Source organism: Cohnella nanjingensis (assembly GCF_014212125.1).
GTDB classification, from domain to species: Bacteria; Bacillota; Bacilli; order Paenibacillales; family Paenibacillaceae; genus Cohnella; species Cohnella nanjingensis.
Genome location: NZ_JACJVP010000001.1, coordinates 461372 through 519042, shown reverse-complemented (window position 1 = coordinate 519042; position 57671 = coordinate 461372). Strand labels below are relative to the sequence as shown.

Below are 57671 nucleotides of genomic sequence, written 5' to 3'. Positions count from 1 at the left end.
GACCATCTCGGCGGCGGCTAGCCTGACGGATGCGCTGGGCGAGATTCAGACCGCCTACCAACCCAAGCATTCGAACATCAAACTGAGCTTTAACTTCGGCGCGTCCGGCGCGCTTCAACAGCAGATCGAGCAGGGGGCGCCCGCGGATCTGTTCTTGTCCGCCGCCGCCAAAAATATGAAAGCGCTCGTGGACAAGCAGCTGATCGACCAGGACAAACAAACGAACCTGCTGAACAACGAACTGGTCGTCGTCGTGCCGGCCGACAGCCAAGCGGGGATCGCAAGCGAGCCGGATCTCGCCAAAGCGGAAGTGAAGAACGTCGCCATCGGGATTCCGGAGAGTGTGCCGGCGGGGAACTACGCCAAGGAGTCGCTGACCAACGCGAAGCTGTGGGACGGACTGCAGGCGAAGACGGTGCAAGGCAAAGACGTCCGGCAGGTGCTTCAGTATGTCGAGACCGGCAACGCCGACGCCGGCTTCGTCTACAAGACGGACGCCTTGACGACGGACAAGGTGAAGATCGCCTTCGCGGTCGACCCGGCCACCTATACCGCCATTCAGTATCCGATCGGCATCGTCAAAGCGACGAAGCACGGCAAGGAAGCCGAGGATTTCTATACATACCTGCAATCCCAAGATGCGCTCGCCGTCTTCGTGAAATACGGCTTCTCCGTTCCGAAGTGATCGCTCGCGATGTCTTGGCATGATTATTGGTCGCCGATACGCTTGTCGCTGCAGGTCTCGCTGCTGTCCAGCATCCTGGTTCTTCTCTTGGGCATCGTCGTCGCCCGGTGGATGAGCCGGACCGCCCTGCGGGGCAAAACGTTGCTGGAGACCGCCTTTCTGCTCCCGCTCGTCCTCCCGCCGACGGTGGTCGGCTTCCTGCTGCTGATCTCGCTCGGGCGCAAGAGCTGGGTCGGACGGTCCATCGAATGGCTGTTCTCCGCGCCGATCGTGTTCACGTGGTGGGCCGCCGTGATCGCCTCGGTCGTCGTATCCTTTCCGCTCGTGTATCAGACGTTGAAGGTCGGCTTCGCTTCCGTCGACCGAAGCTTGGAGGAAGCGGGGCGCTCGATCGGGGCGAACGAATGGCAGGTATTCCGGTACATCACGCTCCCGCTGACCTTCCGCTCGCTCGTATCCGCCTTGATCCTCGGCTTCGCGCGCAGCCTGGGGGAATTCGGGGCGACGCTGATGATCGCGGGGAACATCCCCGGCCGGACGCAGACCGTTCCGACGGCCATCTATGTGGCGGTCGATTCGGGGAACCTCCCGATGGCATGGGCCTGGACGGGCACCATCATCGTCATCTCCTTCGTCATGATGCTGCTCACGGGGCGTAAGGAGAAGACGTAGTCTGCCCGCCGCTAGAACCGCTTCCCGGTCCGGGAAGCGGTTCTTTGTTGAGGAAGCGAGCCCGGGCCGGGCGGCAGCTCCGGGAGGCAGGGAGGCAGGGAGGAAACGGGCCGGTTCAGCGGTCCGATGCCGATGTGATATGATAGGGGATAGCCTGGGAACTTATGTTTATACGCTCAAGGAAGAGCAAGGACCTCTCGGGAATGCCTATTACGCCGTCCGGACCGCCATCCAGGTATCGGATGCCAACGACGTCGCCACCGCGAAGGCTTGTTCGACAGCCAGGACGCCATCGCCGGCAGCAAGGAGCCGATCCTGGACGGCATTCGCGTTCGGCTGTAGCAGACCCCGGCATCGGAGTTCGAATCTGAAATGGATCTAGTAGCGGATACCCAACGTCACTATAATAGAGCTATTAGACCAGCATATAGAGAGACTTGGGAGTGATGGATATCCATATCAAAGTAGACGATCTGACCGGACCCGAGGTCATCGGTTTGTTGGAGGAGCATCTGCGGAGCATGTTCGAGCATTCCCCGCCGGAGAGCGTGCATGCGCTCGATCTGACGGGCCTCAAGAAGCCGGAGGTCACCTTCTGGAGCGCCTGGGAGGATGGCGAACTGCTCGGCTGCGGGGCGCTGAAGGAGCTTGATGCGGCGCACGGCGAGCTGAAGTCCATGCGGACCTCCTCGCGGCATCTCAGGAAAGGCGTCGCGTCGCGCATGGTGGCCCATATCGTGGAGGAAGCCGGACGGCGCGGCTATCGGCGGATCAGCCTGGAGACCGGGTCAATGGCGTACTTCGAACCGGCTCAACGATTGTACGCGCGCATCGGGTTCCGATATTGCGGCCCGTTCGCGGACTACGTCGAGGATCCGAACAGCGTATTTATGACCAAGGAATTATAGAACGAGCGAGAAGCCCGCCGCGAGCGGGCTTTTTTTGATAGGGAGATGAACCTTTAGAGACGATATCGGCGATTCCTGGTCGTTTTTGCCCCATTTTCAGGCCTCCTCCGTCTTTATTCCCTATTTTTCGCTTTTCTTTTCCCCGAGCGGCAAGGAGTATGGGAAGATCATGTCGAATAAGAAAAAGATGCCGCTATTCCCATAGACTTTTTCGGTTCCGGAACGATGCGTATTTCCGCTATGAGGCAAATAGACTATACAGGCCGAAGGAAAATGAAACATTACCACCCTTCGCATCGTAATCCACATTATGACAATCGAAGGCATCGTTGCCAACGGACCGCGAGACGGCGAACGAAACATGAAGGAGTAAGTGTCGATGGGTACAAAGCTCACCAAACTGCTAGTCCTCATTCTAGGTATCGCGGCTTTGAATATCCTCGTGCTCTCGCCGGGCTTCCTCGGGGTGGCGATCGGCGAAGACGCGCTCTCCACCGCGATCGGGGTTACGTTGCTGGCGGCCAGCGCGCTGATCCTGCTGTACGGCAGCAACGTCTTGCTGTTCAGACAGCCTGCCAGGGTACCCGTCAAAGAAATCAAGACGCACGAGGATTACGTGGAGGCCTTGACGCGCTTCAGACGCATCAAGCCGCTGGAGGAAGATATCTCTCTGGCGCTCGAGCAGCTCGAACGGATGGAGAAGAAGAAGGAAACTTTGCTGCAGGTACTCCACCAGCGCTTCGAGCCCGGCGAGCTCAGCTTTGCCAAGTTTGCCTCCGTCATCCAAGAGGTGGAGAAATTGTTCTACCTCAATATACGAAGCGTCCTGAATCGGCTGAACGTATTCGACGAATCCGAATTCAGAAGCCTCTCGCGCCCCAAGGCGTCGCGGTTGCCGCCCGAGCTGCTGCGGGAGCGTTCGAACCTGTATAACGAGTATCTCTCGTTCGTCAAGGGCGCGCTCGGCACGAACGAGGAGATTCTGCTCAAGCTGGATAAGCTGCTGCTGGAGATCTCTCGCCTGGACAGCATCGAGCCGGGAGATATCGAGAAGATGCCGGGCATGCAAGAGATCGACGCATTGATTAACCAGACGAAATTCTACAAACAGTGAGAGGTGCTAGCCATGCCTAAGGCAGGTAAATTCCTGATTCTATCCATCATCGTCTTGGCCGTCGTATTCGGCCTCGTCTACTACGGGGTCAATCTGACCACGAACCTGGGCAAATCGAAAGCGCAGGTGTCGTCGGAGGATGCGGGCAAGCGGCTAGGCAAGCTCTACGCCGATATCTCCGTGAGCGCCGTGGAGCCGGTCAAAGGCCAGATCGACCTCGACCCCGTCGACGTGGCTTCGTCGCTGCCGGACATCTCCAAGTTCCCCATAGCCGTCGACAACACGACCGATTCGTTCGTCGAGATCTTCTCCTCCACGGAGAAGTCGGGGACCGGGGTCGACGGTTGGTTGGCCGAGGTCGGCAAAGAATTCAACAAGGCGAACCTCACGGTCGACGGCAAGCCGGCCTCCGTCAAGATCCGAAATATCGCTTCCGGGACGGCTACGGACTATATCAAATCCGGCAAATACATACCGGACGCCTTCACGCCTTCCAACGAGCTGTGGGGAGAGATGGTCAAGGCGAGCGGGGTGAAGACGGAGCTCGTCGCCAAGCGCCTCGTGGGAAACGTGCCCGGGATCGTCATCGCCAAGGCCAAGTACGACGCTCTGGTCGACAAATACGGCTCGGTCAACGTCAAGACGGTCACCGACGCCATCGCGGCCAACGAATTCTCCATGGGCTATACGGATCCGTTCGCCAGCTCGACGGGATTGAACTTTCTCGTGACCGCCCTGAACACGTTCGACAGCTCCAATATTCTGGGAGACAAGGCCGTTCAAGGCTTTGAGAAGTTCCAAGCCAACGTGCCGTTCATTGCTTCCACGACCATCCAGATGCGCGACGCGGCCAAGTCGGGGATGCTGGACGGCTTCGTCCTGGAATACCAGACCTACGTCAATGCGGCAGACCTGAAGAGCGGCTACGTCTTCACCCCGTTCGGCGTGCGGCACGACAGCCCGTTGTACGCGCTGGGCGACTTGCCGCAGGGCAAGTTGAACATCGTGAAGAAGTTCGCGGAATTCGTGTCCCAAGAGAAGTATCAGAAGCAAGCGGAGAAGAACGGCTTCAACCAGCTCGAAGACTACAAATCGGAGTTGGCCGTGGTGGACGGCGGTCTGCTGTCCTCCGCGCAGAAGCTCTGGAAGGAAAAGAAAAACGGCAGCAAGCCGATCGCCGCCGTCTTCGTCACCGACGTCTCCGGCAGCATGGACGGCGAGCCGCTGAACCGGCTCAAAGAGTCGCTGCTGAAGGGGCAGAAGTATCTCGGGCGGGATAACAAGATCGGACTCGTCTCCTATTCGAGCGACGTCGCCATCAACCTCCCGATCGCGAAGTACGATACGATCCAGCAGTCCATGTTCGTCGGCGCGGTGAACAGCCTTCAAGCGGGCGGGGGCACGGCGACCTTCGACGCCATCGTCGTCGCCTTGAAGATGCTCGAGGATGAGCTGCAGACGGATTCGAACGTCAAGCCCGTCATCTTCGTCCTGAGCGACGGGGAGACGAACGAGGGGTACTCGCTGAACGACATCAAGGGATTGGTGGAGAACTACAAAGTGCCGATCTACACGATCGGTTACAATGCGAACATCAAGGCGCTGCAGAGCATCTCGAGCATCAACGAAGCGGCGAGCATCAACGCGGATACGGACGACGTCGTCTACAAGATCGGCAATCTGTTCAACGTTCAGATGTAACTAGACGCTAGAGGAGGATACAAGATGTCATTCACGATGGAAGTCGCCAGCCCGGAAGAGATTAAAGCCGTAATCGAGCAAGAGGTAAAGCCCGTCCCCGAGGACGTGGCGAAGCTGCAGGAGATCGCGAACACCAACGTCGCCACGATCATGACGCTGGATATCGAATCGCTCGAGAAGCGGAAGGAAATTCTGCAATCCATCGATACGTTCGGTCTGAACACGATGAAGTCATCCTCGACCAAAAACAATCTGCTTCAAGTGCAGGTCGGCAATCTCTCGAAAACCGGGGACGAAGGCGGGCAGGTGGCCAAGGGACTCACCGAGCTTCACATGCAACTGAAGGATCTGGACCCGAGCGTCATCGACTTCGCCAAGACCGGCTTCCTCGGCAAGCTGTTCAACCCGCTCCGCGCCTACTTCCTGAAGTATCAAAAAGCCGACGCCGTCATCGCGGATATCGTCGTCTCTCTCGACAAAGGCAGAATGACGCTGAAGAACGACAACACCACGCTGGAGATCGAGCAGCAGGCGCTCCGCGATCTGACCAAGAAGCTCCAGAAGGAGATTCAGCTCGGGATGATGATGGACCAATCCATCGAGGCTCAGCTCGAAGCCGCCAAGCAGCGCGAAGAAGACGCCGACAAGATTCGGTTCATCACCGAAGAGGTGCTGTTCCCGCTGCGTCAGCGGGTCATGGACCTGCAGCAGATGCTGGTGGTTAACCAACAAGGGATCATGGCCATCGAGGTCGTCATCCGCAACAACAAGGAACTGATCCGCGGCGTAGACCGGGCGAAGAACGTGACCATCTCCGCGCTCAAGATCTCCGTCACCGTCGCGAGCGCCCTCTACAATCAGAAGATCGTCCTGAAGAAGATCGAGCTGCTGAACCAGACGACGAACGAGCTGATCGCCGGCACGTCCCGGATGCTGAAGGAGCAAGGGGCAGCGATTCACAAGCAGTCACTGGAGACCAGCATCTCGGTCGATACGCTGAAGCAAGCGTTCTCCGACGTGCTGTCAGCCCTGGATTCGATCAGTACCTACAAGCAAGAAGCGCTGCCGAAGATGCGCGAGACGATCGTACAGTTCCGCGAACTGGCGGATAACGGCGAACAGCAGATTCAACGGCTGGAGAAAGGCCACAAGCTGGGGCTGTAGGACGCATACCTCCCGATACGCCAATTTCTTATCCATCCTGCGGATTCCGCAGGATTTTTCTTTGTTTTCCGACGGCTTTTATGACTTAATCTTCTCTTTGAAGTAAATGTTGTCCCGAATGTTGACCTTCACGGAGATATCGAACGTAAGCCGCGGGAACCATACGTCTTTCCAGTCTCGGATCTGCCGTTCCGACATCTGCGATCGAAAGAGCTGCCCCGTGCCTAATAGATCGGTTTTCAAGGCGCGCATCTTGCGGATGATTTCGTCGCCCTTCTTATCGATCATTTCTTGAATTTCTTCCGCAATGCGGTGATTGGGCAGATTTTTTTTGTTCTCCGATACCGCGACATCCAGATAGATTGCGCTTTTCAATTTGGGCCCGCTAGCCGTCCATTCCTTGCGGTGTCGGACTCTGGCTTTTTTGATGATCACGCTTGTATCCTTTGCGGCTTCGATCGTGCCTCCCGTATATTTCTCTAAGAAAATGTTGTAGACCAGCGTCTCGTCCGGCGAGAGCGCGCCTACCATTTTATTTTTTCGCATGATGGCAGACCCTTCGAAGTCGTATAGCGTATCCGTTCCGACATGAATCAGCGGATATGCGAGATCCTTGGTATAGGATTGGCTGCCTCTGAACGCTTCCCAGATACGGACGATCGACACGTTCGGCGTCCAGCCGCTCTCCTCGCTGAAGTAATCGTAGGACGAGATCTCGGGCGTGGGACTAATCTCATGATGCAGCGTCTTCTCGAAATCGCCCGTCACGATCGCCATCATGCCCTTGATGGAGATGTCGTTGGCCCGAATGGCATAATCCATCACATCGTCCAACCCGGTCTTTGCCATTCGCTCGCTAATCAGAAATAGCCGCAAGTGCAGCAGATCCACATGCTTCTCCGCCTTGGTGCGGATCAAGTCCAGCGCTTTGCTGATGGAATCCGCTTCCTGCTCGAGAATCTGCGTCTTCCCGCTGACGGAAGGAATCTGTAGGATGATGGAGTAGGTCGCGCTCTTCCCCTCGGAGATGCCCATGACGACAGGAAGATAGCGCTTATTGATATCGCGAACGTCCCAGCAGCCGCACAGGAGCGCGAAGAGGGAGGCGATCAGCAGCGTTCGGCATACGCTCCGGACATTCAAGAAGTCGTCCTCCTTTTGCGCCAACCGGACAGTCCCAAAGTCAGCGGCAGGATTATCATGCTATACAGGCAAAGCGCCGCGTTCATGGAGAAAAAGCGGTTCAGCGTCTGGACATTGTGAATTTGCATGCTACAAATGTACATGGCGATGCTAAGAATGGCCGCGAGCCATTTGTCTGGAAGCGGCAGATAGAGCTTGCGGACGAGCGTCATGGCCATCCAGAGCAGGACGGACGACTCAATCATGCCAAGCGCGCTGGAAGAGACGACAGAGAACGTAGGCAGCCAATCGAACACGACCCATTCGAGATCGATCGTATCCGAAGCCATCGTCACCGGATATTGGAAGCGGATGGCCGTCTCCTGACCGAAGATCAGCAGCGGAACGTAGACGCTTGCGAAGCCGAACGCCGCGACGAGAAGCATCGACGGTCCTAGCTTGCGCAGCTTGACCGGTTTGTTCAAGGAGAGCATGCCCAGAAACAAAAACCCGGAAAACGCGAACAGGCTGGTGTAGAACGGCTGCTCCGCGACAAAAGTCAGCTTCGGCTGCCAGATCGGGAATATATTGCGCCATTCGAAATTCTGATAACTGATGAACAGAGAGAAGAGCACAAACGGCATGAAGGTAATAAACAGGGCGAGCCCCATGCGAGCGATCGCATGAATGCCTTTGCACGCGGCGTAGAAGGGGAGAACCATATTGAGCAGCAGGACGGCCCAGAGCGGCGTAGAGGGCAGTACGACGATGTTGATCTTGACGATCTGATACCGATTCTGAAGGACGAGGTAAAAAAAGATATACGCGACAAACGGAAGCAGGATCGCTCTTGCCGCCCACGCTCCCGCCGCCTCCCGGATAATCTCTCCGATATGCTTGCCAGGGAAAGCCGATAATCCGCTCAAATAGAGCCAAGCCAGCAAAACCTCCAGCAGACAGGCGATCAAGATGGCTTCCCAATGGCCGCTGTTGGTTGACTCCAGAATCTTCGTGGCGTAGAGGGATAGAATCGCCGCCAGGTGCAATTGGATAAACAATGCCAGCACCATCCGCTTATTCATCCGTTTTCGTTCCCTTCAGACTTAGGCTTAGATAAGGCACCGTGAACGACTTCAGGCCGGCAAAATATACGAAGATCCAAATAACGGACATCTCCAGCCCCAATATGCCAAAGGCGGCGCTAGCGACCAAAACGACGTATTTGTAGATCCGGATGCCGATCGTATTCAAATAACCGGACATCGTGAAGTTCGCGATGGTCGAAGCCGCCAAGATGATAATGAGCAGGTTGCTGACCAGTTTGGCTTGCACGATAGCCTGTCCGAGAATAATGCCGCCGATCATCGTGATGGTGGGGCCGATGCTCTTGGGGAGACGCGTGGTGGCCTCGATGACCATCTCCAATACGAGCAGCATGAGCAGCACTTCTATAAAGGCGGGGTACGGGACGCCCTCTCTGCTCTTGGCGACGGAGATCGCCAGTTGGATGCGCAGCAGCTCGGGATTGACGGAGTTCAAGACGACGTACAGACCGGGCATAATGACCGCGAAGATGATGCCGATCATTCGGATAAACCGGAAAAACAGCAGGTAAAGAAAGGGGTAGTTGAAGTCCGTCTTGAGCGTCCAGACATCCTTCAAAATCGCGGGGACCGAGATGGCGTAAGGGAGTTGATCCATGAACAGAACCACTCTCCCGTCCATCAGGTTCTGCGCGGCTTCCTCAGGCAGCTCCGTGGCCAGATAGGTAGCTACGAGCGAGATCTTGGGTTGACCCAAGACGCTCAGCATATCCTCGACATGGCGGACGTCCTTATGCTTGTTTCTGATCAAGCTATCGGCTACGGTTTGTACGATCTTGGGGTTCGCTTTTCCTTTGAGATAGACCAGCGCGATCTCCCGGCAAAACGTGGAGCCGACGGCGTGAGTGACGACGACAACGTCCTTGTGATTGATTTTTTTTCGCAGCAGACCTACGTTTGTCAGCAGATCCTCCGTGAACCCGTCAATGGCGCCTTGGATCGGGCTCTCGTTCTCCGGCGGCATGACCGAACGGCTGATGGAGGGCTCCAGCGCTTTGAATATAAGGGGTTCTCCTGTGTGCGGGCTGCGGACGACAAGCCTGCCTTGAAGCAGCAAATGCGCGAGCTCTTCCGGCATGGCATTCGAATCGATCTGGTATAGATCGGACAAGTGTTGCAGCGGCACGTTGCCGTCGTTGGCGCTCATGAGACTTTGGTTCATACTCGCCAGGGTGCCCGGCAGATCGACCAGCGTGACAAAATAATACACATGGACGAGCTGATCGGACAGCTCGATCCGCTTCGCGGCAAAGTCGGTGTTCAAAGCGAACGTGTCGAGCAGATGCCGTTCCCAATCCCGATCTTCACTTTTGTTCATCGCAGCGCCCTCCGTTCGGTCTTCCGGTCGTTTGCTCTCTTCTTATTCCCAGAAAATGCAAACGTCATGCGCGCAGAGGGATGCGTATAGTCGATGGAGGGAGCAAGCAACGATGATTAACCTGATTAAATACCTGCAATTATCTCATGAAAAGATCTTTGCGGCGAATAGGGAGCGATAGAACGTATCGTTTTTCATGCAAGGTTCTTGGAATCGCCTACCATTCCCGTAATAATGCCCCTCATCGCGAACGCCCTTCAGTCTCTATAATGAGGAAAGATTACCGGAAAGGAGGGGCGTCGGCCATCCCCATCAACGGAGAAGTAGGTGATAACGGAAGCGAAGAAAGAAACGTGCTTAGAAGCGCTTTGAATTGTAACCGCTACCAGAAAAACGTTTCGGACATGATTCACGCCATTTCTTGCACCGACATTCGAATGAGGAGGACTATGATGCGCAATAAATACCTGGCATGGTCGCTGATCATCAGCATGCTGTTCACGAGTTTGATCCTGGCGATCGGCCCGTCCGCTCCCGCATCCGCGGCCGGCGGTCCGAACCTGACGCCGGGCAAGATCGTAACGGCGAGCGGCCAATCTCAAACGTACGCTCCGGACAATGTGAAGGACGGCAATCCGAGCACGTACTGGGAAAGCGCGAATAACGCGTTCCCGCAATGGATCCAAGTCGATCTGGGCGCGAGTGCAAGCATCGATCAGATCGTGCTGAAGCTGCCCGCCGGTTGGGAATCGCGGACGCAGACGCTGGCCGTTCAGGGGAGCGCGAACGGAACGACGTTCACGGATCTGGTCGGCTCCACGAATTACGTCTTCAATCCGGCGGCGGGCGGTAACGCCGTCACGATCAACTTCGCCGCCGCGAGCACGCGATACGTTCGTCTGAACGTTACGGCGAACACCGGTTGGCCGGCGGCGCAGCTGTCCGAATTCGAGATCTACGGCGCCGGCGGCCCCACGCCGACGCCTTCGCCGACGCCGCCGGCTTCGGAATCGTATCAAGCGGAATCGGCGGCGCTGTCCGGGGGAGCGAAAGTGAATACGGACCATGCCGGCTATGCCGGCACGGGCTTCGTCGACGGCTATTGGACGCAGGGCGCGACGACGGCCTTCACGGTCAACGTGCCGGCGGCTGGCAGCCGGAACGTGACGCTGAAGTACGGGAACGGGAGCGGCAGCTCGAATACCGTCAGCATCTACGTGAATGGAACGAAGGTCCGCCAAACCTCACTGCCGAACTTGGCGAACTGGGATACGTGGGGCAATAAGACCGAGGCGCTTAATCTGTATGCCGGCAACAATACGATCGCTTACAAGTACGATGCAGGCGATACGGGCAATGTGAACCTGGATCAGATTACGGTTGAGGCGACGGCTTCCACGCCGACACCGACACCAACGCCGACACCGACACCAACGCCAACGCCAACACCGACGCCAACGCCAACACCAACGCCAACACCAACACCAACACCAACACCAACACCAACGCCAACACCAACGCCGACACCAACGCCAACGCCTTCGCCGGGCGGCAACATCGCGATCGGCAAACCGATTGCCGCGTCCTCCAACACGCAATCGTATGTGGCCGCGAACGCGAACGATAACGACACCGGCACCTACTGGGAAGGCGGCGGCAATCCGAGCACGCTGACCCTAGACCTAGGAGCGAACCATAACATCACTTCGATCGTGCTGAAGCTGAACCCGGCCGCAGTGTGGGCTACGCGCACGCAGACGATCCAAGTGCTCGGCCACGATCAGAATGCGACGACGTTCGGCAATCTCGTATCCGCACAGACCTACACGTTCAATCCGGCCACCGGCAACGCGGTGACGATCCCGGTGACCGCAACGGTCAAACGCCTGCAGTTGAACATCACGGCCAACTCCGGCGCGCCGGCCGGACAGATCGCCGAGTTTCAGGTCTTTGGCACGCCAGCGCCGAACCCCGATCTAACGATCACGGGCATGTCTTGGTCGCCGACATCTCCGATCGAGAACAATGCCATCACGTTAAACGCCATCGTGAAGAATATCGGCAACGCCGACGCGCCGGCGACGACCGTCAACTTCTATCTGAACAACGAGCTGGCGGGCTCCTCTCCCGTAAGCGCGCTGGCGGCCGGCGCGCAGACGACGGTATCGCTGAATGCCGGCGTCAAGACCGCAGGGACGTATGGGCTCGCCGCCAAAGTCGACGAGAGCAACTTGATCATCGAGCAGAATAAATCGAACAACAGCTACACGAATCCGACTGCGCTGGTCGTCGCACCTGTCGCGAGTTCCGACCTGATCGGCAGTATCTCCTGGACGCCTAGCGCTCCGGCGGCGGGCAATGCGGTTGCCTTTACCGTCAACTTGAAGAACCAAGGAACCATCGCATCTGCAGGCGGAGCGCATGGCGTCACGGTGATTCTGAAGAATGCTGCCGGCGCCGCGGTCCAAACCTTCAATGGGTCTTACGCCGGCATCCTAGCTGCGGGCGCGTCTGTCAACGTCTCCCTGCCGGGAACCTGGACGGCGGCCAGCGGCACCTACGCGGTGACGACGACCGTGGCGGTCGACGCGAACGAGATCGAGAGCAAGCAGGCGAACAACGTGAGCACGACCAACCTGGTCGTCTACGGACAACGGGGCGCTACCGTGCCGTATAGCCGTTACGATACGGAAGACGCGACCCTTGGCGGCGGTGCCGTGCCGAAGTCCGCGCCGACCTTCGACCAGTCCCTAACGGCGTCCGAAGCTTCCGGCCAAAAGTATGTCGCGTTGCCTTCGAACGGCGCCAATCTGCAATGGACGGTCCGGCAAGGGCAGGGAGGAGCAGGCGTCACGATGCGCTTCACCATGCCCGATTCGCAGGACGGCATGGGATTGAACGGTTCGCTTGACGTCTACGTGAACGGATCCAAGGCGAAGACGATCTCGCTGACCTCTTACTATAGCTGGCAGTATTTCTCCGGCGACATGCCGGGAGATGCGCCTAGCGCAGGTCGGCCGCTCTTCCGCTTCGACGAAGTGCACTGGAAGCTGGATACGCCGCTTCAGCCCGGCGACACGATCCGTATCCAGAAGAACAACGGAGACGGCTTGGAATACGGCGTCGACTTCATCGAGATCGAGCCTGTGCCGACGGCAATCCCGCGTCCCGCCAATTCGGTCTCCGTCACGGATTACGGTGCCGTGCCGAACGACGGAAAGGATGATCTCGCGGCGTTTAATGCAGCCGTCAATGCAGCGGTTGCAGGCGGCAAGACCCTGTATATCCCGGAGGGGACGTTCAACCTAAGCAATATGTGGCAGATCGGTACCGTCAGCAACATGATCAACAACATTACGATCACGGGAGCAGGCTACTGGTACACGAACGTCCAGTTCACGAACGCCAATGCGGCAGGAGGCGGCATCTCGCTCCGCATCACCGGGAAGCTGGACTTCAGCAATATCTACCTTAACTCGAACCTGCGTTCTCGCTACGGCCAGAATGCGATCTACAAAGGCTTCATGGACAACTTCGGAACCAACTCCGTCATCCATGACGTCTGGGTCGAGCACTTCGAATGCGGCTTCTGGGTCGGGGATTACGGACATACGCCGGCGATCTATGCGAACGGGCTGTTGATCGAGAACAGCCGGATCCGCAACAACCTGGCCGACGGGGTCAACTTCGCCCAGGGAACGAGCAATTCGACCGTAAGGAACAGCAATCTGCGGAACAACGGCGATGACGCGCTGGCCGTATGGACCAGCGATACCAACGGCGCGCCGGCCGGCGTGAACAATACGTTCTCGTACAACACGATCGAGAACAATTGGCGGGCGGGCGGGATCGCCTTCTTCGGAGGAAGCGGACACAAGGCCGACCACAACTACATCATCGACTGCGTAGGCGGCTCCGGCATCCGGATGAACACCGTGTTCCCCGGCTACCATTTCCAGAACAATACCGGCATCGTGTTCTCGGATAATACGATCGTCAATTGCGGCACCAGCAAAGACCTGTACAACGGCGAACGCGGGGCCATCGATTTGGAGGCATCGAACGACGCGATCCGCAACGTGACGTTCACCAATATCGATATCCTCAATTCGCAGCGAGACGCGATCCAATTCGGATACGGCGGCGGATTCCAGAACATCGTGTTCAACAACGTCACCATCAACGGGACCGGACTGGACGGCGTGACGACCTCGCGGTTCTCGGGACCGCATCTGGGCGCGGCGGTCTTCGCCTACACCGGCAACGGCTCCGCCACGTTCAACAATCTGAAGACCAGCAACATCGCTTACCCGGGCCTGTATTACTTGCAGAGCGGCTTTAGCCTGACGATCAACAATTAAGGAATCGGATCGCTTATGGGGAGGAGTTCTTCGGAACTCTTCCTTTTTGACGGAACGACGGAGTTTCAGCTCTCGGGCAGGGATTTCCTTCCCCTTATCGAAATGATAGCGATGAACGTTAAGTCCGCAGCCATCCGACATTCATCATTGGAGTAGGAGAGAACGTGACGTTGGAGAAAACCATCCTGCATATTGAAGACGACCAAGAGATCGGCTCCTGGGTTCGCGAATTTCTGGAGGAATCCGGCTATCGCGTCATCTGGATCCCTTCCGGCTATGAAGCGATGAACCATATGGATCTTGCCGATCTCGTCCTCCTGGACGTGATGCTCCCCGGTTTGGACGGGTACACGGTCGGTCAACGCATCAAGCAGAAATATCCGAACAAGCCCATCCTGATGCTGACGGCGAGAACCTCCATGGAGGATAAGCTGCACGGGCTGTCCTTCGCAGACGATTATATGACCAAGCCGTATCACCCCGATGAGCTCGCCGCCCGGATTCAAGTGCTGCTGAGGCGATTCGGCACGGATTCGCAAGATCGGATACAACTGCATCACTTAAGCGTCTATCTGAAGGAAAACCGGATCGTGCATTCGGAATCGCAAGAGGAGATCGTGCTAACGGGCAAGCAATATCATATCTTTATGTATTTCTTGCTCCATCCGAATCAAATCTTGACCAAAAAGCAGCTGTATGAGGCGATATGGGGAGAGCCGTATCTCGAAGGAGACAAGACGCTCATGGTCCATATTCGCCACCTGCGCGAGAAGATCGAGCTCGATGCCGGCGATCCGAAGATTATCGAGACCATACGCGGGGTCGGCTATCGGGTGAGACAATGAGGTTCATTCGCCAATCGCTGATGAGCAAGTATATTCTCTTGCTCTTATTCGCCTTGGTCATTTGGCCGACTTTTCCTGCCGGCTACTACTTCCTGTATCTATGGACGCATCCTAATTCGTTCTACGAAACGGAAAAACTGGACGCGATGTGGAAAGCCGAAGCGATAACGCTAAATGGGGCATCGGCAAGCCTCATCCATGAGAAACTCATGGGCATTCATGGACGCTATCCCGAAGCTAGATTATTTTGGGTAGACGCGTCAGGCCACACGCAATTCGTCGAGAAACGGCCGGCGGATATTCCGGCGCAATGGTCCTATCGCGAGTCGGTGGCTTTCGATGCGAATATAAAAGAAGACAAGGAAACGTATACGGTAACCGCCCTGATTGGCGGCAGCCCGGAGCAAGGATGGATGGTCTTTCAAATGCCGACCCGGCATACGGACCTGTCGATGGTTCCCTTTTTCGGCGACGCCCGATTGGCCATTCTGTTCTCCATGGCTTGCGGAGGGATCGTCGTCGTCTCCTTGTTGTTCTTCTTGAGATTGAGACGTAGGCTGATCCGGTTGAAAAAGGCGATGGCGGATACGGGGACATCCGGCGTACCCCGGGAAGTCGCGGTCCGCAACCGCGATGAGATCGGAGAGCTGGAGAGATCTTTTAACGAGATGGTCGATCAACTTAGGCGCAGCAGGGAGCGGGAAAGAGAGGAAGAAAGTCTACGCAGTCAATTTATCGCCAGCATCTCTCACGATCTGCGTACGCCATTAACCGTCATCCGGCAGCATGCCTACGTCGTCCAGAAAAATCCTGCTTCGCCTCAAGGCATCTCGTCCATGGAAGTGATCGTGAATAAATTAGGGGACGTCGGCAAGCTGATCGACAACCTGCTCTCCCATACGCTGCTGGCAGCCGGAAAGTACCCCTTAAAAACGAAGGATGTCCATGTGATCGAGGAAGTGCGCAATGCCGTAGCCGAATGGTACCCCCTCTTCGAGCAGGAAGGCTTCGAGATCGACGTGAACCTTCCCGAGGACAAGGCGCTGGTCTGGCATGTCGATCCGTTGTGGTTAAGGAGCATGTTGGACAACTTGTTCCAAAACGTGGTCCGGCATGCGAAATCCGGCGGATATGTGGGGGTCCATGTCGCGGAACGAAACGGATGGACATGTCTGGAGATCTCGGATAAAGGCTTGGGGCTAGAGCGGCCTTCCAGCGCAAAAGGGGCTGGCATCGGACTTTCCATCGTCGCGCTGATGGCGAAAAATATGAATCTGCACTGGGAGATCGCTAGTTCCTCGGCCGGTACGCGCATCTATATCGGGAAACCGATTTAAACGAAACTTAAACTTCAAGTCGCCTCGTTTTTCACTTCGGCCGTTAAGCTAAGGGACGAGGTGATCGATAATGAAATTGAACAAACGATTGGATGCCATTATACGCTATACGGGGTCAACGGTTTGGCCGGCCTATGCCGGTTGCGCTTGGGCGATCCTGTATGCCGTGTTGGTCCGATTCTATCAAGCGGCAGGAGGGACGATCGGGCTGCCGGGCGAGTTCGTGAATCCGCATGCTTTTGCCAAGGCCAGTTTCGCGGCAGGCGTCCTCATCATGATTTGTGGATTTATTTTAGTGGCGCTTGTCAAGCCGTGGTCAAGGGTTGTCCCGGAATGGATGCCGGCGGTTGGGGGGCGTAAAGTGCCATGGTTCGTCCTCACCATACCCTTGTTACTCTGTACGGCCTTTGCCTTAGCGCACGGAATGAGCGGGATCATCACCAAGAGCCTTCATTTGGCTGGGTTCATTACGATGGAATTCGATAGTTGGATCGACCTCGACGTCCGCAGTCTTGCCTTATGGGACTTGGGCTTTTACGAGCCGTGGTTTGTGATCATGGGGATCTTGTCCAGCCTGACGGGAGTTCATTACGCTCAAGCATGCGGCGTCTCGCCAGTTGTGCTAAGACGAACGATCCTTGTTTTTCTGGCGACCGTCGTTCTGGCCACCGCGCTATTCGTGTTCGAGATTATTCGGGAGTTCGCCGTGTCGTGAGATCGCTCAAATGGGGTTATACCGCTTCCGTCGCTCTGATCCCCTATATGGTCATGAAAACGTTGTGGGCGATTAGCCTGCCGGTACTCGCCACAGCGCAAGGAATGAAGGAATTGCATGAATCGATGCTAGCGAACGGAGATCCGATTACCGCCTTTCTTTACCCTTACGGGATCGATACGACGGTCTTGCTCGGTCTGATCGCTTCTGTACTTGCGATTGCGTTGGTTCGTCCGTGGGGCAGGAGAATCCCTCCATGGATCTTGATTCTGCCCGCCTTAACCGGAGGGATGGCTTTTATAGCCGTGAGCTTGTCTGTCCTGTTTAAGCTGGTCAAGAGCAGCATGGATGGCAGTTTCCATTCCTTAACCGGCCCGTTCAGTCCATGGATCATGCTTCCGGCCTACGGAGGTTTTGCGACATGGGGGGTCTCCATCAGCTTGGCTGCGTTATCCTATTATAAAAGGGTAAGACTCGTCCGCTCTTTAGGATGACAATACGGACCTACCCCGTGCAACGCACGTTAACCACAATCACGATGAATCCTCGTGTTGTGGTTTTTTTGCATGCGTTCAATGGTTGGTCTTGCCGCAGGCATAGGCCGGCTTGCTGAAAGAAGAAAAGAAACCGCCGCTTCCGCTGGAAGTGAGCGCTCGCGAACGGGAGATATTGGCGCATGTTGCGGAAGGATTGACCAACAAAGAGATTGCGAGCCGTCTTTTTCTAAGCGAAGGAACCGTCCGCAATTATGTGACCGCCCTCTTGGAGAAGCTGCAGCTGCGCGACAGGACCCAATTGGCGATTTATTATCTGAACCATGGCTAATGGAGGCAATTCGGAGAAGCAAGCCGAAGTGGACGGATCGCCCCCACAATTGCTTTGTGACGGCGTGCGAGATCCACAATTGATTCCATTTTCCTAAAAGATTTAAGTCATTTTTCCCTTTTTCTTGGATTCTGTTTCCAGATGAACCCGGTTGTTGTAGAATGTGCAAGACGGAATCATCTTCCAGTCAATTTCTGATTTGGAGTGGATCAGTTGAAAAGCATGCCAATCGCGATCGTGGCGCTCCTCATGGTCTTGCTGACCGCTTGCGGTTCTTCGAAAGGCGAAGACGCGAAGCCGAGCGCGAGCGCATCCGTCCAAGCCTCGCAGCCCGCGGGCGACAAAGACGGGGTCACGATCACCAAAGAAGAGTACGGTAAAATCGAAAGCGGGATGACTTACAAAGAGATTATCGAGATCGTCGGAGGGGAAGGAGACGTCCTCTCGGAGGCCGGGAAAAAAGGGGACAAAAATTACGCTTCCGTGGTCATGTACAAAGGAAAAGGCGGTGTCGGGGCCAGCGCCAGCTTCGTCTTCCTGAACGATGAATTGCAGACGAAGTCGCAGTTGGGGCTTGAATGAACCAAAAGAAGCTTTTGCAGAAGGGATTGCTTTCTGCAAAAGCTTCTTTCAATGTAGATGGGGGCAATCATCGCCCCCTCAGTTCGGACGCGATTTGGCAAGCTCTGCCTTGGCTTCGGCAAGGAACATCTCCTCCTGGATCCTGTCCATGGCCCGGGCAGAGGAAGAATCCGATCGATCTGACAACGCTTGCTGCGCTGCCCATTGCGAGTCAGCGTACCGATGTCGAAGTTGATATTGATCCTTCAAAGCTTTGGCGGTCTCGTATTTCGTCCTCAGGGCATCCAGACTTGCTCTCAGATGCTCGACCGCGTTCTTTAAGCGATTCGTTTCAGACGCCAAACGGTCAGCCCGATCCGACTCCGAATGCGCTTTTAGCAACCACTGTCTCGCCTGTTCCGTTCGACCCGCCTTTGCAGCTTCCTCCGCTTGGGAACGAAAAGCTTCCGCGTTCGACGCATACAATTCAATGTTCTCTTGGAGCGACAGCCATTCAGACTCCGCGCGGTTGACGGACACAGACAGCTCGCGCAGCTTCTCGGAAGCGGCTTCCATATAATCATGCAGAACTTGTTCCGGATTCTCTTGCGGATGCGCGCTTGCTTGGAGCCATCTTCTCAAACGCCGAAAAATCCCCAATGTCCACTTTGCCTCCTATCTGCGATTAATTATCTTCACAATATTTACGTTCTGCGCCCCTGTTGAAGGAAGGGGCGGAGATGAATTTGCCCTCAGCGCCGTCATCGCCATATTCATACACGAACTCGTGTCCTCTGGGTATCGCGGCACCCAGGATCTGAACGGAAGAACAACTGCTCCGTACCCGGTAGACGGATGGGAAGGGACAGCAATACCAGTACCTCGTTTCTTCGATGAGATCCTTCTCCAGCAATTGCTCCACCGTGGTCTCGTATTCTCGTTCGATGTCCGTGATCAAGCAGGTGGCCCAGTGCTCCCGCAGATCTTCGATCGCTTGTTCCCATTCGCCTGCCCTGCGAATATCCCGCTTGGCATACGAACTCGTGACTTTCCAGATGTCATCCGAGTCGAGCTTACAAAGCTTTCGAGCGAAGGAGGCCGAAGATGGAATCGGAGGTTGCGACTTGAACAAGAAAGGCGCTTTAAGCCCTTGGGCAATCAGCAAGTATTCCGAGAGCGCGATCCAATACTGTTTTTCCGCATCTTCATGGCTTTCCGGCGATACCCGCCGGCCGCTCGTGATGCTTCCGACGATCGCATCGCCGGCTTGTTTTCGCGTTCGTGCGGATTCGTACAGCAGGAGGACGGCTTTGTACGTATCGCCTTGGTTCCGCGCGGCGGCAACGCCCTGCGAGGTCATCTCGTCCATGCGTTCCGCCGCACGCCGTAGTCCGGACAGATGTTCAACCGGACAGGGACTCGGACCTTCCATCTGTTGTCCCAGACGAATCGGAAGCTCGATCGCGGATGATTGTTCGAACAAGGCTTCTTGTCTGGCGGCGATCATGATCGCGGGCAGCTTGCCATACCAGACTTCCGCTTGTTCATGCGTGATGATCGGCACGGGCTTGGGCGCATTCCCGAAGTTGGAGAAGGCATCGCCCAACAAGGCGTCAGCCATGGTCTGAAGACTTCTCGCCGCCTGCAAGTAAGCCAGGGCACGGGGGGCTTCGCAATCCGCCATCTCCACATGCAAAGCGTAAACTTGTTCTCCCACTCGCTTAAAGCTCTCCAGATGCTCAATCGGACAGACGCGTTGTCCGGTCATGGTTTCACGAATCCAGTTAAAAAGTCCCATTTCGCACCTCCGTATAAGACCTATCATAAAGCAAGTTCGACAGGTTGGAAATGCGATTGTGTTCAAGAATGAACGACTATAGTTAAATTTTACGGTTTGCCTCTTGCCCATAATCGGCTAAAATGAAAGCATCTATGAACGAGGAGGCTATTTCCATGAGAACAACTGCGACTTGCACCGTACTGACCTATAAGGGTGCAGCGCTTTATTGATTTCCAAATGGTGCGCCCCCTTATAGGTGTTATGCAAATAACACGAAAAGGGGTAAACCCATGCGTTTTCCAGTTCGAAAATTTTTCTCTTATTACAAACCTTACAAAACCTTGTATTTGTCCGTATTGGCTTGTGCCTTTATCGCGTCGTCCGCGACCTTGGTGTTTCCGCTGCTCGTTCAGCATATTACCAAGGTGGTGCTGCAAGGAGACTTGTCCGAAGCGCTTGGGAAAGTGTACGGCGTTGGCGGACTGATGCTTGTTCTGGTTGCGATCCAGACGTTAGGGAACGGCATTGTGGATTACAAAGGACATGAAGTCGGCGCTCGCATGGAAAGCGATTTACGCAGCGAGCTGTTCGCGCACATGCAGACTTTTTCCTTCGACTTTTACGACAAGCGCAGAACGGGACAGCTCATGTCCCGGATCACGAACGACTTGCTGCTGCTCTCCGAGCTGTATCACCATGGTCCGGAAGACTACGTCAAATATGTCGTTCGTTTTATAGGCGCCTTCGTTATTTTGTTCTCCATCGACGCTCATTTAACGATAGCCGTATTTTGCTTTTTTCCGTTCTTGGCCGTATTTTCGCTGATCTTCAACAAGAAGCTGAATCGCGCGCTAACGAGGAACAAAGAGCGAATCGGGGACGTCAACGCGCAGGTCGAGGACAGTCTGTCCGGCATCCGCGTGGTCCAGTCGTTTGCCAACGAGCAGGTCGAGATCGAGAAGTTCAACCGGGAGAATCGCCGTTTCCTCGAGAGCCGGAAGGCGACGTACAAAGCGGAAGCGTACTATTACAACGGCGTCGATACGGTGATTCAGCTGATCACGATCACGGTCATCGTCTTTGGCAGCGCCAGCATCGTCGGTCATTCGTTGGATTTGGCGGATCTGATCACTTTCTTGCTGTATGTCGGCTTTATGATCGAACCCATTCAACGGCTGACGCACATGAGCACGCAGCTGCAAGAAGGCGTCACCGGCTTCCAACGGTTCATGGAGATCATGAATCTGAAGCCGTCGATCGTAGACAAACCGGATGCTCTGACTATCCCGAAGGTGCGAGGGGAGATTGCGTTCAAGGACGTATCCTTCCGATACGAAGATCATCTGGACCGGGTGCTGACCCATCTCTCGCTTCATATCCGGCCGGGAGAGTACGTGGCGCTGGTCGGTCCGTCCGGCGCGGGGAAAACGACCTTATGCTCGCTCATCCCTCGTTTCTATGAAGTGACCGATGGGGAAGTGCTGGTCGACGGCATCAACGTGCGGGATCTGGACCTGAGGTCGTTGCGAAACCAAATCGGGATCGTGCAGCAAGACGTCTATCTGTTCGCGGGGACAGTCATCGAGAATATCCGCTACGGCAACCCGGAAGCGACCGATGAACAAGTCATCGAGGCAGCCAAACATGCCAATGCGCACGACTTTATCATGAACTTGCCGAACGGCTACCGCTCCGATATCGGCCAACGCGGCGTCAAGCTGTCCGGCGGCCAGAAGCAGCGGTTAAGCATCGCTCGCGTATTCTTGAAGAATCCGCCAGTCCTCATCTTCGATGAAGCCACGAGCGCGCTGGACAACGAGAGCGAGAGCATCGTCAAGGACTCGCTCGAAGCGTTGGCCAAGGGACGTACGACGATCGTTATCGCCCACCGTCTGTCCACCATCCGCCATGCAGAGCGCATCATCGTGCTGACGGAGGACGGGGTCGCGGAGCAAGGCGCGCACGAAGCGCTGCTGGCGCGGGACGGTATGTATGCACGTTTGTACGCCAAGCAGTTTGAATGGCAAACATCATAAGTCGGGCATTTGGAATCGGCTCTTCCCTAAATAAAGAGGGGGGCCGATTTTTTGCGTCGATTGCGAAACGGGCAAATCGTCAAAGGTTGCGCGGATGGACAATCGCCATGAATTAATAATTTTTAAATATTCCGCTTCTATACTGGAGGTGTTGCAGGGGAGAATTCATAGCACATAGGAGCGTTTTATGAGCAAAAACAAGAAAGTTTGGATTCCGGCGATCATCGCCGCCTTCGCCGCGTTGTTGCTGGTCGCTTCCTTCTATTACGCAGGATATTCGCATGAAGGAGAAGCGCTTCGCGCGAGACTTCCGGGCGGAGGAGGGGGCGGATTGCCAGCAGGGGAAGCGCAGCGTCCGCCTCGAGACGGCAACGAGGGATACGGCGGCTACTTCACTACCTTAGGCACGATCGCCCTGTATGTGGGGGCCGCCGGGTTCTCTTGGTTCTGGTTCAAGAAGCGGATGAAATCGCCTTCCCGGCTGGTGAGGCGCGGAGGCAAGCTGCTGTTCGCCTGGCACAAGCTTATGGGATGGATCACCGTCGCGCTGATCGCGATCCACGGCACTTATTTTTTATGGACCAAATTCGGAGACGACAAGATCTATTCGGGTCTCGCGGGATTCGTCATTCTGCTGACGCTCGCCGGATACGGTTACTTCATCCATAAGATCCGGAACAAATGGATGAGGACCGTCCATCGGTCGCTGGGACTGCTGTGGGTTCCGGTACTGATCGTACATGCCGGAGGCTCCGCCATTATGGCTGTTCTCGCGGTCTTGGTCGTCGGCGTTGTCGTCCTCTTACTAGAGAAGAACGCCGGGACAAGCCGGCAGCCATCAAGCGGCGTCTAACGGCCACTATTCTACATCACTCTTCTTGGGGTGATTTTTTTTTTTTTTTTTTGCCAATCAAAATGATCTTCTTGACTTGAATCAGGTAAGGGGCTATTATGGATATATAAAGTCTTTGATAGGAGCGGCAAAGTGCGGACTTCCATAGCGACCCTTTTGCTTGTCTTATGAGCTTCTTTTTTTGGACAAAATATCGATATAATGTGTCTATGATAGCTTCGTAAAGGAGAGGATCGAATGATTTACGATTGCGCCATTGTCGGCGGCGGCCCGGCAGGACTCAATGCAGCGCTGGTGCTAGGCAGGGCAAGACGGACGGTTGCGTTGTTCGATGATAATCGGCCGAGGAATGCCGTTACGCATGCATCCCACGGATATCTAACCAGAGACGGCATAGAGCCGGCCGAATTTAGACGCATCGCCTATGAGGAGGTGCTGAAGTATCCGTCGGTGCAGCATTGGCCGGTCGAAGCCACGGCGATCCGCAAGACGAATCAGGGCTTTGAGATCTCGACCATGACCGGCGAGCTTGTGCAAGCGCGCAAATTGATATTGGCTGCCGGATTGAAGGAAATCTTCCCCGACATCGAGGGACTCCGCGATTTTTACGGGAAAAGTCTGTTCAATTGTCCGTTCTGCGACGGTTGGGAGATGAGGGACAAGCCGCTCGTCGTCGTGTCTCAGGACCCGGGGGTTTATCATCTGACCAAGATGCTTTACAACTGGAGCAGAGATTTGATCGTATGTACCAACGGTCATTCGATTCTGGACAACGAACAAAAAGGAAAGCTTGAATCCAAGGGAATAGCCGTCATCGAGTCTCCCCTTGCAGCGTTCTACGGACAAGATGGGATACTGGAGCAAGTGCGATTCGCAGACGGTACGCATATCGAGCGAAGCGGGGGGTTCATCATGTCCAAATTGGTATCCAAGGCCGCGTTTGCCGAAGAGCTGGGATACGACAAGACGAATCTTGGGGGCATCGTTGCCGACGCCAACTGCAGAAGCACCGTTACCGGACTTTATGCGGCAGGGGATGCGGCGTATGTAGGGCCTTCTCAGCTGATCATTGCCGCAGCTTCCGGCAGCAGAGCGGCTGCCGCCGTCCTTGGAGATTTGGTGGAGGAGGAATTCTCCTGACCGCCGGCAGCCGCCCTGGTCATTAGAACGAGGGGTTCTCTAAGATCATTTGCCTCATAGGCAGCAGGGATGAAGAGCGAGGAGGACGTTCAATTGGATGCTCCAATCGGTACGCCTAGGTTCCATGCCACGCTCGGCGTGCTGCTCCTGCTGTCCAAGCATGGAGGAACGTTAAGCAGCGCCGAGATGGCCGAGAGGCTAGGCGTGCATGCCGTATATCTGAGGAAAATCGTCGCGCGATTGCTGGAGCTGGGGCTCGTTGCAGCCAAGGAGGGCCGGGACGGCGGCTACAGACTGAGATGGCCTGCGGATCGTCTCTCGTTGGCGGACGCGTACGAAGCGACGATACGCGCGCCCCTTCGCCAAAACGAGCGGGAGGACCGTTGGTTCAGTCTAGATCAAGTCAAGGCGGAGATCGAATCCTGTACGATGGTCTGCCTGAAAAAATACAAGATCTCCGATGTCTGGATCGAATGAAAGTCCCGGACATACAGAGACAAATACGAATTCGACCTAGGAGGAACCTTCACATGACCATTCAACATACAACGGATTCCACATTTCAATCGGATTTGCAAAGCGAAGGCTTTACGATCGTCAACTTCTGGGCGCCTTGGTGCGGCCCTTGCCGCATGTTCGCCCCCATTCTCGAAGCGTTTGACCAGGAAGGGAGAGCGAAGATCGTAAAAGTCAACGTAGACGAAAACGCGGAGACGGCCGCCCGGTTCGGTGTAATGAGCATTCCCGCGACCATCCTGTTCAAGAACGGGAAGGCGATCGACAAAGAAATCGGATATCTCCCCGTCGAGGGATTGAGACAATTCGTGGCCCGCAATTTATAGCCGCCAGGCCTTCCCGCGAGGCGCGATAATTTGCGTTCGCCATGCCGCTTGCATATTTCCCGCATCAACTTTATCATGGATGAGTAAAGTCCATTGTAGAGGTGTATCATGAAATTATCGCAGGCGACCGACTATGCGCTTCATGCGATGCTTCATCTGATGTCCGCAGCACCGGATAAGCCCGTGAGCGTACAGCTGTTGGCCGAGAAGCTCGGCGTATCCCAAACCTATCTCTCCAAAATGCTGACCAAACTGGTCAAAGCGGGGCTTATCCATTCCGTATCCGGCGCCAATGGCGGATATCGGCTCAAACGCAACCAGGAGGAGATCTCTTTTCTGGATGTCATCCATGCGATCGAGGGCACGGCCTCTCTGTTCGAATGCAGCTTCAATCATGGGAGCGAATGCTTGATTCAACAGGTCGTGATGGATGCCGAACGGCAAATGGAGCAGATCCTGCGGAATAAAAAGATCTCCGATGTGGCTCGGCAGATGAAGCGCTAAGCGTCTTGGCGGGCGGACAAGCAAATACATGCTTTGAATTCTCCCAAACGACGAACAGAGAACCTTCCGGAGCATCCGAACGGTTCTCTGTTTTTTAGTTCAAGATTACATTTGACATAGACCGCAAATGGCGCCGATCGGATATTCAATAACAGCTCCGCTGTTTTGTTCGTATGTCTTAGGATCCATCAGTACTTTGCCTCCGAGTTTTCTACAAGCTTTCAAGCTCTCCTGCAAATCACTCACCAGAATGGTTGGTATCCATACGGACGGTAAGCTCGCAAAATCTCCAGCCTGATGGTGAACGCCTGCCGCCGGCTGTCCATCAGGCGTTATCATCCGATAGTCCGTATAATCTTCCTTGCTCACTTCTACGTGATCCCAGCCTACCACTTTTTTGTAAAAATCGCGTACTTCAGTGTAGTTTAGCTTAAAGGCGCCCAATCGCAACAAATACAGCGAACGCTAACAAAATGACGTTTACCCCGGCGCCTTGGTATTCTTTTCGCTTCAAGTGAAAGAAGGCAGCAAGCAGCATAACTACTGCAAGCGCTATCGCGGCGATCGGCGTCAAGGAAGGCAGAATACCCATGGCGAAAGGTATAACTAGAGCCAACCCACCTAGCAGTTCCGATACTCCGATAAACGTGACCAATCCTTTCGATGAATCTTTTACCCAAGGCATCGCAGCTTTCGCTTTCTCATACTGAAATGCTTTCATCGAGCCTGCTAACATAAACAGCAATGCTAAAACGCCCTGCACGATCCATAATGCGATATTCATACGGTGTGTCCCTCCGTTTTTGCGCTTGTACGATCTGGACTTATTAATTCATCCATTACTTCTACCTTGGGTTTGCGGAGAATGATGCTGATGACCACCCCGACAATGGCAAGGCCAGCAGCCAGCAGGAAGGTATCTCCATAGGCCGAGATGGCCGCTTCCAGCGTATGATTGTTCGGTCCGGCATGCATGGCATGCTCCCTCGTTCTAAAAGTGAGAAACCCGGTTAGTCCCGACACCGCAAATGAGGTGGCCACTTGCAGCGTAGCCGTTGTCAGAGGTGTGACGCGGTTGACGAGGTTAGGAGGGGCTGAACTGAGCACGTACGTCTCCAACGTCATCACCGTTAGTCCCATTCCCGTCCCCATCATAAATAATGGCAAAAGGATCATGATGACAGGGGTCTCCAGATCGATGAATGAAAATAATAACAATGCACCGGCCACAATCGAAAAACCGGCTAACGTAAGCGGACGCGCACCGAATTTATCGAACAAGCTGCCTCCGATCGACATGAAAATCATCGCGGCAACAGCCTGTGGCAGAACGGTTAAGCCCGTCTGCAAGGGCGTGAAATGTTTGACGGATTGCAGAAAGAGAGGAATAAGAATCGTCACGGCGTATAAACAAATTTGAGCGATCCACATCAACAGGATGCCGCGCGTAAAGTCGGAAGAACGGAACACGCGCAGTTCCAGCAACGGCTGCATGTGGCGAAGCTCGACGATAATGAAGAGCAGAAGGGCGATTCCGCCGATAAGGAGTCCGGATAACGACAGATTGGAGGACCAGCTTGTTCTCCCGGCTTCGCTGACGCCGAAGGCCAACATCGCGAATGCGATCGGAGCCAGAATCATACCGGGAATATCCAATGCAGGCGCTTTATTCTGCTCGAACATCGGCAAGTACTTGACTCCGATCAGGATGCCAATGACGCCAATCGGCACGTTAATCCAGAATAACCAGTGCCATGTTGCAATTCCGATCAGCCAACCGGAGAGGACCGGACCCAGCGCAGGAGCGACGAGCATCGGTATCCCAATCATGGCCATCACGGCCCCGCGTCTATCGGGAGGCGCGAGTCGGAATATGATCGCCATTCCGATCGGTATGACCATCCCGCCGCCGAGACCTTGAATGATCCGGTAAATAATGAGTTGATCGATCGTTTGGGCCGTTGCGCAGAGGGCCGATCCGAGGGCAAACAATGCGATCGTAAACAGGAAAATACGTTTGCTGCCGAACTTATCCATCATCCAGCCGGCGAGCGGAATGACGGCGGACAGCGCGAGCGTATAAGCGGTAATTGTCCATTGAATGGTGGACAACGTGCTTCTCAGCTCCTGTTCCAGTTCGTGCAATGCGACGTTCACGACCGTGCTGTCTAAAATGACCATGAACATTCCAATGATGACGGTCATAAGCGGCGCGAGGATCGATCTCACGGAGAACGACGGATCGGAAGCGGCCGGCACAGCTTGCTGAGGCGACATGTTTTCTAACCTTCCTTTCATCATATTTTGTCGGCATTGCAATAATGACCAATGGGTTTTATAATGAACCATGCGGTCATTACGTCGCTAATTATGTTTGACGAACGATTGAATGTCAATCCTTTTTTAGATAAAATTTGGGGAGTGCAGATTCGGCTATTCATTCCGACGAAACGAAATGAGGCATTCGAATGAGTTTACTCAAGCAGAGGATTATGGCGTCCGCGATGCGTTTTTTCTCGGAGAAAGGATACATGTCGACTTCGATGCAGGATATCGCGAATGATTGCGGGATCGCCAAGGGATCGTTGTACAAATATTTCGCCTCCAAGGAAGACTTGCTGATCGAGGTCTATGATGCGCGTGTCCGAGACATGTATGACAAAGCTGAAGCGATACAAGCAGATCAAACCTTGCAGCCCAGAATGAGATTGATCCGCGGAACGCTGCTTCAGTTGCAATATTTTGCTGAATTGAATTTCAGCATCGAAGAATATCAGGATCTTCCCATGCAAGAAAACGGGAAATTCATTCCCTTCTGTCACCGGCTGAGAGCCCGTCAGTTGAATTATTACAAGGAGTGCCTGATTTCAGCTTATGGACAGCAGTTGGAAGGGCATGTATGGGATGTGATTGCCGTCTATCTCGGCATGATGAAAGAAATAACGCAGTTCACGAACGTAATGAATCAACCGCTCGACCTGGAAGACGCGGCTGTATTTATTGTCGACCGGATGGACGATATTGCGGCAGGCGTCGTAAAAAAAGAAAGTCCGAACCTCCTGAAGTCTTCGGTCATAACCGAATACGTACAAAGCGGATTGCGGGGAGCGACGGTTACGGCCGCCGAACAAAGAAGATATCTTTTCGAAACCCTTACTTCCGCCATCGAGGAATTAACGGTGCAGAATACACGAAAAGAGGAACTGAATGGAGCCGTCCAATTGCTTCAGGAGGAAGTGCAGAAAGACCGGCCGAAGCGGATTCTAATCGACATCCTGCTGGGGCATTTGCGGTCGCAGCATGAATTAATTAGCATCATTGGCCAAATCGGAAAACTGGTCGCTAAGGAAGCGGTCGAGCTGCGTTCGCCAGCGTCGCAGAATAGATAAAAACGAGAGGGGGATGGTAGGTTGGACGTTAGAGCTGCGAAGGACTCGGATTACCCCGAGCTGCGAAAGATCTTCCTGGCCTCGCGCCGCGTGCATTTTCATTGGGCGGATCCGGCAGGAATGGCGCTGGAAGACTTCGATCGGCAAACGGTAGACGAATTTATTCTATTGGCGGAGGAGCAGGGCCGCATTCTCGGGTTTGCCGCATTGTACTTGCCGGACAACTTCATTCATCATCTATTCGTTCATCCCGACGCCATGGGCATGGGGGTTGGCGGGCGGTTGCTGGCAGCCGCTGTAGAGAAGATGAGTCCGCCCATACGGTTGAAGTGCGTATCCGAGAACCGGAATGCGTTGAACTTCTACGTGCGCAAGGGCTGGAAGCAAGTCGTTGAGGAAGAGCAGCGGGGAGAGAAATACTGGATCATGGAGTATGAATTCTGAGGACCGAAGTGAGAGGCAAAGCATTCCCAAAAAAGAACAGCGACTTACTTTGCAAAGTCAAAGTGATACGCTGTTCTTTTTATTTGTCTATTAACCGACAAGCTGAGTGGATTGCCGGTTGCGTTTATATTCCGTTTAAACAGGCGGGGTATCGTGTTGCTTGCCGGGAGGTAGACGTTTCCGGCCAAAATCGTACAAGAGGAAGGAAGCTTGCGATGAAGCAAACGAATACGCGCGTTAGTTGGAGGAATCTCGTCATACTCATCCGAGATGCCAGGCCTCCGAAGCTGGTGCTGGGAACGGCCTTACTGCTTAGTTTGCTGTCGACGGTTGCCTACTTGACGGTACCGGCGCTGACGAAAGGTTTGGTGAACGGATTTTCCACGAATGCGCTGGACGCCGGTCAGATCGCGCTGATGGCGTTCGCTGTGCTGATCCAGGCGGTCGCGCAGAGCCTGTCCGTCTATATGTTCAGCTACAGCGGCAACCAGGTGGTCTCAGCTATCCGAGGCACGTTATGGCGCAAAATATTAAAGCTGCGGATCGGCTACTTCGACAATCATGCTTCGGGAGACGTGATCAGCCGCGTTACGAACGACACGGCCGTCGTCCGCGGGCTGGTCGCCGAGCACTTCACGAATTTGATGACAGGCATCGTGTCGCTAATCGGCGCGCTTGCCATCATGCTGTATATGAACTGGCAAATGACACTGGTCATCATCGGCGTATTCGCAATCTCGGCTTTGCTTATGGTGCCGCTAGGACGGGCCATGTACAATATATCCAAGGGAATGCAGGACGAGACGGCTTCGTTCACGTCGATTCTGAGCCGCGTCGTCTCGGATATTCGGCTCGTCAAAGCTTCGGGCGCCGAGACGTTGGAGCGTGACAGAGGCGCCGCCGGGATCGGCAGCTTGCTTCGGTTCGGCCTCAAGGAAGCGCGGATTCAGGCGATCCTATCGCCGGCGATCTCGCTTGTCATTCTGCTGATCCTGGTGGGTATTATCGGCTTCGGCGGCGCTCAGGTCGCGTCAGGCGCGATGACCGCGGGAGAGCTGGTCGCCTTTCTCCTTTATTTGTTCCAGATTGTATTTCCGGTGATGATGATCACTCAGTTTTTGACGCAGTACCAGAAGGCGCTCGGCGCCACGGAAAGTCTAACAACCATTCTGCAATCGGAAGAGGAGCCGGACGAGGGAATGTCGTTCGTGCCGGCCGGCCGACCAATTATGCTGAAAAAGCTGTCGTTCGCCTACAAAGCGGAGAAGCCTGTCCTGGAGGGTCTCGATCTGACGATCGAACCCGGGAACGCGACAGCGATCGTAGGGCCGAGCGGCGGCGGGAAAACAACGCTGTTCGCGCTGCTGGAACGCTTCTATCAGCCCTCCGGCGGATCGATTCTGTACGGCGGCGAAGACATCGAACGATTCTCGCTGCAGTCGTGGCGGCGGCAGATCGGCTACGTGTCGCAGGAAAGCCCGATCCTCGCGGGTACGATACGCGACAACATCACGTACGGGCTGGAGCGGGCCGTCACCGAAGAGGAGCTGACCCAGGCGGCGCAGATGGCGTATGCGGACGAGTTCATCCGCGAGCTGCCGCAGGGGTACGACACGGAAACGGGCGAGCGAGGCATCAAGCTGTCGGGCGGCCAACGCCAGCGGATCGCGATCGCCAGGGCGTTGCTGCGCAATCCCCACATTCTGATGTTGGACGAAGCAACCTCGAATCTCGACAGCAGCTCGGAAGAGCTGGTACAGCATGCGCTGCGCAACTTAATGGCCGGCCGCACGACGATCGTTATCGCCCATCGGCTGGCGACGGTCGTGGACGCGCACCGGATCGTATTCATCGAGAAAGGCCGGATTACGGGCAGCGGCACGCACGAAGAACTGTACCAAAAGCATGCGATGTACCGCCAATTCGCGGATCAGCAGTTGCGCAGCGATAAGATCGATTCCTAAGTCGGGGGAGAGAGCCGGCTCATGGTAAAGGGGAAGGAAAGCGGGGAGGGAAGAGGATGATGCCCACCATATTGGTGGTAGATGACGATTCGTTCATTCGCGAGCTTGTCGGCGTCGTCCTGTCCCGGGCGGGCTTCGCCGTCAGGGAAGCGCCCGACGCGGACGTGGCGCTGAAGGCGATGGAGCGGGGGGACGTGGATCTGGCGATATTGGACATCATGCTTCCGGGCATGGACGGATGGCAGCTATGCGCCGAGATCCGCCAAGTTCGTGATATGCCGGTGCTGATGCTGACGGCAAAGGGCGAGACGGCGCATAAGGTCAAAGGATTCGATGCCGGTGCCGACGATTATCTCGTCAAGCCGTTCGATCCCCCCGAGCTGCTAGCCCGCGTACGGGCGCTGCTCAAGCGCTACCGCCTCACATCGTCGCCGACGCTGAACGCGGCGGGTCTGACGCTTCATCGACATTCGCTCGAGATCGTCGTAGGCGATCGCGCGATCTCGCTGCCGCCGAAAGAGTTCGAGCTGCTGTTCAAGCTGGCCGAGAATGCCGGGCGGACCGTTCAACGGGAGCAATTGATCATGGGGATCTGGGGATATGACTTTGACGGGAACGAACGTACGCTCGACGTACACGTGAACCGGCTTCGCGACAAATTGGCGGAGTGGAAGCAGCCCGCCCGAATCGCCACCGTCCGCGGGATCGGCTATCGGCTGGAGGAGGAACGCGCCCATGAATAAGCTCGTGAGCCGATTCCGTTGGGAGCTGAAGCTGCTAGCTCTGATCGTCTGCTGGATGCTATCCTTGTCGATCGCCTATGTAGGCGTATCGGCCGCGTTCCGCCGATGGCTGCCCGAGACATCCGGCTACTGGTTCAACATCGCCGTCGGCATGGCTGGCTCCGTCATCTTCTGCTTCGGGGCGGCGCTCATCGGCCATATGTTGAATCCGCGCAGCTTTCCGCTCATCGATGAAGTGAACGGTGCGATGCGGCGAATCGCCAAAGGAGACTTTGACGTCAGTCTGGATCATGTCGGCAAGGATGAGCTTTTCGCGGAACTCGCGGACAGCGTCAGCGCCATGGCTCTCGATCTAAAGCGGATGGAGAGGCTTCGCCAACAATTCGTCTCCGACGTGTCGCACGAGATCCAATCGCCCTTGACCTCGATCGGAGGTTTTGCGCAGGTGCTGCGAAGCGGCTCGGTCGACGAGCGAACCCGCGACCGCTACCTGGCCATCATCGAGACGGAGAGCAAGCGGCTGTCCGCGCTCGGCGACAATCTGCTGAAGCTGACATCGCTGGATTCGGAGCTTCATCCGTTCGCGCCCGTGCCGTACCGGCTAGACCGGCAGCTCCGAGCCGCAGCGGTCTCGCTTGAGCCGCAATGGCTGGAGAAGGGGCTGTCACTGCGCGCTGATCTGCCGGAGATGACCGTCATGGCGGATGAAGATCTGATGCTTCAGGTGTGGATTAATCTGCTGGCCAACAGCATCAAGTTCACGTCGGCCGGCGGGGAGATCGAGCTTGGCGCCGTCCGGGAAGGCGGGGAATGGCGCGTTCGCGTGCGCGACAGCGGAAGCGGCATAGCGGAGGACGATCTGCCGCGCATTTTCGAACGGTTCTTCAAAGCCGACCGTTCGCGCAATCGCGCGCAAGAAGGCAGCGGACTGGGGCTGTCCATCGCAAAGCGCATTGTCGAGCGGCACCACGGCCGCATCGAGGCGGAGAGCGTTGCCGGAGAAGGCACCGCCATGACGGTCGTGCTGCAGGCCAATTGCTAAAGGTCAACTATTTTGCATACGAATCCTAATGAGAAGGGCAGCGGTTCACGATGTCGAAAGCCGATAATATGCTGGCGATACTATGGCTCCTGCGATCGCGAAGAAAAATGTCGGCTACGCAGCTGGCAGAGGAACTGGAGGTTCATGTTCGAACGATCTATCGCCATATCGATGCGCTATGCATTTCTGGCGTTCCCATCGTGTCGGAGGTCGGACGGGACGGCGGATATGCCATTCCCGACACGTTCAAGCTCGAACCTTTGTTCTTCGATGCGGAAGAACAGAAGGCGCTCCTGCATTCGGCTACGTTCGCGAGGGAGGCGGATTATCCGTCCCGCGAGGCGCTCGGTCGAGCCGTCTCCAAGATCAAACGCTATGCGAATCCGGAGCAGAGGGAACGCATGGAGCGCCACGAGACGCACCTCGAGGTCATACAACCCCCGACCGATCCGTCGCTTCTGTCCGTACTCGTCGAGATCGAGTCTAGCATGGAGCTGCAAGTCGGCCTCGAGATCGATTACCAGACCGGGTACGATGGCCCCCTGAGCAATCGAACCGTCGATGTCTATGGACTCGTCCATTGGAAAAGCAAATGGTATGCGGTCGGTCATTGTCATCTGCGCGGGGAAGTGCGCAGCTTCCGCGTCGACCGAATGCGCAACTGGAGATGCACCGAGGAGCGTTTTCAACGGCCGCCGCATTTTTCGGCCCGGTCGTTTCTGATGGACAGCTTGCTCGCCGAAGCGGGAGCCGAACGACAGCATCCTTTGGTTTCCTTGCGCATTCAAGGGAGCGCGCAGGCTTTAGACGACTTATGCGGACATTGGCTTTTGAGCCACGCCCTCGTAGAACGGACGGAGGATCGCGCGCATTTCCAGCTGGATGAGCTGAATCTCTATACGCAGATTCCCTATTATCTGTTATCCTTCGGCGGCAAGATCCGGGTCCAAGCGCCCGAGGAACTAAGAGCATGCATGGCGGATATCGCGACTTCCTTGCTCGAATATTATCGTTCATAGCTCGCAAACCCTGCTCTGCAATGTCAGGGTTTGTCCGGTATAATTATCTATAACAAGAAGCAAGAGGAGGGAGCGCATGGCGGGCGCCATTTTCAAGCAAGAAGTCCAAGCGGCGACGGGAACCGCTTGGGAGCAATGGATCGCGACACTGGGCCGAACTGTGGACCCGATATGGTCTCATGAACAAATCAAAAACCATTTGCGCGAGCGTCATGGGGTTACGGAGGCGTGGAGCGAATGGATCGCCGTCATGTACGAGCAACTGATGGGTCGAGTGCCGGTTGGCACCTCCAAGGATGCGGGCGTGCAGATCGGCGTTAGAAGGACATTTGACGTCACGAAGGAGCAAGCTTGGGATTTCCTCCTATCGCCGGAAGGGCTGTCGCTATGGATCGGAGAAGTGCCCTCCTTCCAATTGCAAGCAGGTCACGAATTTACGTCGAAGGAAGGGGTGACCGGTAAGATTACGGTGGTGGTACCATACCACAAATTGCGCATGACCTGGCAGCGCCCGGAGTGGAATACCCCATCCCGGCTGCAGCTCTATTGCTTGTCGACGAAAACCGGAAAAACGACGATCGCGATCCACCAAGAAATGCTGGAAGACGTCTATATGCGAGAAATCATGCGGCGACACTGGGATTCGATGTTGAACGCCTATAAAACGTATACGGAAGCAGCGAGATGAATAAGTTCAGCCCTATCGATCTGCGGGTGAACAACTGGGTGCAAGTCACGTGTTCTATGAGAACCATCACGACAGCCATCGGCTGTTTCCGATCAGTCCGACGTCAGCTTCTGTTGACTTCGGTGAAGGGCGGACGCCTATAATAGAGTTATGAACATTCCGTTGATATCCACCAAACTCCATATTCCCTCGCCGCGCGAGCAGCGCGTTGTCAGGCCGCGTCTGACCGAGCGGCTGAACGCGGGGTTGGATCGCAAACTGACCCTTGTCTCCGCATCCGCCGGGTTCGGCAAGACGACGCTGCTCGGCGAATGGCTCGCCGGATGCGAACGTCCGGCGGCTTGGCTATCGTTGGACGAGGGAGACAACGATCCGGCCCGCTTCCTGACTTCCCTTCTGGCCGCTTTGCGGACGATCGGCGTAAACGCCGGAGAAGGGTTATTCGGCATGCTCCAATCACCGCAGCCGCCGCCGATCGAATCGGTATTAGCGGCTTTGATTGCTGAACTCACTGTCATCCCTCACCCCTTTATCCTCGTCTTGGACGACTACCATTACATCGAAGCCGGCGCGATCGACCTCGCTCTTGCCTTTCTGCTCGACCATCAGCCGCTGCAGATGCACCTGGTGATCGCCACGCGAGAGGAACCGCGACTGCCGATCGCTCGGATGCGCGTCCGCGGCCAAATCGCCGAATTGCGTGCCGCCGACATGCGGTTCACCTTGGACGAAGCCACCGAATTTCTGAGCGGCACGATGGCGCTCACGCTTGCACCGGAACAGATCGCCCGCCTTGAAGACCGAACCGAAGGCTGGATTGCCGCTCTGCAACTGGCGGCGTTATCGCTGCAGGGGCATTCGGACGCCGCGGGCTTCATCGCGCAATTCACCGGCAGCCACCGTTTCGTGTTCGACTATCTCGCCGAAGAAGTCCTTCAGCGGCAATCGGCTGCGATTCAGCAATTCTTGCTGGGCACCTCGATACTCGACCGCTTGTGCGAACCGCTTTGCGACGCCGTGCTGCAGCGATCACTCTCCGTTGGCGGACAAGTCCATCTTGAAGCGATCGAACGTGCCAATCTCTTCATCGTTCCGCTCGACGACGAGCGCCGCTGGTACCGCTATCACCATCTTTTTGCGGATGTGCTTAGGCGCAGATTAGACTCGAGCGTCGCAGCCGATCTGCATTTGCGCGCCAGCCTGTGGTACGAGCAGCATGATCTGCCTTTCGAGGCTTTTCAACATGCTATCGCTTCGGGCGAAGTCGATCGCGCTGCGCGCCTGGCGGAAGGAGAGGGGGGGACTCCCTTGCACTTTCGCGGCGTGGTCGTTCCCATACTGAACTGGCTATCGTCGCTGCCGAAGGCGGAATTGGACGCGAGACCATCGCTGCGGGTGATCTATGCATCGACGCTGTTGATGGTCGGCAGGATGACCGATGTCGAGCCGCAGCTCCTGTCTGCCGAAGCCGCCCTTCAAGGCGTCGAACCGGAAGAGAAGGTCCGGGATCTCATCGGACATATGGCTTCCATTCGTGCTGCAGCGGCTGTCAGTCGGCATGAGACCGAGACGATCCTCGTCCAGTCGCGCCGCGCTTTGGCGTATCTGCACCCGGACAACTTGCCGGTCCGTACGGCCACCGCTTGGACGTTGGGATACGCTTATCAGCTTCAGGGGGATCGCGCAGCGGCCGGCAAGGCGTATACCGAAGCTTTGTCGATCAGTCGAAAGATCGGGCATGCGACGATCGCCATGATGGCAGGTCTTGGTCTAGGGAACATCCAGGAAGCGGATAACCTGCTGTACGAAGCAGCCGACACCTATTGGCGCGTACTGGCATGGGCGGGCGATCCGCCGCCGCCCGCGGCGTGCGAAGTACATCTGGGCTTAGCCCGGATCTATTATGAATGGAACGACCTAGACGTCGCTCATCATCATGCTCGACTGGCCGTCCAGCTCGCGCAGCAGTTCGATACGGCGGACAGAGCTGTCGCGGGCGAGGTGCTGCTCGCCCGGCTGGCGCTCGCTCGTGGAGAGGCGAGCGGCGCGGCCGCGATGCTTGCGCAGGCGGAGCATGCCGCACGACGGCAAGGCTTCGAGAATCAGCTGCCCCGTATCGCCGCCGCCAACGTCCTTGTGCTGCTTCGGCAGGGTCATCTCGATGCAGCCGCCGCTCTCGCGCGGAAGTACGAGCTTCAGAGCGGCATGGCGAGGGTGCACTTGGCCCAAGGTGACGCCGTTGCGGCGCTGGCGGCATTGGAGTCGATGCGGGAGCGGGCGGAGAAAAAGGGTTGGGCGGACGAACGCCTCCAGGCCATGGTGCTGCAGACGATTGCATTGCACGCGCACGGATTGAAGCGCGAGGCGGCGCAATCGCTGGCGGACGCCATCCGGCTGGCCGAGCTCGGCGGCTTCGTCCGGATCTTCGTCGACGAAGGCCGAGCGATGCATCGAGTGATGCGCGAGTCGGCTGTGCAGCCGTACATGCCGGACGCAATAGGCAAGTTGATGTCTGCATTGGAGGCGGAAGAGCGGTGGGCCGAGGGCCAATCCGTCCAGCGCAAAGCCCCGCCCATCCAACCCTTGATCGAGCCGCTGAGCGCGCGGGAGCTCGAAGTGCTGCGGCTGATCGCCCAGGGATGCTCCAATCGCGAGATTGGCGAACGACTGTTCCTTGCGGTGAGTACGGTCAAAGGGCATAACCGGTCGATCTTCGACAAGATGCAGGTGAAGCGGCGTACCGAAGCGGTCGCGCTAGCCCGCGAGTGGGAGCTGCTGTGAGCCCGGACCGCAAGCGGAGACGATTAGGGGCTTCGTCCTCCATGCATGCGTCCCCCTTTCGCCAAAACCATACTTAAGTATCTATAAGTTCATACCGGGTAATCGTTATACTAATCGCAAAATGAGTTGTGGAGGAAACCCATGAGAGCGATGGTATGCACCAAATACGGTTCCCCGGATTTCGTCAAGCTCCAAGAGGTCGAAAAACCTGTGCCCAAGGACCGCGAGGTGCGAGTGAAAGTCTATGCGACGACGGTAGCGACTGGGGATTGCAGAGTGCGAAGCTTTAACAGCCCGTTCCTGTACTGGATTCCCATGCGCCTTTTCTTAGGGATCCTTAGGCCCCGACAATCGATTCTGGGCGTGGAGCTGGCCGGCGAAGTCGAAGCCGTGGGTCAGGGCGTCAAACGATTCAAAAAAGGAGATCGGGTATATGCGTTAACGGGGATGCGATTTGGCGCGCATGCCGAGTACGCCTGCGTACCCGAAGACGGCGTCATCTCCTTGCAGCCGACCAATATGACCTATGAAGAAGCGGTTGCCATCCCGTTTGGAGGGACTACGGCGATCTATTTTCTTCGCAAAGGTCAAATCCGCAACGGGTTAAAAGTGCTGATCTATGGCGCATCCGGGTCGGTAGGGACGGCAGCGGTCCAGCTGGCCAAGCACTTCGGAGCTCATGTCACCGGGGTGTGCAGCGGCGTGAACGCGGACCTTGTGAGATCGCTCGGCGCCGATCAGGTTATCGACTACGCGAAGGAAGACTATGCGGAAGCAGGGGTGCTATACGACCTCATCTTCGATACGATAGGGAAGAGCTCCAAATCGAAGGGCAAGAAGGCGCTCGCTCCGAACGGCAGATACGTGTCGGTTGTCGGCCAGGGGATCGTAAAGACGTCTGCGGAAGATCTGGCGTTTCTCCAATCGCTGATTGAGGCGGGAGAGCTCCAGGCGGTTATCGACCGGCGCTATCCATTGGACCGAATCCCCGACGCATACCGGTACGTGGAGACCGGCCGCAAAAAGGGAAATGTCGTCGTCACGGTGGCGCACGAGGGGTGAACTTGGTCCGAGGCGCATCCTTTGGCCGGATGATTGGCCTGTCCGGAGAGGAAGCGCAGTCGAATTGATCCGTTCGGCCGGATGCGGCGCCTATTTGTAGGGGACCCCCATGAATCTTTCTCCGGTCGCAATGATGTTGGCCGCCGTCTGGCTCGTCGCCTCGGCCGCGTGTGCTGGAGCCGCATTCAGCGCCAAGGTACCTTCGGTCAGAAGTTTAAAATATTGAATTTTGCCTAAAAGCCTTGACAATTCACGAATAAACTCTCATGAAATTCTAATCTTGATCACAAGGCAATTTCATCTGCCGGTGTTATAGTGTTTGTGTCCAGGACAAACCAAACACGGAGGGAACAAAATGAAAAAGAAATGGCTTCTTGCTGTGGCATTGCTCGCGGTTGTAGCGGCGGGATCGGGAACTTGGCTGCATTCGACATACGCTTCTGCCGGCAAAACGACGACGGATACGGCCGTTACGGCCAAAGAGACTTCCGATGGAGACGGCGAAACGGCTGACGATCAGGAGAAATCGGACGGAGACGGCGAAGTCGCCGACGATCAGACGAATGCAGGAGGCAACGCGGTCGTTGCCAAAGATCAAGCGACTCCCGGCAGCGACAGCACCGTTGCCCAGGATCCATCCAAGTCCGACGGAGACGGCGAAGTCGCCGACGATCAGGAACAGTCCGACAAAGGAAACGACAAGGGCGGCGCAGAGGACCACGATACGGAGACGAACGACGATTAAGGATCGGGAATAAACGAATGACGGGCAGGAATCCTACCTAATATGGAGGGTTCTTGCCCTTTTGGAGTTGAATCGGGAGGGCTACCGCCGTGCGCAAATTGCTGCTTATCGAAGACGAACCGAACTTCGCCCGTTTTCTTGAATTGGAGCTTGAACATGAAGGCTTCGACGTTACCGCGGAGCATGACGGCAGGACCGGATTCGAGTTGGCGAGCGAAAAGGAATGGGACATGATCCTGTTGGATCTGATGCTGCCGGGGCTAAGCGGCATCGAAATCTGCAGGCGCCTTCGCGGTCAGAAGATCAAGACGCCCATCATCATGCTCACGGCCCGCAACAGCGTCATGGATCGGGTGACCGGGCTCGACAGCGGCGCAGACGATTATATTCCCAAGCCGTTCGAGATCGAAGAGCTCTTCGCTCGCATGCGTGCGCTGTTCCGCCGCGTCGATGAGGACGAAGATTCGAATGACGATACGATCGAATTCCAAGACTTGCACGTCGATCTGCCGTCTCGTACGGTAATCCGGAACGGGGAGGAGATCTCGTTCACCAAGCGTGAATACGACTTACTGATCGTGCTTCTCCGCAATGCGAACAACGTGCTGAGCAGAGACCGGTTGCTCGATCTCGTGTGGGGCTTCGATTCGGGCGCCGAGACGAACGTCGTCGATGTCTATATCCGCTATGTCAGGCAAAAACTCGGAGACGGCGACCAGTACATTCAGACGGTGCGAGGCGTCGGTTACGTCATGAAGGGGTGAGCGGATGCCCGTCAAGTACAAGCTGGCCGTATGGACTTCAGGCTTGATCTTATTGTTGTTCATCGGGTACAGTCTCATCCAGTACAACGCGGTGACCCAGTGGATGATCGACGCCCAGAAGGATTCGATGCGGAGAACGGCCGCGGAAGTCGCCGGATATTTCGCAGAGCAAGAAGAACCGATGGATACGGACGGACTGAACGAAAGCCGGCGCTTCATGGAGCGGTTCGTTCAGGCCAATCAGATGTTCAGGCTGCTTGACGCGAATGGACGCATGCTGATGTCGTTGTCGAACACACTTCCGGCAGATTGGGTTCCCGCGCAGACGACGTCCAAAGAATCGATCGTCAGCGTCTCGCACGGTCAAGACCGCTTGCTGGTCTTGCGCGCTCCGATCGCAAGCGCCGCCTTTACGGGCACCTTGGAATTGGCGAACAATCTGGAGAACGTCGATACGATGAAGGATCGGTTGAAGAGACTTATGTTTACGCTCGGCGCCGCAGGCATCTTCATCAGCGCGCTTGGCGGTTTTATCGTCGCCTGGCAACTGCTGAGACCGTTGAACCGGATGGCCACCGCGATGAATGCCATTCAGCAGAAAGGATTAAGCGAGAGGGTCGCGTACCGGGACAACGGGGACGAGATTTCGCGTTTGTCCGCTATTTTCAACCAGATGATGAATGAACTCGAACGTTCCTTCAATCGGCAGCGGCAGTTCGTCGAGGATGCATCCCATGAATTCCGCACGCCTATCGCCATTATCGAAGGACATTTGAAGCTGTTGGATCGCTGGGGAAAGAACGATCCCGACGTCCGCGAAGAGTCCATCGCGGCTGCGCTGCAGGAGACCGTCCGTTTGCGCAAGCTGGCCGATCAACTGTTGAATTTGTCCGGCGAATCCGAGCTCGAGCCGCCTAACGATGTCGAATCCATTGATCCGTCTGCCGTCTTATTGGCCTTGGCCCAAAATTATCGCATGCTGCGTCCCGGCTTTATGATCGAAACCGAGTTGGAGGAAGGACTCCGCATGCGGATCGATCCTCATGCTTTGGAGCAGATCTTGATTATTTTGACAGACAATGCGATTCGATATTCGGAACAGATCCAGCATGTCCGATATCGATTGCATTCGCATGGCCATGATGTCCATATTCTCGTCGAAGATCGAGGCAACGGCATTCCGCAAGAGGATATTCCTTTTGTATTCGAACGATTCTACCGCGTGGATAAAGCCAGGGGAAGAAAAAAGGGGGGCGCCGGTCTCGGCTTGGCGATTGCCAAACGGTTAACGGAGGCGTATGGCGGTACGATCCGGCTGGATAGCCGTATCGACGCCGGTACGACAGTGACATTAATCTTTCCCCTCCCTATCGCAATCGAGAAGAAATGACGCCTTGCGCTCATCTGTATAATAGAAGGAGCCTTAAAGCCATTCGCTCGATCATAATGGCCCCAACTGCAAAGTGAAACATGATGGCTTCGGCTGGCTGAACGCGCGGGAATGGTTCGATCTGATCGGCATGCATTTTCGTCATCATCTTCGGCAGAAGAGCGAACTGGAACGGAAGCTTGGGTTATAGGCATGTACTTGCCGAACGAACGGACACAGCGACGGGCATTCCAGGACTTTTTTAAGTCCTTGCCCGTCGCTGTTTCGATTTATCCTGAGTGTAACGAAGCGATCGGCGGGGAGCGTTCGACTATAATCATAGTGGCACGGGCGATGGGGGAACATTTTTGTTACGATTAAGAAAGACGCGAACAAATACGGTACTTTCTAACCGATCGGAGGACGGTAGCTTGCGCAACCCGGAAGAAATGAAACCAACCGCCCAAGCGTTGATGGAAATGCATGCCGAGGCGCTGTTCACGCATGACCGGAACAAGCGGCTGCTCACGATTAACGAGCCCTGGCCCGGAGAGCTTCCGGCCCCTCGTTTTTTCTTGGGGAGAAGTATGGACGGGGCGGCACTGTGCCGATGTCGGCACGATGTCCCGGAGACGCTCGTCGAGCAATTGGAGACATTATGCGCCGACGAGCCTGCGATTCAGGACTTCCAGTCGAAGCCGCGACATCTCGATGCCTATATGAATCTTCTTCAGAGCGAACGCTATACGATGGGACCTTGTTACTTGATCCCCGAAGCAATCACGCCGACGATGGATGTAGTCAGCATCACTCGAGCCAATATAACCGAATGGATCGGCGACGGCTTCGAATGGCTGCTCTCGGAGATCGACTTTGCGCAGCCATGCATAGCTGTCGTACAAGATGGCAAAGCGGTCTCGATCTGCCGCAGCGTCCGCATCACCTCCATCGCGCACGAAGCGGGGCTGGAGACCTTGGAGGCGTATCGCGGAAGGGGATATGCCGCCGCGGCGGTTGCCGGATGGGCTAGGGGGATAAGACAGTTCGGGGGAATCCCTTTATACAGTACGCTGTCGGAGAATCTCTCTTCCCGGCGCGTGGCGAGCAAGTCGGGCTTGGTCTTCTACGGGGTCAACTTCACGATCGTTTGACGGGATGTCGCGGCAAAATGCCGTAATAGCCGATGCCTATTTAGATCAGCGACATTCCGTCCCTTTCCTGCGGCAAAGCCGGCAGTCCATCGCGACTGCCGGCTTTGCCGCCGTTTGGCGAAAAAACAGCGCTCTTCCTTAGGCGAATGTAAGAACGACACTTTTCAATCGGCCATATACCTGATTATTAAGCGATAAGATGAGGAGAGATCAAATGGACTATATGGACCTACTATCGAGTCTGGGCGTCGCTTCCGCCCATCCCGGCGGCTTCGCCGCGACCAAGAAGCTCTTGGAGCGGGTCGGCCCTCCCGGCGAACTGCGAATTCTGGAAGTCGGCTGCGGCACCGGAAAAACGGCGTGCTACATGGCGAAAAACGGCTACCGGGTAACCGCCATCGAACAGCATCCGGTCATGTTGGAGAAAGCGAGAGAGCGCGCGGAAAAGGAGGGCGTGACAGGCGTTGAATGGGTTCAAGGGGATGTGCACGCGCTCCCTTTCGACGATGAAGCATTCGATGTGCTCCTCGCGGAATCCGTCACGATCTTCACGAATATCCACCGGTCGTTGGCCGAGTATTTCCGGGTACTGAAGCCAAAGGGGCGGCTGTTCGATCGTGAGCTTGTAAGGTACAAGAAGATCCCCGCGGCGATGTTCCAAGAATGGACGGAATACTTGAAGACGGACAGTCTCCTGTCCAGGGACGAATGGCTGTCGGCCTTGCGCCAGGCGGGATTCCGCTGCGAAGCTCCGCCGCTGGAGAATTTCCGAAGCCAGGAATATTCCGGGGACCCGGACGAGATCAATGAATTGGACCTCAGCAAGCTGCTCGACCCGGAGATCGGTCAAGGACTGATGAGGTACACGCAGCTCATGTTCGCCCAGGAATCTTATTTTCGGGTATGCGAGTTCCAGGCTTGCAAAGATTAATCCGGAGAAAAACCCAAGAAAGTTCCCGGGCTATGGACGGATGAACAAGCGGAATCCCGAGCCATTCATACTCTAAACTGACGGGCAGCTTTAATTGCCCGAATCAATCAAGGAGAGGAGATGACGGCTTGATTCCGATTTCCCCCCTTAGCGAAGAGCATCTCAGTCGGTTTGTCGGCGCACCGGTCTGCGCAATGACGCATGACGGTAAATGCCATTACGGCATTCTTCGCAGCTGCGAAAACGGGCATATTTATCTTAACGAAGGCAGAGACGAATTGGTATTGACCGCCCTTAAGAAGAAAGCGAAAACCAGCGCCAGAATGAACGTAAAGCGCATTGCCGGCCATTCGAAGACGAAGCTGAACATGAAACGTTATCCCGGACTATCGAAAGCTAAAACGTCCGCCTGGGGTTGGGGCTGGGGTTGGGGCGCAGGGCTTGCCATTAGCCTCGCGGCGCTAACTGCCTTGTTCTTTATTCCGTTCTTCTTCATCTAACGCCGGAAAGGCAGATGGCGTGCTTGCCGACGGACTTCCTTGGACGAAATGGAGCCGAACCTGTACCCCTGTCACTTCGCCCCATTTTCCCTATATAGCCTTCTATCCAAGAGATTCATCCGACGGGGACATACAATGTCATTGTAAGTTAAATCAACAAAAGGAGTGAGTGTAAATGGGATACGGTGTTGGCGGCGTAGGCGGTAGCTGCGGTGGATATGGCGGCAGCGGCAGCGGCGCAGCGTTTGTTCTAGTCTTGTTTATCCTGCTTGTCATCATTCTTGCAAGCACCGCGTTTATCTAATCGGTTCAGCCTTCATCAAGTTCCGATGCGGCCATCTCTCCCCAGAGGAGAGGGTCGCATTTTTTTGTTGGAGCATGTCCTTGCGCAGCGGCCCCTCTCAAACGCTATTGTCAAACCGGAAGGGGGCTATTATACTGGAATCATTGTTATGGAAGCGATGCCAGAGAACGATGGGGGCCGGCAGGAAGCTGAAGGGGAAGCGAAGCCGATCGTTATCTGGTAACGATACCAGAAATGCGGCGCTCCTTTTTTGCGGATGAATCGAATGTATCGGATGAACTTGAAAGGAAGGTACCTTGATGGATAACGTCGTATCCAAAGCGATCGCGGTCAAGCCTTCAGACCGGCAGGTTGCTTGGCAGGAGATGGAGTTCTATGCGTTCATCCACTTTACCGTCAATACCTTCACGGATCGGGAATGGGGCCAAGGAGACGAGGATCCCGAGATCTTCGATCCTTTGGCACTGGATGCCGCCCAGTGGGTGGAGGTTTGCCGGTCCGCAGGCATGCGCGGTCTTATCTTGACCTGCAAACATCATGACGGGTTCTGTCTGTGGCCGAGCGACTATACGGATCACTCGGTGAGAAATAGCCCTTGGCGAGACGGACAGGGCGATCTCGTCCGGGAAGTCGCCGATGCTTGCAGAAGAGGAGGCTTGAAGTTCGGCGTATATCTCTCGCCTTGGGATCTGCACGAACCGACGTATGGCGATTCACCGGTGTATGACGCCTATTTCAAAAACCAGCTGACGGAGCTGCTCACGAATTATGGCGACATCTTCTGCGTCTGGTTCGACGGGGCTTGCGGCGAAGGACCGAACGGCAAGCGGCAGCAATACGACTGGGACGGATACTATCGGCTGATCCGGGAGCTGCAGCCGAACGCCGTCATCTCGGTATGCGGACCGGATGTACGTTGGTGCGGCAATGAAGCCGGGCATACCCGGGATTCGGAATGGAGCGTCGTGCCGGTCTCGCTGAAGGACAACGAGAAGATTCAAGACCGCTCGCAGCAGGTGGACGACGGCGAATTCGCCAAGCGGGTAGGGTCGCAGGATGAAGACTTGGGCAGCAGAGCGGTCCTCCGCGAGGCGGAGGAGTTGATCTGGTATCCTGCCGAAGTCAATACCTCGATCCGTCCCGGCTGGTTCTACCATGCCGCCGAAGACGATCGGGTCAAGTCTCTCGAAGAGCTGTTGTCCGTCTATGAGAAATCCGTCGGGGGCAACGCGACCTTCCTGCTGAACCTGCCGCCGGATCGGCGCGGAAGGATCCACGAGGCGGATGCCGAGCGGATGAGCGCGCTCGGACAAGCGATCCGGCGCACCTATACCGACAATCTGGCGGCGGACGCTACCGCGATCGCCTCCGAAGCGATGGACGAAGACCATGCGCCCAGCCGGCTGTTCGATGGGGATCGGGATACGTATTGGTGTCCGCCTCCGGGCGTGGAACAAGCGGTTATCGAGATCGAGCTGAACGATGCGAAGACGTTCGATCGCGTCGTCCTCATGGAGCCGATCCGTCACGGGCAGCGCGTGGAGCGCTTCAAGCTAGAGTGGAAGGACGGGGACGACTGGAGAGAGCTCTACCGCGGAACGGTAATCGGATACAAACGCATCTGCGTATTCGATCCCGTGTCAACCCGATCCGTCAGACTTACGATATCCGAATCGCGGTGGTGTCCGTCCCTCTCCTTTGTAGGCGTTTACTTTTCCGAACAAACGAATGAATTCCGAAGATGAAGGAGCCTTTACCATGATCCGAATCGAGAGGTACTGGGAAGACTTGAACGTGCTTCAAGTGAACAGGGAGGCAGCCCGCGCATCTTACATTCCTTATGCGGATGCAGGCTCGGCAAGAGCGGGCAAACGCGGCCGCTCCCCCTATTATCAGTCGTTGAACGGAAGCTGGAAATTCCAATATCGCCGCAGCGTTCGCGAAGTCGAAGAGAATTTCTATGAGGAAACGGCGGATGTCAGTGCATGGGACGATCTCATCGTACCGTCCTGCTGGCAGGTGAACGGCTACGATCAGCTTCATTATACGAATCTCAACTATCCGATTCCTTGCGATCCCCCGTACGTTCCCGACGACAATCCTGCGGGTCTCTATGTGCGAGAGTTCAACGTTACGGAACGATGGATGGCGAGAGACCGCTATATCGTCTTCGAAGGCGTTAACGCTTGCTTCTATCTATGGGTGAACGGCACTTTTGCCGGCTACAGCCAGGGCAGCAGGATGCCTGCGGAATTCAACCTATCCGCGCTGCTCCGCGAGGGCAAGAACAAGATTGCCGTCATGGTGCTGAAATGGTGCGACGGCACGTATCTGGAAGACCAGGATGCATGGCGTTACTCGGGCATTTTCAGGGATGTGTATCTGCTCGCGCGCGATGCGGTTCATGTCCGGGACGTCTTCAACAAGCAGTCGATCGGGGGGGGCTTCAAGAAGGCCGTCCTGCAGACGGAGGTCGAGACCACGGGCCGTCTTGAAGTCCGCGCCGAACTAAGAGACGCGCAGGGGAATGTCGTCGCGGAGGACCAAGCGGTCGCGGAAGGCAAAGCCACGCTGCGGTTCGAGGTGAACGATCCTGCGTTGTGGAATGCGGAGAACCCTTATCTGTACCGGCTCTACGTGTATGGCGGAGGCGAGGTGCTTCAGTTCCCGGTAGGATTCCGGCAGGTCGAGATTGCGGCAGGCGTATTCCGAATCAATGGCCAGGACGTCAAGCTGAAGGGCGTTAATCGGCACGATTCCCATCCGGCGCTCGGACAGACGATCCCGGTTCGGCATATGATCCGCGATCTTGTGCTGATGAAGCGTCACAACGTCAACACGGTTCGTACCTCCCATTATCCGAACGATTCCCGGTTTATGGAGCTGTGCGACGAATACGGGTTCTACGTCATTGACGAAGCGGACTTGGAGTGTCACGGCATGGGCGTCGCGGGTACGGAATGGGACGATGACGACATTCACCGGCTCTCGAATAACCCGGATTGGCAGGCGTCCTTCCTCGACCGGGCTGTTCGGATGGTCGAACGGGACAAGAATCATCCGTGCGTCGTCATGTGGTCCTTGGGCAACGAATCCGGATATGGCGCCAATCATATCGCGATGGCGGAGTGGACGAAGCGGAGGGATCTTTCGATACCGGTTCACTATGAAGGCGCAGCACCCAACAACAAAGGCGATGCGAACACGGAAGGTCTTGATGTCGTCAGCCGGATGTACGCTTCGGTGCAGGATATTGAAGCGTACGCGCAAGACGAGGCGCAGCGGAAGCCGCTGTTCCTGTGCGAATACAGCCATGCGATGGGGAATGGTCCGGGCGACTTGATGGATTACTGGGATGCGATCTACCGGCATCCGAAGCTGATGGGCGGATGCGTGTGGGAGTGGTGCGATCACGGCATCCGGACGCAGACGGATGACGGCACGCGGTTCTATGCATACGGAGGCGACTTTGGAGATCGGCCTAACGACGGCAATTTCTGCATCGACGGACTCGTAGCGCCCGACCGGACGCCGCATACCGGGCTGCTGGAGTTGAAGCAGGTGCTGACGCCCGTTCGTTTCGAAGCGCATGATCTGCGTAAGGGCACGATCCAAGTGACGAACTTGTATGACTTCATCGGTCTGGCGCATATCGGCGTTCACTGGAAGATCGAAGAGGACGGGCAGCTCGTTCAGCAGGGCCAGTTGGATTTGATCGAAGCGGCGCCTCATGGCTCTCGGCTCGTGACGATTCCCTATTCGCTGCCGGATGCCTCGAGTTCACGCTATACGCTCACCTTGTCCTGCTGGCTGAAGGAGCAGACCTTCTGGGCGGAGCCCGGTTACGAGATCTCCTTCGCCCAATTCGATCTTCCGGTCCCTCGGGTGAACGAAGCAGGAGACGACGCGCGTCGCAGGTTCCCTCTGCAAGCTCATCAGGAAGGGGATCTACTGACGATCGAGGGGATCGACTTCTGTCATCGCTTCGATCTGCACGCCGGCATGGTTGCGAAGATCTCCAAGCATGGCGTGGACATGCTTCATTCGCCGGTCCGATTCAACGTCTGGCGGGCGCCGATCGATAACGATATGCATGTCAAAGAAAAATGGACGGATGTCGGGTATGATCGCGCCATCCCGAAGACGTACCGCTGCGAATGGCATCAGGCGGATGCTTCGACCGTCGAGATCCGGAGCGAATTCTCCTTGGGCGGCGTCAGCAAATTCACCCTGCTTCGCGGGATAGCGGTCTGGCGTGTCAATGGCGCGGGCGAGATTGCCTTCCAGGCGAATGTCGAGGTCGGGGAGAAGCAGCCGTATCTGCCGCGGTTCGGTCTTCAATTGACGATGCCGCAAGGAACGGAGGAAGTGGAGTATTACGGCAACGGACCGCATGAGAGCTATGTCGACAAACGGCAAAGCGTCAAGAAAGGGCGATACCTGCTGACGGTCGACGACATGTTCGAGAATTACATTATGCCGCAGGAGAACGGTTCCAGGTACGGAACGGAATGGGCGATCGTGTCCAATGAACTGGGCATGGGTCTCAAGATTACTGCCGAAGATAGCTTCTCGCTGAACGCGGCGCACTTCACGCCGGAAGATCTGACCGCGGCGGATCATCATTACAAGCTGGCCAGACGCAAGGAGACGATCGTACATCTGGATTACAAGATGAGCGGCGTCGGGTCCAACTCTTGCGGACCCGAGCTTGCGGAACCGTATCGCTTGAACGAAAAGGCGTTCCGGTTCTCGCTGGTCTTAACGCCTGTGTTTAAAGAGGATGAGTAAGCGTTAGGAGAAGAAGTTACGTTTATGAAGCGTAATAATGAATATAAAGGGAGAGCTCCGCTCGCTGGGACTGCGAGCGGAGCTCTTTTTGGGAGGCATTATGCTTAGGCGCGCAATAGGTACGTGTTGTCTGCTTAGTATGGTCATTTTCTCGGCATGTACGAATGCCGAAGGCTCTAAGGCGCGGGAAGGAACAACAACTTCAATCGACCAACCGGAACAAACGGATGCATCCGATCAGATAACGAGAGTCTATACGGATTTGTCAGAGGCGCTAGGGTGGTGGGTGGTTTCAAAAAACGCTCGCGCGATGACGATCTATGCAGAGGCTCCTCATGCAGAAACCGTTCTATTCTGGCTCGTCCCGGCAGGGACGCAGACCTGGAGCGAAAGAACGCTTATCGGATACGACAAAGACGGGAGCGATGGTTGGTCTTTTAGATGGGAGTTCGGCAATCGGACATTTCATGACCACATTTATGTTCAAGCGTTGGGTAGCGATAGCAGCCTCGCGAATGCAACGATCAATATCACAACAGCAGATTCGTAAAAAAATCAAGCTCTGCCATCTTTCGCAGGCTCGAGCTCAATGAATTCCGATTGCTTATTCTCGTTCCATTTGATTTGCAGCTTCACGATGGACGGCGGTTCCGGAGAGGATGACTGGCTCGCATTCATGCGGTCTGTATAATCTTGCATGTCGCTTACATCTATCATTCAATTATACATCTTTTGTCTGGATTCCCATATCGAATTATTACCGCGGACGCCGGCTTATAGGCCAGCTTATACGGGTGTTGAGGCGCCATCGACGCCTTTTGACAAACAAATAGGAAAATATGACGATCTCAAGCATTTATCGGGAATTAATGCCCAGTAGAGCAGGCACTTCCGTAATTTCTCCCTCTTGATATGATGTGGATACCGCCGCAGCGGTTGCCCGTTCATTCCAAAGGAGGGAATTCATGAATTCTCGCAAAGCGTTCGGACTGTTGTCATCGTTCCTTTTAGTCGGCACCCTCATCGCCCCCTCGATGGCCATGGCCAAGACGAGCGGCTACAATGCCAATCCGTCTGTCCAGGACATCGGTCCGAAGCTGCGTGCCGAGTCGCTGACCGATATCCAAGCCGAGAACCGGCTGGATCTGTCAGGCGGCGAATCTTCCGCAGCCGCGGCTGCCGCAGCGCCGCCGAGCCTGAGCGCCTCGGATGTCGGTCTCGCGAAGAAGTGGCTGACGCATAACGACTACACCGGAAAATACGTCTTGACGGACTTTACGCTCAAGGCCGTCGGCACGTACGGCGAAGTGTGGGTCGCCAATGATTTGAACTATCCGGCAGGAGATCCTAGAAATGCGATGACCTCCATTACCGACGAACAGGTCCGTTATCTGCTGAACGAGTTCGATACGCGCATTTATCAGAAGGAAATCGAATTTTTTGCCCCTCCGGCCGAACGCAAGGGAGCAGACGGATATAACGGCTGGTATCAGGACGACAGCGGCCGTACGGTCATCCTGATCGACAATATCAAAGACCAGAGCTACTACGATGCCGGCTATCCGAGTTACATTGCCGGGTACTTCTCGCCGACCATCAGCGATTTTGCCGACCGCAACGTCATGACGGTCGACAACTTCGACTGGCGCAACCGGACGGGGGCGAACGCCGAGAAACCTTATCTATACGAGGGCGTCTTCGCGCATGAATTCCAACATTTGCTGCACCGGGACACCGACGCCGGGGAAGATACCTTCATCAACGAGGGACTGTCCGACTTCGCCCAGTACATCGTCGGATACGGTCATTCCCAAGGACACGTGGACTTCTTTATGAACCACCTTCGCAATTCCCTCACTTTGTGGGGCGACCAGACGGATTTGCAAATTCTCGGCGATTACGGCAACGCATATTTGTTCCAACTGTACCTATACGAGCACTTCGGCGAGAAATTCATCCGCAGCTTGTTCCTTAATCCGAAGCATAGCTTAGAGGGCATCAACGATACGTTCGCCCAGTTGAACATCCGCAAAACGTTCGACGAGGTCTATGCCGACTATATGACCGCCATCATGCTGGACGGCAAATATCAGGGAGACAACGACACCTATCGGTTCGCGTCGATCGACTTGACGCCGAACGTGAACGGCTCCGTGCTGCCCGACAACGTGACGCCGGCATGGGGAACGGATTTTAAGATCATCGCGCCCGACAAGAAGATCGATCACCTTTACTTCAAGGGACTGGATTTCCTGCGCACCAACTGGACGACGGCCCAGGACCCCGAACGCGGCCCCGTTCTTTGGGGCAACCAGGGGGACTTGGCGGACAACTTCCTGATTAAAGAACTGGATTTGACCGGCCAGACGGCGCCACAGATTTCCTTCGACACCTCGTACAACATTGAGGAGCAATGGGACTTCGGCGCCGTTCAAGTCTCCTCGGACCAAGGCCTAACGTGGACCTCGTTGTCCAATGCCGATACCCGGAGCGATCTCGTGGAGGGGGGGCATCCGACCATCGCGGCCAATCTTCCCGGCTTCACGGGAAGTTCGGACGGATGGAAGACGGAGACGTTCGACTTGAGCGCGTATGCCGGCAAGAAGGTGCTGCTCGGATTCCGCTACATGACGGACTGGGGATACAATGAATCCGGCTGGTACTTGTCGAACCTCAAGTTGAATGGGACGTTGATCGATCCGATGACGGATACTTCCGGTTTCCGGAGTCTCGAACAAGCATCCGGTCAATTCGTGAATTATCAAGTGCAGTTCATCGGTTACAAAAAAGGCGGCAGCAACAAGAAAGATGGAGACGACAAGGTGAAGATCATCCGACTCCGGGATTCGATCGACATGTCCGAAAAAGACCGCATCGATCTGGCCGACATGATTCATGGCGCTCAGTACGACAAAGTCGTGATGATGACGACGTTCGCCGCTCCCGCGGGTACGAACAACTCCGTTCCTTACGAGTACAACGTCGTCATGAAAAACAACAAGGATGCCGAGAAACAGAAATGGAAAGAGGATTTGAAGCAGAAGGAGAAGCAGAAAAGCGGCTGATGGACTGGCGCATCGAGATTGAAATGAAGCAGCCGGTATGGTAAGATGCTGTTAACTTATCGTGGGGAGTTGAAGAGGATAATGTGATTTTTCTTGCCGAATGTTCAAAGAATAAAGCAATCGCTGTTTTATTCTTGTTCAGCAAGAAAGTTACTTATTCTTTTCAGCTCAATCGAATCCGTTTATTCCAGCCCGGAATCGGGCCGGATTTGGGTTATTTATTTGAGCTACAAGAAAGGTAACTTTCTTGTAGCTTTTTTATTTTTGACCCAGGAGGATCCCCACATGTCCATGATCAAAGTAACCAACCTGACGTTTGCCTACGACGGCAGCTATGACAATATCTTCGAAGACGTAAGCTTTCAGATCGATACCGACTGGAAATTGGGCTTAACGGGCAGAAACGGCCGAGGCAAGACCACGTTTCTCAACCTGCTGCGCGGCAAATATGAATATAGCGGCAACATTTCGGCCCATGTCAGCTTTGAATACTTCCCTTTCCACGTCGAACACAAGGAATACAATACCCTGGACGTCGTCGCGGACGTGGATCCGGACTTTCAGCATTGGCAGCTTATGCGCGAACTGTCGTTGCTGAAGGTGTCCGAAGACGTGCTGTACCGGCCCTTCGAAACCTTGTCCAACGGCGAGCAGACGAAGGTGCTGCTTGCAGCTTTATTTCTGAAGGAAAACCGCTTTCTGCTCATCGACGAACCGACCAACCACTTGGATCTGCATGCGCGGAAACTGGTCAGCGACTACTTGAAAGCCAAGCGCGGATTTATCTTGGTGTCGCACGACAGGGCGTTCCTCGACAACTGCGTAGACCACATCGTATCGATAAACAAATCCGATATCGAGATCCAGAAAGGGAACTTCTCCGATTGGTGGGAGAATAAACGAAGACAGGACAACTATGAGCTGGCCGAGAACGACAAGCTGCGCAAAGACATTAAACGGCTGAACGATGCGGCCAAACGAACGAGCAACTGGTCGCACGAAGTGGAGAAAACGAAAAACGGCACCCGCAATTCCGGCTCCAAGGTTGACAAAGGGTACGTCGGCCACAAAGCCGCCAAAATGATGAAACGGTCCAAATCGATCGAGCACAGACAGCAATCCGCGATCGAGGACCGATCCATGCTCCTGAAAAACATCGAAAGCTCGGAGAGCCTGAAGATCTCGCAGCTTGCCTACCCTAAGAATCAGCTGGTCGAACTGGATCGCGTATCGATTCAATACGACGGGAAGACGGTGTGCAGCGACGTCAGCTTCACAGTCGAGCAAGGGGAGCGAATCGCGCTTGCAGGTCCGAACGGATCCGGCAAATCAAGCATTCTCAAGCTGATCTGCGGCGAGAATATCCCTTATTCCGGTACGTTCAGAAAAGGAAGCCAGCTTAAGATCTCCTACGTGTCGCAGGACACCTCACATTTGCAGGGGGATTTGTCGAACTACGCAAGAAGCCACGAGATCGACGAAAGCCTGTTCAAAGCGATCTTAAGGAAGCTTGACTTCTCGCGCGTGCAATTCGAAAAGGACATGGCTTCTTTCAGCGGCGGACAAAAGAAGAAGGTGCTGATTGCGAAAAGCCTTTGCGAGAACGTTCATTTGCATATTTGGGACGAACCGCTGAATTTTATCGACGTCATCTCCCGCATGCAGATCGAAGAGCTGCTGCTCGCGCATTCGCCGACGATCCTCTTTGTAGAGCACGACAGCGAGTTCTGCAAAAATATCGCAACAAAAATCGTGAAACTCTAATTTTGTGTCGATTTTGCGGGATGCCGTTCGTCGACTTCATAGAGGCACGGCAATGACAACGTGTCTACATCCAACCGTTCAAAGGAGTGTCTGAAATGAAATACCTATGTTTGGGTTACTTCAATCCGGAGAAAATGGATGCCCGTCCTAAGGAAGAGATCGATGACGTCATGCGCGAATGCCAGCCCCGCCTCGAGGAGCTTTACAAGACGGGTCAAGTGATGATCGATGCCGGCCTCGACTTGGAAGCCAAAAGCGTGCGGCGAACGAGCGGGGATGTGAGGGTGATCGACGGTCCTTTTATCGAATCCAAGGAGATGATAGGCAGCGCGTTCCTCATTGAAGCGCGTGACATGGAAGAAGCCATTCGGGTGGCTTCCTTGCATCCGGCTATCCAAGTTAGCGCGGGCGAGCGGTTTGGATGGGGAATCGAGATCCGCCCGATCCACTACTTCGAGAAGAGAGAATAGGACGGCTAGTCTAGATTGATGGACTATCGGCTCCGGTAAGCGATTCAAAAAAATAATGGGATTTGGCAATGAGGTTAACGGTCAAGAGCAGCCGAACGATCGGCTGCTCTTTTGTTATGCTCAACCCTCATCTTTCACGTTTTTGATTTGGTCGCAAACTTTTCGAACTTTCGCCGGGTAATACTATTAGGACAGCAGGAAAGAGGGGGATACGAGTTGGAAATCCGTTGGATCGAACGCATGCTGCAAGGAGACCGCAACGCGTTTCGGTCGCTCTACGACGAATATTTCGATTATGCCATGCGCACCGCCAAATTGGTGACGAAGAACGGAGAATGGGCGAAGGATGCGGTGCAGGAAACGTTCCTCAGAGTATACCGCAATTGCTGGCAGTACGACCGGAGCAAGCCGTTCAAGCCTTGGTTCTACAGCATCTTATTGCGCGAGTGTTATAGAGTCATGGAACGGGAAAAGAAGGTGCTGCCGTTCGGAGAGCAGCTCGAGAAAATCGGCGTGGAGCCGAAGCTGCCCGACGAGACGGTCGATCTGTACGAAGCGCTGCAAGCGATGGAAGACCTGTACCGCGTTCCGCTCATTCTGAAATATCTGCACGACTACAGCGAGAAAGAAGTCGCCGAGATGCTCGACGTCAACCTGAACACCTTGAAGTCTCGTCTGCTGAAAGGCCGCGAGAAGCTGAGGAAAGGCTTAGGAGGGAATCGTTATGGAACGGAATCTTAAAGACAGGCTGTTCGAAAAAAGCCATTACGGCGACGAGACGAAGGAAGAGATCTGGAGCCGGCTCGAAGCCCAACTGGATAGGGAACCTGTAGTCCCCGCTATCCCGTCGAGAAAAGTCGCCAAGAGGAGCAAAAAAACGATGAGAAAAATGCAAATCACTACCGTCGTAGCTGCCGTCCTGCTCGCGATCGGCGTATTCCTGGCCATGCCTGCCGGCACCGCGTTCATGAAGGATGCCAAGTCCTGGTTCGCCCCCGAGAAAAAAGTGGAGATCCAAATCGAAGGTGAGAAGGAGCAGACGGATCAGAAGCTGCACAAAAACGAAGAGAGCCGGTACGTGATCTACTATGACAAGGAGCGTTACAAGCTCGTGCAGCAAGAAGGCAAGGATGTCATTACCACAAAAGAACCGCTGCCCGAGAAATATCCAGAGGTGTCGTTGACGATCGAGCAGTACAAGGACCTCAAGCCGGAGGAATTGATCAAGCGGTTAAGCGAAGCGTTGGCTGGCAAGTATTCGGACGTCCGTGAAGTCGAGAAAGTTTCGGAACCGCTGGAGGGCTATCGCGTTCGCGCCTTGAACGGCACGAAGTGGGACAGCGAAGTCGTCGTGATCTATGTGGCGGATAACCGCAAGCAGGGCAGCTTCGCGCTCACGGAGAAATACTTCATGGAAGCTTCCGAAGGACATAGCGCACGATTCGAGCAAATGCTCAAGCAGTTCAAAGTGTTGGAGGAATGAGCCATTTGAATCGCAATGCCGACCGCGTTCGGATAATTTGAAGCGGGCTGCAGAAAATAAAGGCAACAAAAACGCCGGGAACGCTGAAGCGGGCGTAAGGAGGATCAAGTTGAGACGAAAAAGCGTAGCGGCGGCCATTGTTGCGCTAGCGGTTAGTAGCGGGGCGGATAGCTGCGTTAAAGTCGCCGCGCATTCCGCTCATCCGGATCCATCCCGTCAGCCGATCCGGATCGTGTTTGCGGGAGATGCGATGATGGACGGGTCCGTCAAGAGCGCGATCAGGCGACGCGGGTCGGCGGATCCTTATAAGCAGGTGAAACAAGACGTGCGCACGGCGGATTGGGCGGTCGTAAATCTCGAGACTTCCGTCACGCGGGCGACGGAGAAGGACCCGAATCAATGGTTCAACTTCAAGTCGAATCCGGAAGCGCTTGGCGGACTTCGGAACGCCGGCTTCGATATGGTGTCGCTCGGCAATAACCACGTCCTCGACTATGGGCGAGACGGCTTGCGGGACACGCTGGGATACCTCCGCCGATACGGCTTGGCCTACGTCGGGGCGGGCGCGAACGAGAACGAAGCATACGAAGCCAGATCGATCCGGATCCGCGGGCAAGTCATTAAGATCGCGGCGTTCTCCAGATTCATGCCTACCTTGGATTGGACGGCATCTGGAGACAGGTCCGGCGTGGCGAGCGCGTACGATCAAGCGAGAGTCGTTCGAGCCATCCGCGAGCAGAGCGCGGGCGCAGATTACTTCATCGTGTACATGCATTGGGGCGTGGAGAGAAACAACCACCCCGAGGCTTGGCAGCGGCTCCTGGCGCGCCGGATGATCGACGCCGGAGCGGATGCGGTCGTGGGGAGCCATCCGCACGTGCTCCAAGGATTCGAATTCTATAAGTCCAAACCGATCGCGTACTCGATCGGCAACTTTCTGTTCCCCGACTATGTACGTGGAAGAAGGGCCGATACCGGCTTGTTGAAGCTCACGCTCCTGGACGGATCCATCGGGATGCGATTCGATCCCTATTACATTTTGGACAATCGGATCGTCCGCCGGGGAGCGGCCTATGAGCGCGATCAATTGAATTATTTGCAGAATCTGTCCTTCGGCGTTCGAATGTCCGGGCATACCGTAAGCGAATGGCCGACGACGAGAGCGAAGTACGATTAGCCGGCATCCGCCGGAATCAAATGACAGACGTTATCTTGGGGCACCAAAATCCCGGTTCGGCGAGCAAAGGTCCGAGCGTATCTCGAGGTTGGACGGTCAAGTCGTCGAGATGCGGGAATACGCTAGAACGGTCGGTTGAATACAGATAGACGAGAAGAAGAAACGGAAGCATGGGCCGTATAAAGCCCATGCTTCCGTTCGTGTAAGCCCGACCCGCGAGGGGCAATCTATCCCATGGCGGAATATTCCGGTAAGTCCAACAACCGATCGTGTAAATGTCAGTCGTCCAAGCCTTGTCGTCGAAGCTCTTAATGTTTATAATCAGCTTCGAGCTCAAAGGCCGTTTCCGCCGCCGATGGACACCGCGATGAGAGAGGGGGAGTGGGGTGAGCTTTCTTGGCGATTTTCTCAACCGCTTGTTAGAAAGTTACGGATACGG

At 55.5% G+C, this 57671-nt stretch carries 52 protein-coding genes and 1 pseudogene (2 of these 53 running past the window's edge); 45 read left to right on the top strand and 8 right to left on the bottom strand.

Going from position 1 to position 57671, the window contains the following annotated elements:
• From modA to H7C19_RS02345, 6 genes are all read left to right on the top strand, one after another.
• A protein-coding gene (gene modA, locus H7C19_RS02370) for a molybdate ABC transporter substrate-binding protein (RefSeq protein ID WP_185140927.1) crosses the window boundary here: on the top strand, positions 1 to 685 show its 3' portion. Its footprint begins 173 nt before the window's first position; only the last 685 of its 858 coding nucleotides appear in the window; its start codon lies off the left edge, out of view; the stop codon is at positions 683 to 685.
• A gap of 9 nt (positions 686 to 694) precedes the next feature.
• Positions 695 to 1357, top strand: coding sequence for a molybdate ABC transporter permease subunit (gene modB / locus H7C19_RS02365; protein ID WP_185140926.1), 663 nt, complete (start codon positions 695 to 697; stop codon positions 1355 to 1357).
• Positions 1358 to 1809: 452 nt separating this feature from the next.
• Positions 1810 to 2265 (top strand): GNAT family N-acetyltransferase, encoded by a 456-nt coding sequence (locus tag H7C19_RS02360; RefSeq protein ID WP_185141006.1) that lies wholly within the window; start codon positions 1810 to 1812, stop codon positions 2263 to 2265.
• 379 nt (positions 2266 to 2644) lie between these two features.
• Positions 2645 to 3379, top strand: coding sequence for a hypothetical protein (locus tag H7C19_RS02355; RefSeq protein ID WP_185140925.1), 735 nt, complete (start codon positions 2645 to 2647; stop codon positions 3377 to 3379).
• A 12-nt stretch (positions 3380 to 3391) separates the two neighbouring features.
• Positions 3392 to 5080: a vWA domain-containing protein gene (locus H7C19_RS02350; RefSeq protein WP_185140924.1), complete on the top strand. Its 1689-nt coding sequence runs from the start codon at positions 3392 to 3394 to the stop codon at positions 5078 to 5080.
• A gap of 24 nt (positions 5081 to 5104) precedes the next feature.
• Positions 5105 to 6244, top strand: a complete 1140-nt coding sequence (locus tag H7C19_RS02345) for a toxic anion resistance protein (protein ID WP_185140923.1) — start codon at positions 5105 to 5107, stop codon at positions 6242 to 6244.
• 78 nt (positions 6245 to 6322) lie between these two features.
• Here the strand turns inward: H7C19_RS02345 and H7C19_RS02340 are convergent, their stop codons facing one another.
• The 3 genes from H7C19_RS02340 to H7C19_RS02330 are packed head-to-tail and all read right to left on the bottom strand — an operon-like array spanning position 6323 to position 9787.
• Positions 6323 to 7387: a Ger(x)C family spore germination protein gene (locus tag H7C19_RS02340; protein ID WP_185140922.1), complete on the bottom strand. Its 1065-nt coding sequence runs from the start codon at positions 7385 to 7387 to the stop codon at positions 6323 to 6325.
• Positions 7384 to 8448 (bottom strand): GerAB/ArcD/ProY family transporter, encoded by a 1065-nt coding sequence (locus H7C19_RS02335; protein WP_185140921.1) that lies wholly within the window; start codon positions 8446 to 8448, stop codon positions 7384 to 7386. Before H7C19_RS02335 ends, H7C19_RS02340 begins: the two co-directional genes overlap by 4 nt.
• A complete protein-coding gene (locus H7C19_RS02330; protein WP_185140920.1) occupies positions 8441 to 9787 on the bottom strand; it encodes a spore germination protein in 1347 nt (448 codons plus the stop codon). The genes H7C19_RS02335 and H7C19_RS02330 overlap by 8 nt, the downstream gene beginning before the upstream one ends.
• Positions 9788 to 10239: 452 nt before the next feature.
• On the opposite strand from H7C19_RS02330, the gene H7C19_RS02325 reads away from it, so the two are divergent.
• The 7 genes from H7C19_RS02325 (at position 10240) to H7C19_RS02295 (ending at position 18452) form a co-directional block, all read left to right on the top strand.
• Positions 10240 to 14148, top strand: a complete 3909-nt coding sequence (locus H7C19_RS02325; protein ID WP_185140919.1) for a galactose-binding domain-containing protein — start codon at positions 10240 to 10242, stop codon at positions 14146 to 14148.
• A gap of 170 nt (positions 14149 to 14318) precedes the next feature.
• The gene (locus H7C19_RS02320) at positions 14319 to 14993 is read left to right on the top strand and encodes a response regulator transcription factor (RefSeq protein ID WP_185140918.1); all 675 of its coding nucleotides are present in this window, start codon (positions 14319 to 14321) and stop codon (positions 14991 to 14993) included.
• A 20-nt stretch (positions 14994 to 15013) separates the two neighbouring features.
• The gene (locus H7C19_RS02315; protein ID WP_246469248.1) at positions 15014 to 16330 is read left to right on the top strand and encodes a sensor histidine kinase; all 1317 of its coding nucleotides are present in this window, start codon (positions 15014 to 15016) and stop codon (positions 16328 to 16330) included.
• Between the two features lie 70 nt (positions 16331 to 16400).
• Positions 16401 to 17045 carry a DUF3995 domain-containing protein gene (locus H7C19_RS02310; RefSeq protein WP_185140916.1) on the top strand — a complete coding sequence of 215 codons (645 nt, stop codon included), beginning with the start codon at positions 16401 to 16403 and terminating at the stop codon, positions 17043 to 17045.
• Entirely contained in the window at positions 17042 to 17539 is a 498-nt protein-coding gene (locus H7C19_RS02305) for a hypothetical protein (protein ID WP_185140915.1), read from the top strand. Before H7C19_RS02310 ends, H7C19_RS02305 begins: the two co-directional genes overlap by 4 nt.
• A gap of 151 nt (positions 17540 to 17690) precedes the next feature.
• On the top strand, positions 17691 to 17870 hold the full coding sequence (locus tag H7C19_RS02300; RefSeq protein WP_313731277.1) for a response regulator transcription factor: 180 nt from the start codon (positions 17691 to 17693) through the stop codon (positions 17868 to 17870).
• 222 nt (positions 17871 to 18092) lie between these two features.
• A complete protein-coding gene (locus tag H7C19_RS02295; RefSeq protein ID WP_246469268.1) occupies positions 18093 to 18452 on the top strand; it encodes a DUF3862 domain-containing protein in 360 nt (119 codons plus the stop codon).
• A 78-nt stretch (positions 18453 to 18530) separates the two neighbouring features.
• Here H7C19_RS02295 and H7C19_RS02290 read toward each other — a convergent pair whose 3' ends face one another.
• On the bottom strand, positions 18531 to 19091 hold the full coding sequence (locus H7C19_RS02290; RefSeq protein ID WP_281384782.1) for a PspA/IM30 family protein: 561 nt from the start codon (positions 19089 to 19091) through the stop codon (positions 18531 to 18533).
• 25 nt (positions 19092 to 19116) lie between these two features.
• A complete protein-coding gene (locus tag H7C19_RS02285) occupies positions 19117 to 20295 on the bottom strand; it encodes a hypothetical protein (protein WP_185140912.1) in 1179 nt (392 codons plus the stop codon).
• 206 nt (positions 20296 to 20501) lie between these two features.
• Here H7C19_RS02285 and H7C19_RS02280 point away from each other — a divergent pair, with 206 nt between their 5' ends.
• The 6 genes from H7C19_RS02280 (at position 20502) to H7C19_RS02255 (ending at position 25586) form a co-directional block, all read left to right on the top strand.
• A complete protein-coding gene (locus H7C19_RS02280; RefSeq protein ID WP_185140911.1) occupies positions 20502 to 22247 on the top strand; it encodes an ABC transporter ATP-binding protein in 1746 nt (581 codons plus the stop codon).
• A gap of 187 nt (positions 22248 to 22434) precedes the next feature.
• Complete coding sequence (locus H7C19_RS02275) at positions 22435 to 23100, top strand: hypothetical protein (RefSeq protein ID WP_185140910.1); 666 nt, start codon at positions 22435 to 22437, stop codon at positions 23098 to 23100.
• A gap of 237 nt (positions 23101 to 23337) precedes the next feature.
• Positions 23338 to 24240 (top strand): NAD(P)/FAD-dependent oxidoreductase, encoded by a 903-nt coding sequence (locus tag H7C19_RS02270; RefSeq protein ID WP_185140909.1) that lies wholly within the window; start codon positions 23338 to 23340, stop codon positions 24238 to 24240.
• Between the two features lie 93 nt (positions 24241 to 24333).
• Positions 24334 to 24717, top strand: a complete 384-nt coding sequence (locus H7C19_RS02265) for an RrF2 family transcriptional regulator (protein ID WP_185140908.1) — start codon at positions 24334 to 24336, stop codon at positions 24715 to 24717.
• 53 nt (positions 24718 to 24770) lie between these two features.
• Positions 24771 to 25082 (top strand): thioredoxin, encoded by a 312-nt coding sequence (trxA, locus tag H7C19_RS02260; protein WP_185140907.1) that lies wholly within the window; start codon positions 24771 to 24773, stop codon positions 25080 to 25082.
• Between the two features lie 108 nt (positions 25083 to 25190).
• Positions 25191 to 25586, top strand: coding sequence for an RrF2 family transcriptional regulator (locus tag H7C19_RS02255; RefSeq protein WP_185140906.1), 396 nt, complete (start codon positions 25191 to 25193; stop codon positions 25584 to 25586).
• A 105-nt stretch (positions 25587 to 25691) separates the two neighbouring features.
• On the opposite strand, the gene H7C19_RS02250 is transcribed toward H7C19_RS02255, so the two are convergent.
• The 3 genes from H7C19_RS02250 to H7C19_RS02240 form a co-directional block, all read right to left on the bottom strand.
• Positions 25692 to 25955 (bottom strand): VOC family protein, encoded by a 264-nt coding sequence (locus tag H7C19_RS02250; RefSeq protein WP_246469247.1) that lies wholly within the window; start codon positions 25953 to 25955, stop codon positions 25692 to 25694.
• Positions 25956 to 26016: 61 nt separating this feature from the next.
• The gene (locus H7C19_RS02245) at positions 26017 to 26370 is read right to left on the bottom strand and encodes a DoxX family protein (protein ID WP_185140905.1); all 354 of its coding nucleotides are present in this window, start codon (positions 26368 to 26370) and stop codon (positions 26017 to 26019) included.
• A complete protein-coding gene (locus H7C19_RS02240) occupies positions 26367 to 27935 on the bottom strand; it encodes an MDR family MFS transporter (protein WP_313731276.1) in 1569 nt (522 codons plus the stop codon). Before H7C19_RS02240 ends, H7C19_RS02245 begins: the two co-directional genes overlap by 4 nt.
• A 119-nt stretch (positions 27936 to 28054) precedes the next feature.
• On the opposite strand from H7C19_RS02240, the gene H7C19_RS02235 reads away from it, so the two are divergent.
• The 26 genes and pseudogenes from H7C19_RS02235 to H7C19_RS02120 form a co-directional block, all read left to right on the top strand.
• On the top strand, positions 28055 to 28975 hold the full coding sequence (locus tag H7C19_RS02235; RefSeq protein WP_185140903.1) for a TetR/AcrR family transcriptional regulator: 921 nt from the start codon (positions 28055 to 28057) through the stop codon (positions 28973 to 28975).
• A 21-nt stretch (positions 28976 to 28996) separates the two neighbouring features.
• Entirely contained in the window at positions 28997 to 29419 is a 423-nt protein-coding gene (locus H7C19_RS02230) for a GNAT family N-acetyltransferase (protein ID WP_185140902.1), read from the top strand.
• 215 nt (positions 29420 to 29634) lie between these two features.
• Positions 29635 to 31383, top strand: a complete 1749-nt coding sequence (locus H7C19_RS02225) for an ABC transporter ATP-binding protein (protein WP_185140901.1) — start codon at positions 29635 to 29637, stop codon at positions 31381 to 31383.
• Between the two features lie 59 nt (positions 31384 to 31442).
• On the top strand, positions 31443 to 32126 hold the full coding sequence (locus H7C19_RS02220; protein WP_185140900.1) for a response regulator transcription factor: 684 nt from the start codon (positions 31443 to 31445) through the stop codon (positions 32124 to 32126).
• Positions 32119 to 33168, top strand: a complete 1050-nt coding sequence (locus tag H7C19_RS02215) for a HAMP domain-containing sensor histidine kinase (RefSeq protein ID WP_185140899.1) — start codon at positions 32119 to 32121, stop codon at positions 33166 to 33168. The genes H7C19_RS02220 and H7C19_RS02215 overlap by 8 nt, the downstream gene beginning before the upstream one ends.
• A gap of 50 nt (positions 33169 to 33218) precedes the next feature.
• Entirely contained in the window at positions 33219 to 34187 is a 969-nt protein-coding gene (locus H7C19_RS02210) for a helix-turn-helix transcriptional regulator (RefSeq protein ID WP_185140898.1), read from the top strand.
• Positions 34188 to 34263: 76 nt separating this feature from the next.
• Positions 34264 to 34875, top strand: a complete 612-nt coding sequence (locus H7C19_RS02205) for an SRPBCC family protein (RefSeq protein ID WP_185140897.1) — start codon at positions 34264 to 34266, stop codon at positions 34873 to 34875.
• A 150-nt stretch (positions 34876 to 35025) separates the two neighbouring features.
• Positions 35026 to 37656, top strand: a complete 2631-nt coding sequence (locus H7C19_RS02200) for a winged helix-turn-helix domain-containing protein (RefSeq protein WP_185140896.1) — start codon at positions 35026 to 35028, stop codon at positions 37654 to 37656.
• Between the two features lie 141 nt (positions 37657 to 37797).
• Positions 37798 to 38718 (top strand): NAD(P)-dependent alcohol dehydrogenase, encoded by a 921-nt coding sequence (locus H7C19_RS02195; protein WP_185140895.1) that lies wholly within the window; start codon positions 37798 to 37800, stop codon positions 38716 to 38718.
• Between the two features lie 355 nt (positions 38719 to 39073).
• The gene (locus H7C19_RS02190; RefSeq protein WP_185140894.1) at positions 39074 to 39463 is read left to right on the top strand and encodes a hypothetical protein; all 390 of its coding nucleotides are present in this window, start codon (positions 39074 to 39076) and stop codon (positions 39461 to 39463) included.
• 89 nt (positions 39464 to 39552) lie between these two features.
• Entirely contained in the window at positions 39553 to 40227 is a 675-nt protein-coding gene (locus H7C19_RS02185) for a response regulator transcription factor (RefSeq protein ID WP_185140893.1), read from the top strand.
• Positions 40228 to 40231: 4 nt separating this feature from the next.
• Positions 40232 to 41617 (top strand): sensor histidine kinase, encoded by a 1386-nt coding sequence (locus H7C19_RS02180; RefSeq protein WP_185140892.1) that lies wholly within the window; start codon positions 40232 to 40234, stop codon positions 41615 to 41617.
• A 46-nt stretch (positions 41618 to 41663) separates the two neighbouring features.
• Positions 41664 to 41807, top strand: a pseudogene (locus H7C19_RS34130) (DinB family protein); the annotation flags it as partial.
• Between the two features lie 262 nt (positions 41808 to 42069).
• Positions 42070 to 42747, top strand: coding sequence for a kasugamycin N-acetyltransferase AAC(2')-IIb (aac(2')-IIb, locus tag H7C19_RS02175; RefSeq protein WP_185141003.1), 678 nt, complete (start codon positions 42070 to 42072; stop codon positions 42745 to 42747).
• Positions 42748 to 42961: 214 nt separating this feature from the next.
• The gene (locus H7C19_RS02170) at positions 42962 to 43678 is read left to right on the top strand and encodes a class I SAM-dependent methyltransferase (RefSeq protein WP_185140891.1); all 717 of its coding nucleotides are present in this window, start codon (positions 42962 to 42964) and stop codon (positions 43676 to 43678) included.
• A 128-nt stretch (positions 43679 to 43806) separates the two neighbouring features.
• Positions 43807 to 44178, top strand: coding sequence for a hypothetical protein (locus H7C19_RS02165; RefSeq protein ID WP_185140890.1), 372 nt, complete (start codon positions 43807 to 43809; stop codon positions 44176 to 44178).
• Positions 44179 to 44353: 175 nt separating this feature from the next.
• Positions 44354 to 44482 (top strand): sporulation protein YjcZ, encoded by a 129-nt coding sequence (locus H7C19_RS02160; RefSeq protein WP_185140889.1) that lies wholly within the window; start codon positions 44354 to 44356, stop codon positions 44480 to 44482.
• Between the two features lie 299 nt (positions 44483 to 44781).
• Positions 44782 to 46227 carry an alpha-L-fucosidase gene (locus tag H7C19_RS02155; protein ID WP_185140888.1) on the top strand — a complete coding sequence of 482 codons (1446 nt, stop codon included), beginning with the start codon at positions 44782 to 44784 and terminating at the stop codon, positions 46225 to 46227.
• A gap of 13 nt (positions 46228 to 46240) precedes the next feature.
• Complete coding sequence (locus H7C19_RS02150; protein WP_185140887.1) at positions 46241 to 49273, top strand: glycoside hydrolase family 2 TIM barrel-domain containing protein; 3033 nt, start codon at positions 46241 to 46243, stop codon at positions 49271 to 49273.
• A gap of 965 nt (positions 49274 to 50238) precedes the next feature.
• Positions 50239 to 52338 carry a M6 family metallopeptidase gene (locus H7C19_RS02145; RefSeq protein ID WP_185140886.1) on the top strand — a complete coding sequence of 700 codons (2100 nt, stop codon included), beginning with the start codon at positions 50239 to 50241 and terminating at the stop codon, positions 52336 to 52338.
• A 285-nt stretch (positions 52339 to 52623) separates the two neighbouring features.
• A complete protein-coding gene (locus H7C19_RS02140) occupies positions 52624 to 54102 on the top strand; it encodes an Lsa family ABC-F type ribosomal protection protein (RefSeq protein WP_185140885.1) in 1479 nt (492 codons plus the stop codon).
• Between the two features lie 95 nt (positions 54103 to 54197).
• On the top strand, positions 54198 to 54572 hold the full coding sequence (locus tag H7C19_RS02135) for a YciI family protein (protein WP_185140884.1): 375 nt from the start codon (positions 54198 to 54200) through the stop codon (positions 54570 to 54572).
• Between the two features lie 216 nt (positions 54573 to 54788).
• Complete coding sequence (locus H7C19_RS02130) at positions 54789 to 55313, top strand: RNA polymerase sigma factor (RefSeq protein WP_185140883.1); 525 nt, start codon at positions 54789 to 54791, stop codon at positions 55311 to 55313.
• Positions 55297 to 56055, top strand: coding sequence for a hypothetical protein (locus H7C19_RS34575; protein ID WP_246469246.1), 759 nt, complete (start codon positions 55297 to 55299; stop codon positions 56053 to 56055). The genes H7C19_RS02130 and H7C19_RS34575 overlap by 17 nt, the downstream gene beginning before the upstream one ends.
• 109 nt (positions 56056 to 56164) lie before the next feature.
• Positions 56165 to 57232 (top strand): CapA family protein, encoded by a 1068-nt coding sequence (locus H7C19_RS02125; RefSeq protein WP_246469245.1) that lies wholly within the window; start codon positions 56165 to 56167, stop codon positions 57230 to 57232.
• A gap of 386 nt (positions 57233 to 57618) precedes the next feature.
• A protein-coding gene (locus tag H7C19_RS02120; protein WP_313731271.1) for a VTT domain-containing protein crosses the window boundary here: on the top strand, positions 57619 to 57671 show its beginning. 1234 nt of this gene lie beyond the right edge of the window; 53 of the gene's 1287 nt are visible here — the first part of the coding sequence; its start codon is at positions 57619 to 57621; its stop codon lies beyond the right edge, outside the window.

Excerpts from the sequence above, each read along its gene's own strand:
- H7C19_RS02225 (WP_185140901.1), top strand. The coding sequence starts at position 29,635 with ATGAAGCAAACGAATACGCGCGTTAGTTGGAGGAATCTCGTCATACTC.
- H7C19_RS02160 (WP_185140889.1), top strand. The coding sequence starts at position 44,354 with ATGGGATACGGTGTTGGCGGCGTAGGCGGTAGCTGCGGTGGATATGGC.
- trxA (WP_185140907.1), top strand. The coding sequence starts at position 24,771 with ATGACCATTCAACATACAACGGATTCCACATTTCAATCGGATTTGCAA.
- H7C19_RS02155 (WP_185140888.1), top strand. The coding sequence starts at position 44,782 with ATGGATAACGTCGTATCCAAAGCGATCGCGGTCAAGCCTTCAGACCGG.
- H7C19_RS02295 (WP_246469268.1), top strand. The coding sequence starts at position 18,093 with ATGCCAATCGCGATCGTGGCGCTCCTCATGGTCTTGCTGACCGCTTGC.
- H7C19_RS02195 (WP_185140895.1), top strand. The coding sequence starts at position 37,798 with ATGAGAGCGATGGTATGCACCAAATACGGTTCCCCGGATTTCGTCAAG.
- H7C19_RS02310 (WP_185140916.1), top strand. The coding sequence starts at position 16,401 with ATGAAATTGAACAAACGATTGGATGCCATTATACGCTATACGGGGTCA.
- H7C19_RS02245 (WP_185140905.1), bottom strand. The coding sequence starts at position 26,370 with ATGAATATCGCATTATGGATCGTGCAGGGCGTTTTAGCATTGCTGTTT.
- modB (WP_185140926.1), top strand. The coding sequence starts at position 695 with ATGTCTTGGCATGATTATTGGTCGCCGATACGCTTGTCGCTGCAGGTC.
- H7C19_RS02255 (WP_185140906.1), top strand. The coding sequence starts at position 25,191 with ATGAAATTATCGCAGGCGACCGACTATGCGCTTCATGCGATGCTTCAT.
- H7C19_RS02235 (WP_185140903.1), top strand. The coding sequence starts at position 28,055 with ATGAGTTTACTCAAGCAGAGGATTATGGCGTCCGCGATGCGTTTTTTC.
- H7C19_RS02325 (WP_185140919.1), top strand. The coding sequence starts at position 10,240 with ATGCGCAATAAATACCTGGCATGGTCGCTGATCATCAGCATGCTGTTC.
- H7C19_RS02170 (WP_185140891.1), top strand. The coding sequence starts at position 42,962 with ATGGACTATATGGACCTACTATCGAGTCTGGGCGTCGCTTCCGCCCAT.
- H7C19_RS02240 (WP_313731276.1), bottom strand. The coding sequence starts at position 27,935 with ATGGTTCATTATAAAACCCATTGGTCATTATTGCAATGCCGACAAAAT.
- H7C19_RS02330 (WP_185140920.1), bottom strand. The coding sequence starts at position 9,787 with ATGAACAAAAGTGAAGATCGGGATTGGGAACGGCATCTGCTCGACACG.
- H7C19_RS02280 (WP_185140911.1), top strand. The coding sequence starts at position 20,502 with ATGCGTTTTCCAGTTCGAAAATTTTTCTCTTATTACAAACCTTACAAA.
- H7C19_RS02215 (WP_185140899.1), top strand. The coding sequence starts at position 32,119 with ATGAATAAGCTCGTGAGCCGATTCCGTTGGGAGCTGAAGCTGCTAGCT.
- H7C19_RS02335 (WP_185140921.1), bottom strand. The coding sequence starts at position 8,448 with ATGAATAAGCGGATGGTGCTGGCATTGTTTATCCAATTGCACCTGGCG.
- H7C19_RS02145 (WP_185140886.1), top strand. The coding sequence starts at position 50,239 with ATGAATTCTCGCAAAGCGTTCGGACTGTTGTCATCGTTCCTTTTAGTC.
- H7C19_RS02190 (WP_185140894.1), top strand. The coding sequence starts at position 39,074 with ATGAAAAAGAAATGGCTTCTTGCTGTGGCATTGCTCGCGGTTGTAGCG.
- H7C19_RS02350 (WP_185140924.1), top strand. The coding sequence starts at position 3,392 with ATGCCTAAGGCAGGTAAATTCCTGATTCTATCCATCATCGTCTTGGCC.
- H7C19_RS02315 (WP_246469248.1), top strand. The coding sequence starts at position 15,014 with ATGAGCAAGTATATTCTCTTGCTCTTATTCGCCTTGGTCATTTGGCCG.
- H7C19_RS02220 (WP_185140900.1), top strand. The coding sequence starts at position 31,443 with ATGCCCACCATATTGGTGGTAGATGACGATTCGTTCATTCGCGAGCTT.
- H7C19_RS02275 (WP_185140910.1), top strand. The coding sequence starts at position 22,435 with ATGAGCAAAAACAAGAAAGTTTGGATTCCGGCGATCATCGCCGCCTTC.
- H7C19_RS02355 (WP_185140925.1), top strand. The coding sequence starts at position 2,645 with ATGGGTACAAAGCTCACCAAACTGCTAGTCCTCATTCTAGGTATCGCG.
- H7C19_RS02210 (WP_185140898.1), top strand. The coding sequence starts at position 33,219 with ATGTCGAAAGCCGATAATATGCTGGCGATACTATGGCTCCTGCGATCG.
- H7C19_RS02180 (WP_185140892.1), top strand. The coding sequence starts at position 40,232 with ATGCCCGTCAAGTACAAGCTGGCCGTATGGACTTCAGGCTTGATCTTA.
- H7C19_RS02150 (WP_185140887.1), top strand. The coding sequence starts at position 46,241 with ATGATCCGAATCGAGAGGTACTGGGAAGACTTGAACGTGCTTCAAGTG.
- H7C19_RS02200 (WP_185140896.1), top strand. The coding sequence starts at position 35,026 with ATGAACATTCCGTTGATATCCACCAAACTCCATATTCCCTCGCCGCGC.
- H7C19_RS02345 (WP_185140923.1), top strand. The coding sequence starts at position 5,105 with ATGTCATTCACGATGGAAGTCGCCAGCCCGGAAGAGATTAAAGCCGTA.
- H7C19_RS02205 (WP_185140897.1), top strand. The coding sequence starts at position 34,264 with ATGGCGGGCGCCATTTTCAAGCAAGAAGTCCAAGCGGCGACGGGAACC.
- H7C19_RS02135 (WP_185140884.1), top strand. The coding sequence starts at position 54,198 with ATGAAATACCTATGTTTGGGTTACTTCAATCCGGAGAAAATGGATGCC.
- H7C19_RS02140 (WP_185140885.1), top strand. The coding sequence starts at position 52,624 with ATGTCCATGATCAAAGTAACCAACCTGACGTTTGCCTACGACGGCAGC.
- H7C19_RS02270 (WP_185140909.1), top strand. The coding sequence starts at position 23,338 with ATGATTTACGATTGCGCCATTGTCGGCGGCGGCCCGGCAGGACTCAAT.
- H7C19_RS34575 (WP_246469246.1), top strand. The coding sequence starts at position 55,297 with ATGGAACGGAATCTTAAAGACAGGCTGTTCGAAAAAAGCCATTACGGC.